The 56,812-nt window shown below is 71.5% G+C and carries 52 protein-coding genes and 1 pseudogene (2 of these 53 running past the window's edge); 26 read left to right on the top strand and 27 right to left on the bottom strand.

The genetic code is table 11. From position 1 onward, the window contains the following. Positions 1-1,595: the 5' portion of a germacradienol/geosmin synthase Cyc2 gene (gene cyc2 / locus KUM44_RS32620; protein ID WP_217213353.1), read on the bottom strand. It extends 565 nt beyond the left edge of the window; the window shows 1,595 of its 2,160 coding nt (coding positions 1-1,595); its start codon is at positions 1,593-1,595; its stop codon lies off the left edge, out of view. A gap of 170 nt (positions 1,596-1,765) precedes the next feature. Between cyc2 and KUM44_RS32615 the strand changes: the two genes are divergently transcribed. Next, the gene (locus KUM44_RS32615; protein WP_217213352.1) at positions 1,766-3,007 is read left to right on the top strand and encodes an endonuclease/exonuclease/phosphatase family protein; all 1,242 of its coding nucleotides are present in this window, start codon (positions 1,766-1,768) and stop codon (positions 3,005-3,007) included. 182 nt (positions 3,008-3,189) lie between these two features. Here KUM44_RS32615 and KUM44_RS32610 read toward each other — a convergent pair. The 3 genes and pseudogenes from KUM44_RS32610 to KUM44_RS46040 form a co-directional block, all read right to left on the bottom strand. Then, positions 3,190-3,474, bottom strand: a pseudogene (locus KUM44_RS32610) (ABC transporter ATP-binding protein); the annotation flags it as partial. A gap of 149 nt (positions 3,475-3,623) precedes the next feature. Further along, complete coding sequence (locus KUM44_RS46045; protein ID WP_254390446.1) at positions 3,624-3,974, bottom strand: hypothetical protein; 351 nt, start codon at positions 3,972-3,974, stop codon at positions 3,624-3,626. Continuing rightward, entirely contained in the window at positions 3,971-4,603 is a 633-nt protein-coding gene (locus tag KUM44_RS46040; protein WP_254390445.1) for an ABC transporter substrate-binding protein, read from the bottom strand. Before KUM44_RS46040 ends, KUM44_RS46045 begins: the two co-directional genes overlap by 4 nt. 122 nt (positions 4,604-4,725) lie before the next feature. On the opposite strand from KUM44_RS46040, the gene KUM44_RS32600 reads away from it, so the two are divergent. Beyond that, complete coding sequence (locus KUM44_RS32600; RefSeq protein ID WP_217213351.1) at positions 4,726-5,580, top strand: alpha/beta fold hydrolase; 855 nt, start codon at positions 4,726-4,728, stop codon at positions 5,578-5,580. Beyond that, the gene (locus KUM44_RS32595) at positions 5,577-6,839 is read left to right on the top strand and encodes a cytochrome P450 (protein ID WP_217213350.1); all 1,263 of its coding nucleotides are present in this window, start codon (positions 5,577-5,579) and stop codon (positions 6,837-6,839) included. The genes KUM44_RS32600 and KUM44_RS32595 overlap by 4 nt, the downstream gene beginning before the upstream one ends. A gap of 30 nt (positions 6,840-6,869) precedes the next feature. On the opposite strand, the gene KUM44_RS32590 is transcribed toward KUM44_RS32595, so the two are convergent. The 3 genes from KUM44_RS32590 to KUM44_RS32580 all read right to left on the bottom strand — a co-directional run bounded on the left by KUM44_RS32590 (position 6,870) and on the right by KUM44_RS32580 (position 9,749). Then, positions 6,870-8,063 (bottom strand): damage-control phosphatase ARMT1 family protein, encoded by a 1,194-nt coding sequence (locus KUM44_RS32590; protein ID WP_217213349.1) that lies wholly within the window; start codon positions 8,061-8,063, stop codon positions 6,870-6,872. A 31-nt stretch (positions 8,064-8,094) separates the two neighbouring features. Beyond that, complete coding sequence (locus tag KUM44_RS32585; protein ID WP_217213348.1) at positions 8,095-8,742, bottom strand: ScbR family autoregulator-binding transcription factor; 648 nt, start codon at positions 8,740-8,742, stop codon at positions 8,095-8,097. Between the two features lie 68 nt (positions 8,743-8,810). Continuing rightward, positions 8,811-9,749 (bottom strand): ScbA/BarX family gamma-butyrolactone biosynthesis protein, encoded by a 939-nt coding sequence (locus tag KUM44_RS32580; RefSeq protein ID WP_217213347.1) that lies wholly within the window; start codon positions 9,747-9,749, stop codon positions 8,811-8,813. Positions 9,750-9,930: 181 nt separating this feature from the next. Here KUM44_RS32580 and KUM44_RS32575 point away from each other — a divergent pair, with 181 nt between their 5' ends. After that, positions 9,931-10,608, top strand: coding sequence for a ScbR family autoregulator-binding transcription factor (locus KUM44_RS32575; protein WP_217213346.1), 678 nt, complete (start codon positions 9,931-9,933; stop codon positions 10,606-10,608). A gap of 201 nt (positions 10,609-10,809) precedes the next feature. Here the strand turns inward: KUM44_RS32575 and KUM44_RS32570 are convergent, their stop codons facing one another. Further along, positions 10,810-12,621, bottom strand: coding sequence for a S8 family serine peptidase (locus KUM44_RS32570; RefSeq protein ID WP_217213345.1), 1,812 nt, complete (start codon positions 12,619-12,621; stop codon positions 10,810-10,812). 408 nt (positions 12,622-13,029) lie between these two features. On the opposite strand from KUM44_RS32570, the gene KUM44_RS32565 reads away from it, so the two are divergent. Next, positions 13,030-13,944, top strand: a complete 915-nt coding sequence (locus tag KUM44_RS32565) for a lytic polysaccharide monooxygenase (RefSeq protein WP_217213434.1) — start codon at positions 13,030-13,032, stop codon at positions 13,942-13,944. Positions 13,945-13,962: 18 nt separating this feature from the next. Here KUM44_RS32565 and KUM44_RS32560 read toward each other — a convergent pair whose 3' ends face one another. After that, positions 13,963-14,616, bottom strand: coding sequence for a Tat pathway signal sequence domain protein (locus KUM44_RS32560; RefSeq protein WP_217213344.1), 654 nt, complete (start codon positions 14,614-14,616; stop codon positions 13,963-13,965). Between the two features lie 666 nt (positions 14,617-15,282). Between KUM44_RS32560 and KUM44_RS32555 the strand changes: the two genes are divergently transcribed. The 7 genes from KUM44_RS32555 (at position 15,283) to KUM44_RS32525 (ending at position 21,820) form a co-directional block, all read left to right on the top strand. Beyond that, complete coding sequence (locus KUM44_RS32555) at positions 15,283-15,975, top strand: DUF6230 family protein (RefSeq protein WP_217213433.1); 693 nt, start codon at positions 15,283-15,285, stop codon at positions 15,973-15,975. After that, complete coding sequence (locus KUM44_RS32550; protein ID WP_217213343.1) at positions 15,975-16,418, top strand: DUF6114 domain-containing protein; 444 nt, start codon at positions 15,975-15,977, stop codon at positions 16,416-16,418. The genes KUM44_RS32555 and KUM44_RS32550 overlap by 1 nt, the downstream gene beginning before the upstream one ends. A 507-nt stretch (positions 16,419-16,925) precedes the next feature. Then, the gene (locus tag KUM44_RS32545) at positions 16,926-17,921 is read left to right on the top strand and encodes a substrate-binding domain-containing protein (RefSeq protein WP_217213342.1); all 996 of its coding nucleotides are present in this window, start codon (positions 16,926-16,928) and stop codon (positions 17,919-17,921) included. Positions 17,922-18,063: 142 nt separating this feature from the next. Continuing rightward, positions 18,064-20,454: a nitrate- and nitrite sensing domain-containing protein gene (locus KUM44_RS32540; RefSeq protein ID WP_217213341.1), complete on the top strand. Its 2,391-nt coding sequence runs from the start codon at positions 18,064-18,066 to the stop codon at positions 20,452-20,454. 11 nt (positions 20,455-20,465) lie between these two features. Further along, entirely contained in the window at positions 20,466-20,885 is a 420-nt protein-coding gene (locus KUM44_RS32535; protein ID WP_030047831.1) for a roadblock/LC7 domain-containing protein, read from the top strand. Beyond that, positions 20,866-21,246: a DUF742 domain-containing protein gene (locus tag KUM44_RS32530; protein WP_254390444.1), complete on the top strand. Its 381-nt coding sequence runs from the start codon at positions 20,866-20,868 to the stop codon at positions 21,244-21,246. The genes KUM44_RS32535 and KUM44_RS32530 overlap by 20 nt, the downstream gene beginning before the upstream one ends. Beyond that, complete coding sequence (locus tag KUM44_RS32525; protein WP_217213339.1) at positions 21,233-21,820, top strand: ATP/GTP-binding protein; 588 nt, start codon at positions 21,233-21,235, stop codon at positions 21,818-21,820. The genes KUM44_RS32530 and KUM44_RS32525 overlap by 14 nt, the downstream gene beginning before the upstream one ends. 120 nt (positions 21,821-21,940) lie before the next feature. On the opposite strand, the gene KUM44_RS32520 is transcribed toward KUM44_RS32525, so the two are convergent. After that, the gene (locus KUM44_RS32520) at positions 21,941-22,897 is read right to left on the bottom strand and encodes an ABC transporter substrate-binding protein (RefSeq protein WP_217213338.1); all 957 of its coding nucleotides are present in this window, start codon (positions 22,895-22,897) and stop codon (positions 21,941-21,943) included. A gap of 307 nt (positions 22,898-23,204) precedes the next feature. Here KUM44_RS32520 and KUM44_RS32515 point away from each other — a divergent pair, with 307 nt between their 5' ends. From KUM44_RS32515 to KUM44_RS32500, 4 genes are read left to right on the top strand one after another with little or no spacing between them, the layout of a single operon-like run. Next, positions 23,205-25,664, top strand: a complete 2,460-nt coding sequence (locus KUM44_RS32515; protein WP_217213337.1) for an ATP-binding protein — start codon at positions 23,205-23,207, stop codon at positions 25,662-25,664. Further along, complete coding sequence (locus KUM44_RS32510; RefSeq protein ID WP_062719686.1) at positions 25,661-26,137, top strand: roadblock/LC7 domain-containing protein; 477 nt, start codon at positions 25,661-25,663, stop codon at positions 26,135-26,137. Before KUM44_RS32515 ends, KUM44_RS32510 begins: the two co-directional genes overlap by 4 nt. 23 nt (positions 26,138-26,160) lie before the next feature. Next, positions 26,161-26,601 (top strand): DUF742 domain-containing protein, encoded by a 441-nt coding sequence (locus KUM44_RS32505; protein ID WP_217213336.1) that lies wholly within the window; start codon positions 26,161-26,163, stop codon positions 26,599-26,601. Continuing rightward, complete coding sequence (locus tag KUM44_RS32500) at positions 26,598-27,179, top strand: ATP/GTP-binding protein (protein WP_217213335.1); 582 nt, start codon at positions 26,598-26,600, stop codon at positions 27,177-27,179. Before KUM44_RS32505 ends, KUM44_RS32500 begins: the two co-directional genes overlap by 4 nt. Before the next feature lie 101 nt (positions 27,180-27,280). On the opposite strand, the gene KUM44_RS32495 is transcribed toward KUM44_RS32500, so the two are convergent. The 5 genes from KUM44_RS32495 to KUM44_RS32475 all read right to left on the bottom strand — a co-directional run bounded on the left by KUM44_RS32495 (position 27,281) and on the right by KUM44_RS32475 (position 32,041). After that, positions 27,281-27,949, bottom strand: a complete 669-nt coding sequence (locus KUM44_RS32495; RefSeq protein ID WP_217213334.1) for an ABC transporter permease — start codon at positions 27,947-27,949, stop codon at positions 27,281-27,283. Beyond that, positions 27,946-28,635: an ABC transporter permease gene (locus tag KUM44_RS32490; RefSeq protein WP_217213333.1), complete on the bottom strand. Its 690-nt coding sequence runs from the start codon at positions 28,633-28,635 to the stop codon at positions 27,946-27,948. Before KUM44_RS32490 ends, KUM44_RS32495 begins: the two co-directional genes overlap by 4 nt. Continuing rightward, a complete protein-coding gene (locus tag KUM44_RS32485) occupies positions 28,632-29,807 on the bottom strand; it encodes an ABC transporter ATP-binding protein (RefSeq protein WP_217213332.1) in 1,176 nt (391 codons plus the stop codon). Before KUM44_RS32485 ends, KUM44_RS32490 begins: the two co-directional genes overlap by 4 nt. 72 nt (positions 29,808-29,879) lie before the next feature. Further along, the gene (locus KUM44_RS32480; protein WP_217213331.1) at positions 29,880-31,355 is read right to left on the bottom strand and encodes a cell wall metabolism sensor histidine kinase WalK; all 1,476 of its coding nucleotides are present in this window, start codon (positions 31,353-31,355) and stop codon (positions 29,880-29,882) included. Further along, on the bottom strand, positions 31,352-32,041 hold the full coding sequence (locus KUM44_RS32475; RefSeq protein WP_217213330.1) for a response regulator transcription factor: 690 nt from the start codon (positions 32,039-32,041) through the stop codon (positions 31,352-31,354). The genes KUM44_RS32480 and KUM44_RS32475 overlap by 4 nt, the downstream gene beginning before the upstream one ends. A 205-nt stretch (positions 32,042-32,246) precedes the next feature. Between KUM44_RS32475 and KUM44_RS32470 the strand changes: the two genes are divergently transcribed. The 4 genes from KUM44_RS32470 (at position 32,247) to KUM44_RS32455 (ending at position 35,486) form a co-directional block, all read left to right on the top strand. Next, positions 32,247-33,533 carry a ferric reductase-like transmembrane domain-containing protein gene (locus KUM44_RS32470; RefSeq protein ID WP_217213432.1) on the top strand — a complete coding sequence of 429 codons (1,287 nt, stop codon included), beginning with the start codon at positions 32,247-32,249 and terminating at the stop codon, positions 33,531-33,533. A 19-nt stretch (positions 33,534-33,552) separates the two neighbouring features. After that, positions 33,553-33,963, top strand: coding sequence for an FMN-binding protein (locus tag KUM44_RS32465; RefSeq protein ID WP_217213329.1), 411 nt, complete (start codon positions 33,553-33,555; stop codon positions 33,961-33,963). A 22-nt stretch (positions 33,964-33,985) separates the two neighbouring features. Then, positions 33,986-34,708 carry an FAD:protein FMN transferase gene (locus KUM44_RS32460; RefSeq protein WP_217213431.1) on the top strand — a complete coding sequence of 241 codons (723 nt, stop codon included), beginning with the start codon at positions 33,986-33,988 and terminating at the stop codon, positions 34,706-34,708. Positions 34,709-34,778: 70 nt separating this feature from the next. After that, a complete protein-coding gene (locus tag KUM44_RS32455) occupies positions 34,779-35,486 on the top strand; it encodes a DUF2470 domain-containing protein (protein WP_217213328.1) in 708 nt (235 codons plus the stop codon). Between the two features lie 87 nt (positions 35,487-35,573). Here KUM44_RS32455 and KUM44_RS32450 read toward each other — a convergent pair whose 3' ends face one another. The 10 genes from KUM44_RS32450 to KUM44_RS32405 form a co-directional block, all read right to left on the bottom strand. After that, entirely contained in the window at positions 35,574-37,121 is a 1,548-nt protein-coding gene (locus KUM44_RS32450; RefSeq protein ID WP_217213327.1) for an ABC transporter ATP-binding protein, read from the bottom strand. Then, positions 37,118-37,948, bottom strand: coding sequence for an ABC transporter permease (locus tag KUM44_RS32445; protein WP_217213326.1), 831 nt, complete (start codon positions 37,946-37,948; stop codon positions 37,118-37,120). Before KUM44_RS32445 ends, KUM44_RS32450 begins: the two co-directional genes overlap by 4 nt. Beyond that, positions 37,945-38,898 carry an ABC transporter permease gene (locus KUM44_RS32440; RefSeq protein ID WP_217213430.1) on the bottom strand — a complete coding sequence of 318 codons (954 nt, stop codon included), beginning with the start codon at positions 38,896-38,898 and terminating at the stop codon, positions 37,945-37,947. The genes KUM44_RS32445 and KUM44_RS32440 overlap by 4 nt, the downstream gene beginning before the upstream one ends. Positions 38,899-39,014: 116 nt before the next feature. Further along, positions 39,015-40,586 (bottom strand): ABC transporter substrate-binding protein, encoded by a 1,572-nt coding sequence (locus KUM44_RS32435; RefSeq protein WP_217213325.1) that lies wholly within the window; start codon positions 40,584-40,586, stop codon positions 39,015-39,017. A 15-nt stretch (positions 40,587-40,601) separates the two neighbouring features. Next, complete coding sequence (locus KUM44_RS32430; RefSeq protein WP_217213429.1) at positions 40,602-41,399, bottom strand: bifunctional 2-polyprenyl-6-hydroxyphenol methylase/3-demethylubiquinol 3-O-methyltransferase UbiG; 798 nt, start codon at positions 41,397-41,399, stop codon at positions 40,602-40,604. 338 nt (positions 41,400-41,737) lie between these two features. Continuing rightward, on the bottom strand, positions 41,738-43,000 hold the full coding sequence (locus tag KUM44_RS32425; protein WP_217213324.1) for an MFS transporter: 1,263 nt from the start codon (positions 42,998-43,000) through the stop codon (positions 41,738-41,740). After that, positions 42,984-44,024: a dipeptide epimerase gene (locus tag KUM44_RS32420; protein WP_217213323.1), complete on the bottom strand. Its 1,041-nt coding sequence runs from the start codon at positions 44,022-44,024 to the stop codon at positions 42,984-42,986. Before KUM44_RS32420 ends, KUM44_RS32425 begins: the two co-directional genes overlap by 17 nt. Further along, on the bottom strand, positions 44,021-45,097 hold the full coding sequence (locus KUM44_RS32415; protein ID WP_217213322.1) for a PLP-dependent cysteine synthase family protein: 1,077 nt from the start codon (positions 45,095-45,097) through the stop codon (positions 44,021-44,023). Before KUM44_RS32415 ends, KUM44_RS32420 begins: the two co-directional genes overlap by 4 nt. Beyond that, on the bottom strand, positions 45,094-45,939 hold the full coding sequence (locus KUM44_RS32410) for a Rossmann-like domain-containing protein (RefSeq protein ID WP_217213321.1): 846 nt from the start codon (positions 45,937-45,939) through the stop codon (positions 45,094-45,096). Before KUM44_RS32410 ends, KUM44_RS32415 begins: the two co-directional genes overlap by 4 nt. Further along, a complete protein-coding gene (locus KUM44_RS32405) occupies positions 45,936-47,192 on the bottom strand; it encodes an ATP-grasp domain-containing protein (RefSeq protein WP_217213320.1) in 1,257 nt (418 codons plus the stop codon). The genes KUM44_RS32410 and KUM44_RS32405 overlap by 4 nt, the downstream gene beginning before the upstream one ends. 143 nt (positions 47,193-47,335) lie before the next feature. Here KUM44_RS32405 and KUM44_RS32400 point away from each other — a divergent pair, with 143 nt between their 5' ends. The 3 genes from KUM44_RS32400 to KUM44_RS32390 all read left to right on the top strand — a co-directional run bounded on the left by KUM44_RS32400 (position 47,336) and on the right by KUM44_RS32390 (position 50,932). Further along, entirely contained in the window at positions 47,336-48,847 is a 1,512-nt protein-coding gene (locus tag KUM44_RS32400) for an alpha/beta hydrolase (RefSeq protein ID WP_217213319.1), read from the top strand. Between the two features lie 172 nt (positions 48,848-49,019). Continuing rightward, the gene (locus KUM44_RS32395) at positions 49,020-50,063 is read left to right on the top strand and encodes a S9 family peptidase (protein WP_254390442.1); all 1,044 of its coding nucleotides are present in this window, start codon (positions 49,020-49,022) and stop codon (positions 50,061-50,063) included. Positions 50,064-50,182: 119 nt separating this feature from the next. Further along, on the top strand, positions 50,183-50,932 hold the full coding sequence (locus KUM44_RS32390) for a DUF4142 domain-containing protein (protein ID WP_217213318.1): 750 nt from the start codon (positions 50,183-50,185) through the stop codon (positions 50,930-50,932). Positions 50,933-50,970: 38 nt separating this feature from the next. On the opposite strand, the gene KUM44_RS32385 is transcribed toward KUM44_RS32390, so the two are convergent. Then, on the bottom strand, positions 50,971-51,552 hold the full coding sequence (locus tag KUM44_RS32385; RefSeq protein WP_217213317.1) for a hypothetical protein: 582 nt from the start codon (positions 51,550-51,552) through the stop codon (positions 50,971-50,973). A gap of 84 nt (positions 51,553-51,636) precedes the next feature. On the opposite strand from KUM44_RS32385, the gene KUM44_RS32380 reads away from it, so the two are divergent. Beyond that, positions 51,637-54,810 carry a beta-N-acetylglucosaminidase domain-containing protein gene (locus tag KUM44_RS32380; RefSeq protein ID WP_217213427.1) on the top strand — a complete coding sequence of 1,058 codons (3,174 nt, stop codon included), beginning with the start codon at positions 51,637-51,639 and terminating at the stop codon, positions 54,808-54,810. On the opposite strand, the gene KUM44_RS32375 is transcribed toward KUM44_RS32380, so the two are convergent. After that, entirely contained in the window at positions 54,811-55,575 is a 765-nt protein-coding gene (locus KUM44_RS32375) for a sugar isomerase domain-containing protein (RefSeq protein ID WP_217213316.1), read from the bottom strand. It lies immediately after the preceding gene. A 173-nt stretch (positions 55,576-55,748) separates the two neighbouring features. Here KUM44_RS32375 and KUM44_RS32370 point away from each other — a divergent pair, with 173 nt between their 5' ends. After that, positions 55,749-56,633, top strand: coding sequence for a MurR/RpiR family transcriptional regulator (locus KUM44_RS32370; protein ID WP_062719650.1), 885 nt, complete (start codon positions 55,749-55,751; stop codon positions 56,631-56,633). A 108-nt stretch (positions 56,634-56,741) separates the two neighbouring features. Further along, on the top strand, positions 56,742-56,812 hold the beginning of the coding sequence (locus tag KUM44_RS32365; protein ID WP_217213315.1) for an NEW3 domain-containing protein. It continues 4,171 nt past the right edge of the window; only the first 71 of its 4,242 coding nucleotides appear in the window; its start codon is at positions 56,742-56,744; its stop codon lies off the right edge, out of view.

Raw genomic sequence — 56,812 nt, 5'->3', positions numbered from 1 at the left:
CACACCCAGCTCTCGGTCATGTCGTCCACCGCGTCCTTGAGGAAGCGCCGCTGGTCGGGAGTCATGGTCGCCGTCGTGCGTGCCCACAGGTCGTTCAGGCCGCGTTCCATGGCGTTGAGCGGGAGGGTGGCCTGCTCTCCGTCGAGGGGCATGCACGCCGAGAGGCGCTGGGTGGTGAGCCGGGCGGCGGCGAGGTCGCGGCGGTGGCCGAAGACGAGGGGGTAGTAGTCGTCGCCGTAGGTGCCCCAGGCGAGCCACTGCGAACTGAGGTCGAGGGCCTCGGGTGTGGCGTCCGGGTCGAGGCCCGCCGAGCACAGCGCAAGGTCGTATGCGGCGAGCTTGTCCTCGTCCCAGACGCCCTCCTGGAGGATGCCCATCCGGTGCGACCACTCGGTCAGGCGGTGGCGGGCGGCGTCGAGATGCGGGCTGAGCTCCAGTCGGAACGGCATGTAGAAGTCGGGGAGCCGGGACGGGCCGACCTTCTGGTACGGCATGTGCGTGTGGGCACGCAGGCGTTCGGCGCCGGCGGCCGCGAGCAGCGCGCCGATGTCGGCGGCGGAGGTGCCGGGGCCGGTCGGGGCCCGCCAGGCTGCGGTGGGCTCGGCGCCCTTGTTCATGTACCGGCTGGAGCGCAGGTGCCATTCGTGGCCGCCGGACTGCCAGTCCTGGAGGCCCCGGGTGTACGCGGCGACCGCCGCGACCTCCTGCGGGGTGAGCCCCTGCTCCAGGGCCACGGCCGGGACCTCGGTGAGGGCGGTGTGCTCGAACTGGTGGAGCCGGGAGGTGAGGACGTCGTTGACCGTGTCGGCGGCCTCCTGGGTGGTGCAGCCGAAGAAGGTCTCCAGGACCAGGACGCCGTTGCTGAGTTCGCCCTCGTCCTCGACCTCGCGCTGGTAGGAGAACAGGTCGTTGCGCAGGTGCACGGCGTCCGAGAAGGTTTCCATCAGGACCCTCAGCGGCCTCGACTCGGCGACGGACGCGGGTACTTCGGACGTCGCGTACTCCACCAGGCCCGACGACCAGGGGGCGCCGCCCACCTTGCGGCGCATCTCGATGTACTCGACCGGGTTGGCGATCCGGCCCTCGTTGATGTTGGACAGCTCCCACAGGGACTCGTTGAGGAGGTGTTCGGTCGCGACGGAGAAGCGGCGGCGCCAGGCGGTGGACATCTTGGGCACGGTGCGGGTCCACAGGTCGGCGAGGCCCGCCTCGACCGGGTTCTGCGGCTCGGGCATCGGGGTGGACAGGTCCATCGGCATGAACAGGGGCAACCGGTCCAGGTAGGCCTTGCCGCCGGCGCGGTCCTGAGTGCGCTTGAAGATCTCCAGGAAGTGGTCGTCGAAGAAGAAGACCCACACGTACCAGTCGGTGATGAGGGAGAGCGCGGGGCCGTCGCATTCGGGGTGGGTGTAGGCGCAGAGCAGGCCGTAGTCGTGCGCGTCCAGGTCGGCCTGCTCCCAGACCCCGGACCCTTCCAGCATGCCCATCTCGCGCGCCCATTCGGTCGAGTGGGCGCGCGCCTCGTCGACGTGCGGGTTCAGCCGCGCGGGATACGGCATGTAGAAGTGCGGGAGTTCGAAGGGCTGCTGCGTCATGGCCGGGGCCCTACCCCTGGGGCCCAAGTGGCATCCTCGGCGCGGCACATGATCACACCATCGCGTGAATCATGGGTGAATCCGGGAGTTCTCGCCGGCCCTTGTGGCGTTCATCTCTACGCGCGCAGACTTTTCGCACTCAAGTGTCCATCTCCCTTTCCGGAGTCGCGATGAACCCCACCGGATCGTTCTCACGCCGCACGGCGCTCGCCTCCCTCGCCGGGGCGGCACTGGCCACGACGGCGGCGTTCCCGGCCTCGGCGGCCGAGCGGCACGGCCGTCGGGCCGTACGGTTCGCCACCTTCAACGCCTCGCTGAACCGCGGCACCCAGGGCGCGCTGATCACCGATCTGTCCACGCCGGACAACGCCCAGGCACGCAACGTGGCCGAGACCATCCAGCGGGTCGACCCGGACGTGCTGCTGATCAACGAGTTCGACTACGACGAGCAGGGCAGAGCGGTCCGGCTGTTCCTGCGCAACTACCTGGCCGTCGGTCACCACGGGGCGAAGCCGGTCCGTTTCCCGTACCACTTCACCGGCCCGGTCAACACGGGCGTCGCCACCGGCCTGGACCTCGACGGGAAGAACGGCGTCGTCACGACGCCCGGTTCGGACGCGTACGGGCAGGACGCGTACGGCTATGGCTGGTTCCCGGGGCAGTACGGGATGGTCGTGCTGTCGAAGTTCCCGATCGACAGGCGTGCGGTGCGGACTTTCCAGCGGTTCCTGTGGAAGGACATGCCGGCCAACGTCATGCCGCCGGGCTACTACAGCGAGGAGGCTCGTGCGATTCTGCGGCTGTCGTCGAAGAGCCACTGGGACGTGCCGGTGTGCATCGGGCACGACACCGTGCACTTCCTGGTCTCGCACCCGACGCCGCCCACCTTCGACGGACCCGAGGACCGTAACGGCCGGCGCAATCATGACGAGATCCGGCTGTGGGCCGACTACGTCGGGGGGCATCGGCGCAGCGCCTATCTGTATGACGACAAGGGCCGGCGTGGGGGGCTGCGGGCCGGGGCGCGGTTTGTGATCGCGGGGGACAACAACGCGGATCCGTACGACGGGGACAGTTACGCCCACGCGATTCGGCAGTTGCTGGACCATCCGGCGGTGCGGCTTCCGCAGGCGCCGCCGGCCAGTGAGGGTGGGGTGGAGGCGGCGAGGCTTCAGGGCGGTGCCAATGCCTCGCACCTCGGCGACCCGGCGTACGACACGTCCGACTTCGGTGACACCGCTCCGGGGAACCTGCGCGTCGACTACGTCCTTCCGTCCAGGGGTCTGATACCGGGCGCGAACGGCGTCTTCTGGCCGACGTCCGGCGATCCGCTGTACCGGCTGGTGGGGAACGGGGCGACGGTGGCGACGTCTGATCACCGGCTGGTGTGGCAGGACGTGCGGGTGGGGTGAGCAGGCCGCCTCTCGCCCCCGCCGCCCCTACCCGTCCCATCCCTTGAAGGGGCTCCGCCCCTTCGACCCCGCCAGGGGGCTGCCGCCCCCGGGACCCCCGCTTCGGCCCGAAGGGCCTCGTCCTCAAACGCCGGACGGGCTGAAGATGCCTGGAGCTGCGCTGAGAAGTGGGCCGGTCCGTGCTATCTGTTGCGGACCGCCCGTCCCACCTCCGACCTGAGAGCGACGAACTCCGCAAGGCCCCGGGTCGTGATCTGGTCTCGGGTGTCGGGGAGGTGGACGGGGAGGTCGAGGGCGACCTTGGCGCCGGGGCCCGGGGAGAGGACGACTACGCGGTCGCCCAGGTAGACGCTCTCGTCGATGTCGTGGGTGACGAAGACGATCGTCGTGCCGTCCGTGCGGTGGACCTCCAGGAGGAGGTCCACCAGGTCCTCGCGGGTCTGGGCGTCCAGGGAGCCGAAGGGTTGACAACCTCGCAGGCACCGAAGGCCAGCAGCACGCCCGTAACGCCGAGCAGAAGCTGTTCCCGGGGGCGGCCGCCCTTCACGTCATCACGTCACTTGACCGGATGACTCTTCGCCACACGTCACTCGACCACACGTCACTCGACCACACGTCAATTCACCATCAGGATCGCCGGATCGATCGGCTTCCTCAGCATCCCCTGCTTCTCCATCAGCTCGGTGAGCCGGGTGAGCTGCGCGGGGTCCATGGTGGGCGGGAAGACGGGCAGATCGATCGACTCGGCCTGCTGCTCGGTGACCTTGGTGTACGTCGGCAGGGTGTCGCGTACGACGGACGGGTCCTCCTCGGCGATCGGTACGGCCGCTTTGATGGCCCGCTGGAACGCGGCCAGCGTCTCGACGTTGCCGCTGGCGTCGGCGTAGTCGCTGGTGCTGATGTAGCCGCTCAGAGGAATGGACTCCACTGGTGCGGACGAGCCGTCGACGAGCACCCTGGCCTTCAACTCGTCCTGGATGGAACTGTCGTAGGCTCCACCGCGTGCACGGCGTCGACCTGTCCCTTGTCCAGGGCGGCGCCCATCTGCGGGAAGGGAATGGCCCGGTAGACGGGGCGGTCGACGCCCTGCTTCTCCAGGATCTCGTTGAAGGTGAGGGACTGGACGTTGTTCAGGACGTTGACCGCGAGCTTCGTGCCCGCGAGGTCGGCGACGCTCTTGATGTCCGAGTTCTCGGGCACCAGGACCTCCATCATCCGTGGCGCGGCCCTGATCGCCTCGGCGACGATCCGGATGTCGAGGGTGCCCTGCTCGTGGGCCTGGAGATAGGTGACGTAGTTCGCGCTCGCGACCATGTCGATCTGGCCCTTGGCCAGGGCCGACAGCGCCTGGAGGCTCTGCTGGATCTGCTGGATGCGGACATCGAGGCCCTCCTTCTCGAACAGGCCTCGGTCCCGCGCGATGTAGAGGGCAGCACAGTCGACCAGGGGCAGCGCGGCCACTGTGACGGTCTGCCGACCGTCGGCGCCGGACGGGGAGTCCCCGTCGTCGCCGCAGGCCGAGACCGCCACCAGCAGGAGAGCCGTCGCAGCGGCGGCGACCGTCCTCGTTCCCGAGTGCAATGGACGTAACGGCATGACGACATGACTAGCAAGAGATTGTCATGATCACCACATGCGGCAGGCCGGGCAGACAACCAGCACACCAACCCGGACGCGTCAATCTGTCGGTCTCCACCGATCTGGGCCACCTTGGTCGCATGACCTCCTTCTCGCTCCCCCATGAGCTGCACGGCGAAGGCGCCCACAAGGTGTTCGCCGTGCACGGCTGGTTCGCCGATCGGTCCGCCTACGCGGGCGTCCTCCCCGACCTCGACCGTACGGAGTTCACCTACGCGCTCGTCGATCTGCGCGGGTACGGCGCCGCCAAGGACGCCGTCGGCGCGTACACGACCAACGAGGCTGCCCTGGACCTGGTGGAACTGGCCGAACGGCTCGGCTGGGAGCGGTTCTCGGTGGTCGGGCACTCGATGGGCGGCGCGGTCGGGCAGCGCCTCCTCGCCGTCGCGCCGCACCGGCTGCGCAGGCTGGTCGGGGTCTCGCCGGTGCCCGCGTCGGGGCTGGATATGCCGCCCGAGCAGGGGGAGCTGTTCGCGGACGCGGCGCACAAGCCGGAGAACCGGCGCGCCATCATCGACTTCACCACCGGTGGCCGTCGACCGGACGCCTGGCTCGACCGGATGGTCGCCCGTTCGCTCGCCGTCAGCGACCAGAAGGCGTTCCGCGCGTGGCTGGACTCCTGGGCCGGGGAGGACTTCCACACACGGGTCGAGGGTTCCCTGGTCCCCGCGCTCGCCGTGGCCGGGGCCCTGGACCCGGCCCTGTCCGCCGACCTTCTCCGCGGGACGTGGATGACCTGGTATCCACGGGCTGAGCTGTGCGAACTCCCTTCCGCGGGCCACTACGCCATGGACGAGACGCCGCTGGAGCTGATCCGCGTGGTCGAGGACTTCCTGCGCGCGGACGGCGTGGACGGCACGCACGGCACGCACGGCGCGCGCGGCGCAGACGACAGGGACGGCACGAACCGCGTCGACGAAGGCGAGCGGGCGTGACCGTCCACGACGCGCCCTCCGTCCCCGATGTCTTCGACCCCCGGCAGTACGCGACCGGCGTGCCCTACGAGGCCTATCGCGTCCTGCGCGACCACCACCCCGTGGCCCGGCAGGAGGAGTCCGAGGTGCTGGGCTGGCCGGCCGGGCCCGGGTTCTGGGCGGTGACCCGGCACGCGGACGTGGTGCGTGTGCTCAAGGACTCGGCGACCTACTCCTCGTACGTCGGCGCGACCCAGATCCGGGATCCCGACCCGGACGATCTGCCGTTCATCCGCCGCATGATGCTCAATCAGGATCCGCCGGGGCACGGCCGGTTGAGGCGGCTGGTGAGCCGGGCCTTCACTCCCGGCCGCGTCGACCGTTTCGCCAGGGTCGCCGAGCAGCGGGCCCGCACCCTCCTCGCATACGCCGTGGAGACGGCCCGCGCGGCGGACGGCACCGTCGACCTGGTGACCGCCGTGACCGACGACTACGCCCTGCTCAACCTCGCCGACCTGCTGGGCGTACCGGAGGCCGACCGTAGGCTGCTGCTGCACTGGACGCAGCGGGTGATCGGCTACCAGGACCCCGACGAGGCGGGTCCCCCGGTGCTGGACGCGCACGGCAGGCCGGTCAATCCGCGCTCGCCCGCGATGCTGCGCGAGATGTTCGCGTACGCCCGCCAACTGGCCGCGTACAAAAGGCGGTTCCCCGACGACGACGTGATGACCGCCCTCGCCCACGACGCCGACCTCGCCGGGCCCGAGCTGGAGATGTTCTTCTTCCTGCTCACGGTCGCGGGCAACGACACCGTTCGCAGCGCGGCACCGGGCGGGCTGCTGGCACTGGCCGGCCACCCGGAGTCGTACGAGCGACTTCGCGCCGGGGATGCTCAACTCCACACCGCCGTCGATGAGTTGCTGCGGTGGCATCCTCCCGTCCTCACCTTTCGGCGCACCGCCGCACAGGACACGGAGCTGGCCGGTCGTCGCATCCGCGCGGGCGACAAGGTGGTCGTCTTCCATGCCTCGGCCAACCGTGACGAACGGGTCTTCAGCGACCCCGACCGGCTGGATCCGTCCCGTGCGCCGAACCCGCATGTCTCCTTCGGCGGCGGTCCGCACGTCTGCCTGGGCGCGCACTTCGCGCGGCTCCAGCTGCGCGTGCTCTACCGGGAGACCCTGCGGGTACTGCCGGAACTGCGGACGGCCGGACCGCCCAGGCGGCTGGTGTCGAACTTCATCAACGGGATCAAGTCACTGCCGGTGCGGATCACTTGAGCCGACCGGATCACCGGCACGACCCGGCCGTCACGTCCGCACCTGGATCAGCGCATGCGTCCCGCCCGTCCGCCACCGCTGTCCTTCCGTCGCCACCAGCGCCGCCTCGGTCCGGGTGTCGAGCCCGGTGATCACGTCGGACTTCAGGGTGCGCAGGGCGGCGACCGGGCCGGGGAAGCAGGCGGTGACGTCGGCGAACGGCGTGGTCGGCGGCCAGAGCCGGTCGCCGACCAGGCGGCGGTAGTTGAGGTCGCCCTTGAGGAGGGTGAGGGTGGCGGCGGCGAGTTCGTCGCGGAGGTCGCCGGGCATCGCCTCGTACGGCAGCGGGGCGCAGGAGAAGGGGTGGGCGCGGACGGCGAGGCGGCCGTCCGTCAGCGCCGACCAGAGGGTGCGGCCGTAGGCCGCGGCCGCACCCGGTGCGGTCGTCAGCCGGCGCAGGGCGTCCAGTACGTCGGCGTGCGTGGCGTCGGAGACGTAGTACGGGTACGGCTTGACGTGGAGGACCGCCCGAGCGATGCGCCCCTGAGTGAGCAGGTGGGCGACGAGGAGCAGGTCGGGGACGAGTTCGCGGCCCGCGTTGTCGGCGATCAGGCACAGGGTGGCCGAGCCGGAGGGCGGGAGCAGTGACCAGAGGGCCTCGCTGTCGTCGGCCACCAGGGGCGGGGTGTCCGAGGAGGTCTCGCCGTGCGCGGCCGACAGCCGGAAGCCGAGGTCGGCCCGGTTGCCCCAGAGGGAGCCGTGCAGCAGCGCCCGGTCCTGCTCGTGCGCGGGCCGGTCCGCGAGGGCGTCGAGGGCGGCGAGTTCCTCGTCCGTCTCCGGGGCGTCGAGCTCGGCGGTCTTGGAGGGCCGGAAGGGGTCGATACCCTGCCAGGGCCCGGCAGTGAAGTAGCCAACGGCTTCGAGGAGTTGGCGGTAGAAGTAGCTCTCCGACCACAGCCACGGTACGTCGAACCAGGACCGCCCGGCGTAGGCGTCCGCGCCCCAGGCCGTCCAGCGGTCGCGGTCGTGCGCGGCGGCGGGAAGGGGTTCGATCACGCCCTTGGTGCAGTGCGCGAGGAGCGCGTCCAGCGCGCGGTGCTGCTCGGGGCCGTACGGGAAGGACTCCCGTACCTGCTGGATGATCGCGGGATGCCGTTCGGCGAGGACGCTGTGCGGGAACGAGCCGGGTTCGTTCCCGAGGAGCACGGGCGGGAGCGGGGGCGGGGTGTCGGACCTCTCGGGCATGCGCCTCACGGTACCGCGCGTGCCATAGGGCTCATACGGCTCGGATCTCCCGCTCCAGCTGTGTCGCGAGCGTCAGATAGCGGGCCCGCCGGGGTACCGGGACCAGGCCGCGGATCATGATGTGCCACATCTCGGCCAGCCGGCGGGGCTGGCGTGCGACGGGTTCGAGGGAGCGGCCGACGACGCGGGTGCCGACGAAGAAGCACACGAGGGAGTGCGCCGCGGCCTCGGCGTCGACGTCCGGATGGATGTCGGACTCCTTGGCGGCGCCGAGGAGTTTGCGGGTGGTGATGTCCAGCAACTCGGTGTAGGGGTGCCGCAGCGGCGGCCGTATCACCACTCCCCCGGTGGCCAGGCGCAGGCCGGCCCGGGGGATCGGGCCCTCGACGGAGAGCCGCACGATGCCGAACGTCGTGCGCATCAGGGACTCCAGCGAGGTGTAGCCCCGGCCGTCCATCTCGGTCGCGACCTGCCGGGACGCCCGGGACTGGAGCTCCATGATGGCCTGGGCGAGGTCCTCCTTGGCCGCGAAGTGAAAGTACAGGGCGCCCTTGGTGACCTGGGCCTGCTCGACGATGTCGCTGAGACTGGTCGATTCATAGCCGCGACGGTCGAACAGTTCGGCGGCGGCTGTGAGGATCGTGGTGCGGGTCTGTTCGGCGCGTAACTGCCTCGCCATCAGATGGACTCTCCTGTGACGGAAAAGAACGGGTCGTGCCGTTTGTTTCTTGCTCCCCACACGATATCTCAGCGCTCTTCGGTACCCACCCCGCACTCGAAGACCGTCGACTCCCCCTGTCGTCCCACGACTTGCACATCGGTGCCGTGCGCGCCTGACCGGGCCTCGGCCTCTATCCAAACAGGCACGTCAAGTTCGGCGTACTGGTGGAAGACGGCATGGAACGAAGCCGCTGTCCGACGGGTGTTCCGGGCACCGGCCCGGACTGCCTGACGGGCCGCCTCCAGCAGGAGCATGCCCGGTACGTGGTCGAGCGGGTGGTCGAAGAAAACAGCATGTCCGGTATCGACTCGCAGCTGCCAGCCGTCGGGGTGCCCGGCCGGGGCCAGGACGACGTCGGCGGGCAGGGCTCGGTCCACCGCGGCGGGCGGCAGACCGGGCGGGACCGGCAGCGCGGACACGGTGGCCGCGGTGCGTCCGCCGCGCAGTCGACGGTAGACGGCGGCGCTGGTCCAGGTGGCGGCCACGTGCGCGGTCCCGACGAGCTCCTCGCCGAGCCATATCTCCACGTCGTAGCGGAATCCGGCCGGGCGCCCGCCGCGCCGGGTGACGTCCGGGACCGCGATGCGGAGGACGGGTTCGGCGGGGGTGGGGCCCATGACCAGGTGCTCGGGATGCGTGGTGATCCGCAGTTCCCGGAGCACGAACTGGTGGCCCATGGGCACCTCGTAGGCGGTGTGCGCGATGAGGGTGCCGGCCTGGCGGACGGTTTCCGCGACGAGCAGCGGTTCATAGGCCGACCGGTCCGGCGACACGTGTAACTGATGGGCGCGCGGCCACTCGGCGAAGACGGTGAACCGGTCGGTGTCGGTGCTGGTCACACCCGTGAGAAACGTTTCCGCGACCGAAGCGCGGTGGACGAGCTCGCGCGGTACGGTGGCCGTGAGGCCGTCCGGTACCGGGGTCTCGGCGAGCAGGGTCGTGGCGAGTGGCCGCGAGTAAGGCATGTCCCCTCCTTGGGTACCCCCGTGTGTGCGATGACAGACGGCGAGGTGCCCGTGCCGCGAGCGTTAGAGTACGAGCCGACCGGTTTGTTTTTCAATGCGGCCCTGGGTCGCCCGGCCGTGCCCGAACCGCTCCGGCGCACGCCCGGCGCACGGGCCAACTCGGCGCAGCGGAGGGGCTGTTATGGCGAGGCAGGAGCGCGCCATCAGAACGCGGAGGGTGATTCTCGAGGCCGCCGGCGCGGTCTTCGACGAGCACGGTTACACCGCGACGACCATCTCCATGGTCCTGGAGCGGGCCGAAGTGACGAAGGGTGCCCTGTATTTCCACTTCTCCTCGAAGGAATCCCTCGCCCAGGCCGTGCTGGACGAGCAGGTGCCCTTCGCAGCGGTGCCGCCGCAGCCGTGCAAGCTCCAGGAACTGGTCGACATGACTTTTGTGTTCGGGCAGCGGCTGCTCGGGAACTCGCTGCTCAAGGGCAGCGTGCGGCTGGCGGTGGACCAGAGCGCACCGCCGGGGGCCGACCACTCCGGGCCGTTCCGGCAGTGGGCGGACCATCTGGTCGGGCTGCTCGAACGGGCACGTGAGCAGGGCGAGTTGCTGCCCACCGTGGTGCCGAGACAGACGGTGGAGCTGCTGGTCGGGGCGTTCGCCGGGATCCAGTTGATGTCCCGGGCGCTGACCGACCGGGCCGACCTGGCGGAGCGGATCTCGGTCCTGTGGGGGCACCTCCTTCCGAGCATCGCGGTGCCGGGCCTGCTGCCCGGGATCGACCGGGAGCCCGATCGCGGGGCCCGCGTGCTGGCCACCCTCGACGAGGTGGGGGCCGAGTGGGTCGCGGTGGACGCGTCCGGCCGCTGAGCATGCGCGAAGCCGACCGGAGCGACGGTTTCCGTCCCGGTCGGCGGTGCTCGCGGCACACGACGGGCCGGCCGATGCCCCATCCGCACCGGCCGGCCCGCCCGTTTGTGTACGCGCCCTTCGAGGGCGCGCGTTCAGTTGTCGACCAGGTCGACCAGAAGGTCGGCCACGCGGTCGGTCAGAAGGTCAGCTTCCAGCTGTTCAGAAGGTCAGGTTCCAGCTGTTGAGCCGGCCCGTGTCCTGGGCCGCCGTGTCCTGGACGCGCAGCTTCCAGGTGCCGTTGGCGGTCTCGCTGGAGGCGTTCACCGTGTAGGTGGTGTTGACGTTGTCCGCGGAGTCCGAGGAGCTGGACTTGAGGCGGTACGTCGAACCGTCCGGTGCCACCAGGTCGATGACCAGGTCGCCGCGGTAGGTGTGGGTGATGTCCACGCCGACCTGGAGGGCCGACGGGGCGTTGCCGCTGCGGCCGCTGACCGCGATGGAGGACTCGATCGCGGAGCTGTTGTCCGGGATGGCGACGGCGGAAGTGCTGGTGAAGGTGGTGCCCCCCGTGGAGCCGCCGGAGCTGCCGTTCACCGCCTGCACGGTCTTCGCCGCGTCCGCGAGACCCGCGCCGCAGCCGCCGGAGCAGGTGCCGGGCAGGGTGCGGGCGTTGGACTTGATGGCCGACTCGATCTGCGCCGGGGTCAGGGACGCGTTCGCCGACTTCATCAGCGCGGCGAGGCCCGCGATGTGCGGGGCGGCCATGCTGGTGCCCTGGTAGTACTCGTAGCTCTCCGAGGACGGGCCCTGCGCGCCGGAGTTCAGCGTGGACAGGATGCCGTTGGACGTGACGGAGTTGGTCTCGCCACCCGGGGCGGCGATGTCGACGACCGAGCCGAAGTTGGAGTAGTAGGAGCGGTTGCCCTGGCGGTCGGCGGCGGCCACGCTGATGACGTTGTTGCAGCTGGCCGGCGAGAAGTTGGCCGCGTTGGCGTTGCTGTTGCCCGCCGCGACGACGACCGTGGTGCCGCGGTTCACGGCGGCGTTGATGGCGCTCTGGGTCGCGGTGGAGCACGCGCCGCCGCCGCCCAGGCTCATGTTGATGACCTTGGCGACGTTGGTGTTCGCCGGGACACCGGAGACCGTACCGCCGGACGCCCAGGTGATGGCGTCGATGATGTCGGAGTCGAAGCCGCCGCACTTGCCGAGCACCCTCAGCGGGGAGACCTTGGCGCCGTGCGCGATGCCGGCGACGCCCTTGCCGTTGTTGGTGACGGCGGCGATGGTGCCCGCGACGTGGGTGCCGTGCCAGGAGGAGGTGGAGGCCTCGTCGCCGGAGGCGCACTCGTTGGCGGCGGTCCAGTCGCCCGGGTCGGCCGGGTTGCTGTCGCGGCCGTTGCCGTCGTTGCCGACCTTGGCGTCGGAGATGAAGTCGTAGCCCGCGACGATGTTGGCACCGAGGTCGGAGTGGGTGACATAGCCGGTGTCGATGACGGCGACGGTGACCCCGCTGCCGGTGGTGACGTCCCAGGCGCCCGGCACGTTCATGCCGGCGGTGGCCTCGGACAGGTCCCACTGCTTGCCGTACTCGGTGTCGTTGGGCGTGGCCAGCGGCTTGTTCAGCCGGTCCGGTACGACGTAGGCGACCTGCGGGTCGGCCTGGTACTCGGCGACGACGTCGGCGACGTCGCGCTTGGTGAGGTTCTCGCCCAGGTCGACGAGGGCGGCGCCGGAGCCGAGGCGGCGCTGGAAGTCGAGGTCCTCGCCGGCCTCCTTGCCCTTGGCGGCGGCGTCGGCCTCGGCGGCCTTGTTCGACTTGGCCTCGGAAGCGCCGGACTTGTAGCCGACGATGAGGCGCTCGGCCGTGGTGCCGGGGGCGGCCTCGGTCTGGGCCGCCGGGACGGGGGCGGCGGCTTCCTGGCCTGAGGAGTCCTGGGCCACGGCGACCGAGGTGGTGGCAGCCGTGAAGAGCGCGGCGGAGACCGCGGCGGCGGATATCAGCTTCCGTCTGGTGGACGCAGAGGTACGCAAGGGTGTGCCTTTCGTGGCCGGCCGTACTCCGGGCAGCGCGGAGCGGCGGTCGATTCGCTTCGTCCTCGAAGCAGCGGGGGGTACGCCGAGAAGGCGGGTGGGGCAGTGCGGGAAACGCAGGTGGGGCAGTGCGAAGACGCGGGGGCGCGGCGGCCGGCCTGGCGCGAGCTACGACCCGTTCGGGGTTGCCTGTGGGTCAGCTGTGGTCGAACGATAGGCAAAGAGAAGGTCATCGGGATACAGGGGAAACCCTCGATCCGGCTGGAAACCCACCCTCTACGTCGGACGGTTGACCGGTAATGCCGGGCTTTGCCCCCGCTCGTCGCGCGGTGAACACGCCGGGCCTGGTTCCCGTACTGCACAAGGACCCTTCCCGCGCCGGCCGAGGAGACGTTCCGGATGTCCCGGATGCCCTGGATGAGATCGCACCGCACCGCCCTGGCGGCCACCGCCGTCACACCCCTGCTGCTCACGGCGTGGGCGGCGGGACCCGCCCGTGCGCACGGTGCGCCGACGGATCCGGTCAGCCGGGTGTACGCCTGCTCCCCCGACGGCGGCAGCGCGTCCCGGTCGGCGGCCTGCCGGGCGGCGGTCGCGTCGAACGGGGCGCCCTTCACGGCCTGGGACAACCTTCGGATCGCGAACGTGAGCGGCCGGGACCGACAGGTCGTCCCCGACGGGGAGTTGTGCAGCGGCGGACTGCCCGTCTACCGGGGTCTCGACCTCGCCCGCGCCGACTGGCCGTCGACCCGGCTCACGCCGGGGGCCGACCTGACCATGCGGTACGTCTCGACGATCCCGCACACCGGCACGTTCAAGCTCTACCTCACCGAGCCCGGCTACGACCCGGCGAAGCCGCTGTCCTGGTCCGACCTGCCGGAGAAGCCGTTCGCGCAGGTGAAGGATCCCGCGTTGACGAACGGGGCGTACCGGATCAGGGCGACACTGCCGTCCGACCGGACCGGGCGGCATGTGCTGTACACGATCTGGCAGAACAGCAGTACGCCGGACACGTACTACTCGTGCTCGGACGTGGTGTTCCCGGCGAGCGGAGGCGGCGACGCGGGCCGGGACAACGGCCGTACGACCGCGAGCCCTTCGTCGGCGGCCGAGCCGCGCAAGACCGTCTCACCGGCACCTTCCGCCTCCGTCGACGCGGAGAGCCGGCGTACGCGGAACGCCGCCGCGCCTGACAGCACGCCGGTGGCGAACACCGGCGGCACCAGTACGCGGCCCTCGACGCCGATGCTGGCGGGCGGCGCCGCCGCGGTGCTGGTGCTCACCGGCGGCGCCGCCCTGGCACTGCGGCTGCGCAGGAGGTGAACTCCGGCGCTGCGGGCGTCAGTTGACGTACACCGCTGCGCCGCCGGCGGTCACCGGGGCGTACTTGGCGGTGAAGTAGCCGTTGGCGAAGCACAGGGACGAGCCGGAGACCTTGGTGAACCGGGCGCCGGCGAAGTTGATGGTGTTGTCGTCGTTGCTCGCCGTGCCGGACAGGCTGGGGGCCTGGTAGACGCAGTTGATGCTGCCCAGCAGGGTCCGCAGGACGACCGTCGTCTGGATGGCGGAGCCCTCGGCGGGCGTGACGGTGACGGTGCCGTCGGAGGACACGGCGGCGCTGTACGGCAGGTTGTTGACCGTGATGCCGGTGACGCCGAGCACGCCGACCACGTTGGTGGTGCAGCTGGCGGCGTCGAAGGTGTGCGCGGAGACCGACTCCGTCGCGGTGCCTGGTGCGCTCGGGTTGTCCGTCACGGTGGCCGTGAACTGCGACGACTTGCAGGAGATACCGCTCGTACCGGTCGCGCTGGAGTAGAACGTGGCGGCGGTGCCGCTCGCCAGCGGCGCGGTGAGGACCTCGCCGGCCGCGACGGCCGTACCACCGACGGAGCCGGTGGTGAGGACGGTGCCGTCGGCCGCGGACGCGGGGCCTGCCAGGGGAAGGGTGAGGGCGGCGACGGTGCCGGCCAGGGTGAGGAGGGTGCGGGTGCGCATGGGGAGGTACCTCGGCTTTCGTTGCGGGGGTGTGCCCTGAGGGCAGCTGTGCCGCTCAGGGGTTTGAGGGGTGGGGGGTTGCGCGAGTCGGGGTGTGCCGTTGCCGGTCCGTGGCGCCTTCTCCTTACGTCACGGACCGGCAACGGCGGCCCGGCCGGTGACCGGCCGGAGACCCTGGGGAGGGCTCCGGCCGGACCCGGCGGGGGGCGTCCGGCACGGACCGAGGGGGGAAGCGGCCGTGACGGCGCCGTGGAGTGATCTCGCGGAATGTGAAGGACATCAGGTCCGGGAACGCGGGCGGAGGCCACGCGGCGGCGGATCCGGCGCCACGGATCCAGGGGGGAGCCAGGGCAAGTTGTAGACCTGAGTGTCAGTCAACGTCAAGGATCCGGTGGGGAGTTGATGGTGCCGAATGGGTTCCGACGGTTGCCCGAGGGCGCCGCGGAAGCCTTGGAGTCACAGGTGACGCACAATCAACACCCTTTTTTCACAGCTGCCTTGACCCTCAGCTGTAACCACCGGTAACTTCCCGGCAGGCTACTGCGGAGTACGAGAAAGCCCTTGCACCCGCCGGGAGTTGCGAGGGGCGTGCGCCGTGGGCGCTGTCCGCGCCAGGACAACGTGCCGCTGATGCCCTACCCGCACTTAATGCACCTGGGAGCAGTTATGGCCTCGTCCTCGGACGCCACCTCGTCCGCCGACAACACCCCCGAGAACCCGGAAAGCGGTTCCGTGTCCGAAGCGTCCGAAACCCCCGACGCCCCCGCGAGACGCGGGCGGGTCCGGGCGCGCCGAGCCGCCGTGATGGCGGTACCGGCCACCCTCGTCGCCGGCGCCCTCGCGGTGCTCACCGCCGAGGGAGCGCTGGGCGTGCAGTTCGCGATCTCCGGCATGCCCTTCACCGTCACCGCGACCGAGCTCAACGGCACCGGGTTCGAGCAGTTCGGCGGGCTCGACGAGATGGCGCCGGGCAGTCCCAACGCGGGTGACACCGGTGGGCAGGTGCTGGTGGTCACGTCCGCCATCAAGAACGCGACGCTCACGAAGCTGTGCCAGAGCGTGGATCTCGGTGGGACGAACCTGCTCATCACCGCGGGCGGTGGGAGGGAGAAGGTGTCCGCGAGCGATCTGACCACCGACTCGACGGAGTTGTCGGGTGACGCGGCGTTCAGCAACATCGAGATCGGCAACGATGCGAGTACGTTGACCAAGGCCGGGGTGAAGGGGCCGATCGGTGTCTTCAGTCAGCAGGCGGACACTGTGCGCATCGCCGATCTGCGGCAGACCAACTATGCGACGACTGCGGGTGTCTTCAAGCTTCCGGGGCTGAAACTCGGTTTCAGCAGTACGGGTTGCTGATGAGTCCGCGTACGGGATTCCGGTCGGCCTTCCGTCGCTGGCGGGCCGATCGGCCGTTCTGGGGCGGGGTGTTGCTCGCGCTGGGCGGGGCGGAGGTTCTGCTCACCATGAAGGCGTCCGTGAAGGTCATGCTGCATGCCGGTATGCAGGGGCTGGCCGGGTATCTGTTGCCGACGCTGATGGTGTTGCTGGGTCTGCTGATCCTTTTCAATCCTGCGCAGCGGCTCTTTTATTCGGTCACCGGGGTGTTGGTGGCACTGGGGAGCTGGCTCACGTCGAATCTGGGCGGGTTCTTTGTGGGGCTGCTTCTTGGGGTCGTGGGGAGTTGCCTCGCTTTTGGGTGGCTCCCGGATGAAGAACCGAGGCGGTGGCGCCGGCGGCGGCCGCGGCGGGAGAAGGGGGTTGCCGCGACGGTCGGCCAGGAGGCCGGGGAGCCCGCCTGAACCAGGGTCCCTCCGTAGCGTCGTGGGGGCCGGGTGTTCTGGCGGGTGCGGGTACGTGGGGGCTGGTCGCTCAGTTCCCCGCGCCCCTGGGTGGGCGTGGTGACCGTCGGCCGTCCAGTGCCCCGCGACTGACGAGGACGACGCCGTCGGGATCGTGGTCCATCGCCACCGCCGACTTCGCGCCGGACGAGGCCGGGGAGTTTTTCACTGGTCTGGACCTTGTCGAGCCAGCATCGTCCAGGTTCACCAGTGGCGTCCGGACGGTACGGGTAGCGAGGTGATTTTCCGGGACGAGGGGCGGGCGTCGGTCCGGCCTCCCGCCAGCGGTGCATCACGATGTGACAGCATCGACTCACACCACGTGGTTGCATACTTGACTACCGGTGGTCACACGCGATTGGCTCCGCCCCAGCGAGAGTTCACCAGGCCGGGGACCTCCCCGTTCGACTCCGGCCGCGCTCTCGTTCGTTCCTCCGGCTCGGCCGCACAGCGAGGTGCCGCACCCTCATGAAGACCCCACCCCCCTCCTTCGCTTTCACTCGCGCCGCGGCCGTCACGGCCGCGGCCTGTCTGCTGCTGGCCGGCTGCTCCGCCGTCGGCGCGACCGACGACGCGTCGAGCGCGGACGCGGCGGGCACCGCACGGCTGAAGGTCGCCCTCATCACTCACGGAGGCGAGGGGGACGCCTTCTGGGAGCTGGTGCAGAAGGGCGCCCGGGCGGCGGCCGCCAAGGACAACATCGAGCTGACCTATGGACACGACTCCGAGCCCACGGGCCAGGCCGAGTTGATGCGGGACGCGATCAGGCAGAAGGTCGACGGCATCGCGGTGACCCTGGCCAAGCCGACGGCGATGGCCGGTCCGGTCGCCGAGGCGCGGGCGGCGGGCATACCCGTGGTCGGTCTCAACTCTGGTATAGACGAATGGCAGTCGGCGGGTCTCCTCGGGTACTTCGGCCAGGACGAGAGCGTCGCGGGCCGGGCCGTCGGCGACAAGCTGGACGACCTCCAGGCCAAGCACGCCCTGTGTGTCATCCACGAGCGCGGCAACGTCGCCCTGGAGGCGCGCTGTGCGGGCGTGAAGAAGGCGTTCGGCGGCGAGACCGAGAACCTCTACGTGGACGGCACCGACATGGACGCGGTCACCGCCACCGTCGCGGCGCGGCTCTCCCAGGACCCGAGTTTCGACGAAGTCGTCACGAACGGCGCCCAGTTCGCGCTGGCCGCGGTGAAGTCGGCCCAGGAGGCCGACAGCAAGGCCCGTGTCGCGACGTTCGACCTCAATGAGGGATTGGCACAGGCGGTCCAGGCCGGCGACGTTCAGTTCGCGGTGGACCAGCAGCCGTATCTCCAGGGCTATCTCGCGGTGGACTCGCTGTGGCTCTACCGCACCAACGGCAACACGCTCGGCGGTGGCGAGGCCCCCGTCCTCACCGGCCCGGCATTCGTCACCAAGGCGAACGTCGCCTCGGTCGCGAAGTTCGCCGCCAACGGAACCCGCTGACCGGACAGTTCCACGGACGGTGTCGCCAAAGATTCGGTCACGCGTGACGCGTACGCTCACTTGTACGGATAGCATCCTGCGCACCCCCAGCGCTCGTCCCCCCTTCCGCTCCCCGCCCTCCGCTGATCGCCCTAGGACGACAATGTCTCCACGGACAGGTCCCCGGCGCCCCCTCGGCTCCATCCGTCTCTCCCTGATCCTCCTGGCGCTGGTGCCCAGCGTCACGCTCGCCGCCGTCTGGAGCGTGACGACGATCCAGATGTTCTCGGAGGGGCTGCGGCTGCGGTCGCAGACCGAACTGAGCAGGTCGACGGGGGCCATGGGCACCGATGCCACGCTCGCGTTGCAACGGGAGCGCAGCTTCTCGGCCGTATGGCTGGCCTCGCGGCAGGCGGAGGCGCGCACCGCGCTGGACGCACAGCGCGCCAGGACCGACAAGGCGGTCGCGAAACTGCTGGCCCAGTCGGAGGAGATCCGGCAGGCGCCCTCGCGGATCAAGGACCGGCTGTACTCGGTCGTGGCGTCCGTGAGCAGCCTGGAGTACTACCGGGGGCAGGTGGACAACCCGACCGACATCCCGGCCGTCCAGGCGCTGGGCCAGTACACGTCGGTCATCGACGACCAGATCCACGCCTTCCAGGAGCTTTCCCAGGTCGACGACGGCGACCTGACCTCGCAGGCGGGCCCTCTTGTCTCGCTGGAGCACGCGGCAGAGCTGGTGTCCCGGGAGGACGCGCTGCTGACGCTGGCCTCGCCGTCGAAGAAGATGGACGAGAAGACGTGGACCGAGTTCGCCGAGCTGGTGAACACGCGGCGGTGGCTCGTCGCCGACCAGATCCTTCCCGCGCTCACCGGGAGCGCCAAGGCGGAGACCGAGCGGATCCTGGCGAGCCCGCAGTGGCGGACCCTGGAGAAGGTCGAGGACCGGGTGCTCGCCGCCCGGGCGGCGGCGCGTGCAGAGGGGGACATCGCCGTTCCGGACGCGCAGAAGGAGTGGCGGGCCGCGCTGGTCAAGGTCTCCGACGAGTACGAGGTGCTGATCCGGCAGCAGACGACCGCCCTGCTCCAGCGCAGCGGCGACGAGGCGCGCGCTCTGCTGATCAAGGCGGCGTCGCTGAGCGCGGGCGGTCTGGTCGCGCTGCTGCTGTGCGTCTGGATGTCCTGGCGGATCACCCGCTCGCTGTCCCGACGGCTGCGCGGACTGCGCGAGGCGACCCTCGGTCTGGCGCAGGAGCGGCTGCCGGACGTGGTGGCGCGGCTGGAGCGGGGCGAGACCGTCGACGTGGAGCTGGCGACCCCGCCGCTGGACTACGGTCATGACGAACTCGGGCAGGTGGCCCAGGCGTTCAACACCGCACAGCGCACCGCCGTGCACACCGCCGTCGAGCTCGCCGACACCCGGCGCGGCTTCCAGAAGGTCATCCTGGGCATCGCCCGGCAGAGCCAGAACCTGGTCAACCTCCAGCTCACCAAGCTCGACGCGCTGGAGCGCGCGCACCAGGACCCCGAGGTCCTCAAGGGTCTGTACGAACTGGACTCCACCGCCAGCCAGTTGCGCCGCTACGAGGAGAACCTCGTCATCATCAGCGGTGAGCGGCCGGGCCGCAGCTGGAGCGAGCCGGTCGCGCTGATCGACATCCTGCGCAGTGCCGTCGGCGAGGTCGCCGAGTACCAGCGGGTGGAGGTACACACCGAGGAGGAGGTGCATCTCGCGCCGCCCGCGGTGGCGGACGTCATCCATCTGCTGGCCGAGCTGATCGAGAACGCCACCCTGTACTCCCCCGCGCCCGCGCCGGTCGGGGTGCGGGCCGCGATGGTGGCCAAGGGGCTGGCCGTGGAGGTCGAGGACCGTGGCCTCGGGCTGTCCGAGGAGGACTACGCCTCGTTCAACGCCCAGTTGGCCGAGCCGCCGCAGTTCGACGTGGTGGCGCTCGCCGACGACCTGCGGCTCGGCATGTTCGTGATCGCGCGGCTGGCCCAGCGGCACGGCATCGCGGTCACCCTGCGCTCCTCGCCGTACGGCGGCACGACGGCGATCGTGCTGATCCCGCACGACGTCGTGGTGCGCGACGTGGCCGCCCCGGAGCGGGACCAGGTGGAGCACACGGGGGCGGCCGAACCGGAGGAGCCCGTACGGGAGTCCCAACCGGTCGTGCCGGCCCGCACCGCGTCCGAGCGGGCCGCCGCGCCCGCGGCCCGTGACGGCCTGTCCCCCCTGCCCCGGCGTGTGCCGCAGACCAGCCTGGCCGCCGAGCTGCGTGAGGAGATCCCGTCCGTCGAAGAGGAGGACCACCCCGACGACTTCACCGCCGAACGCGCCGCCTCCTCCCTCGCCTGCTTCCAGCGGGGGACGTCGAAGGCCCGCGACGAAAGCGACCATGAGGCCCCGCACGTGCCCAAGGCCGAGGACCAGCGGGTCCCGGCCACTCGGGGGGCGCGTGACGACGGTGCCGGCGAGGGGCCGTCCACGGCCGGCTCGGCCCGTTCCGCCTCCTTCCCCACGTCCTCCACTCCGCCCGCCGACCGTTCATGAAGGACATCGCCATGACACGCCCCACCCCCGCCACGGACACCCAGCTCGATCAGTTGCTCACCGGACTCGTGGAGCGGGTCGCCGACGTCAACCATGCCGTCGTGCTCTCCGAGGACGGTCTGGTGGTGAGCAGGTCCACCGGGTTCCTGCGCGACGACGCCGAGCGGCTGGCGGCGACGGCGTCCGGGCTGATGAGCCTCAGCAAGGGTGTCAGCCTCGACTTCAGAGGCGGGCCGGTGCGGCAGGCGCTGATCGAGATGGCCAACAGCTATCTGATCCTGACCTCGGCCGGGCCCGGCGCCCATCTCGTCGTCCTGACCAACCAGGGCGCGGACGTCGGTGTGGTGGCGTACCAGATGAACATGCTGGTGAAGAAGATCGGCGAGCATCTGTCGGCGGCACCGCGGGCCCATGTCGGCCCTGGCGCGTGAGGTGAGCGGAGACGATACGGCGGGCCGGCTGGTACGTCCCTTCACGCTGACCGGCGGCCGGACCCGGCCCAGCCGCTCCGACTTCACGCTGATCACGACCGTGACGGCGGTGGATCCGCCGCCGGAGCGGGCGGAGCGTCCGCAGCCGGAGCAGACGCGGATCCTGCGGTACTGCGCCCGGCCGGTCGCCGTGGCGGAGCTGGCGGCCCTTCTCGACCTTCCGGTGAGCGTGGTCGCCATCATGCTCTGCGATCTGCTGGAGGCGGGTCTGATCTCCGTGCACCCGCCGCACCCCGTCACCCCCCGCACCCCGGACCTGGACCTGCTGCAGAAAGTGAGGGACGGCCTTGGCCGGCTCTGACCCCACCCTGGCGGCGGTCGCGCCGCCCGACACGGTCAAGATACTCATCGCCGGGGGTTTCGGCGTCGGCAAGACCACCATGGTCGGATCGGTCAGCGAGATCGCCCCGCTGCGCACCGAGGAGCCGCTGACCGCCGCGGGTCTTGGCATCGACGACCTCAACGGCATCGAGGAGAAGCGGGCCACCACCGTGGCCCTGGACTTCGGCCGGATCACCATCAGCCGGGAGCTGGTGCTGTATCTGTTCGGTACGCCCGGGCAGCAGCGGTTCTGGTTCATGTGGAACGACCTGGCGATCGGCGCGCTCGGAGCCGTGGTCCTGGTGGACGTCCGGCGGCCCGAGTCCAGCTTCGCTGCGATCGACTTCTTCGAGCGCCGGGGCATCCCGTTCGTCGTCGGCGTCAACGGCTTCCACGGCGCCCACCCGTACCCCGCCGAGGAGATCAGGGAGGCCCTGGCGCTCCCGAAGCATGTCCGGGTACTGCTGTGCGACGCGCGGGAGCGTGAGTCGAGCCGCGACGTACTGATCGCCCTGATCGACCAGTTGATCGCGGACGCCCGGGAGGCGAGCTAGGACCTGTCGTCACCGAACGCCAGGACGCCACGTTCCACGTCGGCTGCTGAGCGACAGCACAGCGGGGTTGTGACGAGAGACCGTCACAACCCCGCGAAAGCCTGCCGAGTCCGCCGTACGTCAGTCCAGACCGGCCGACTTCAGCCAGGCCTTGGCGACGTCCAGCGGGTCCTTGTTCTCCAGCTGCACCTGGGAGTCCAGGTCGAGCAGCGTCTTGGTGTCCAGCTTGGCCGAGACCGCGTTGAGCGCGTCGACGCCCTCCTTGGAGAGGCCGCTCTTGTAGACCAGCGGGGTCACGTTGGCGAAGCCGAAGAGGTTCTTCGGGTCCTTCAGGACGACGAAGCCCTCCTTGGTGATGGTCGGGTCGGTGGTGAAGATGTCCGCGGCCTGCACGGTGTTCTTCGCCAGCGCCGCCCGGGTCAGCGGGCCGCCCGCGTCCAGCGCCTTGAAGGACTTGAACTTCAGGCCGTACTCGGACTCCAGGCCCTTCAGGCCCTGCTGGCGGGTCTGGAACTCGGGCGAACCGCCGATCACCAGGTCCGGGGCGATGTCCTTGAGGTCCTCGAGGGTGGAGTCGGAGGTCAGGTCGTACTTCTTCGCCGTCTCCGAGTTGAGGGCGACGGAGTCCTTGTCCTCGGCGGGCGACGACTCCAGCAGCGTCAGCTTCGCGTCCAGCTTGGTCTTCACCGCGGCGTTCACGGCGTCGGAGGACTTCTGCTCCGCCTTGGGGTCGAGGTAGGCCAGCAGCGAACCGTTGTACTCCGGCAGGACGGTGACGGAGCCGTTGCGGAGCTGACCGTAGGTCACCTCGCGGCTGCCGATGTTGGGCTGGTACTCGACCTCGATGCCCTTGGCCTTGAGCGCCTCGCCGTAGATGTCGGCGAGCAGGGTGCTCTCGGGGAAGTTGTTCGAGCCGACGACGACGGTGTCGCCGCTCGGCTTGTCCCCGGCGAGCGGGTCGGACTTGTCGTCGGAGGAGGAACATCCCGCCAGCAGCGCCGCCGTGGCGGCGAGCGCGACGGCGGCCGCGCCGGGATGGTTCCTGAGGGACCTGCTGCGTGTGGCGGTGAAAGTCACGATTCCCGTTCCGGATTCAGGGGGTTGGGAGAGCTCTTCCACTGATCCAATCCAGCCGGTTCTCGGTCAGTCAAGTGCGGTCAGGTCACCGATTGGCCTCAAAAATCGGAAGGTAACGGGCCGTTGTGCTCCGGTGTGAAGGAGGGGCGGTTGGGGTGCAGGGGGTCGTAATGGATTCTTGACGTACAGTTCCGGTCACGGAGATCCAGGGGCGGTACCGTCCCCGGCAGAAAGCCGTTTCATACTCGATCAACACCGGTCATGTGCGACCCTTCGCGCGCCGTGTGACGCCCACGAAGGAGGCAGGGTGGCCACTGATGAGGTGGGCGTGCCCCGTCCGCGTCGTATACGTGGCTTCGCCGAGCGCCGGCCGTTCCGGCGCAAGCTCAACCTGCTGGTCGGCGTGCCGCTGACGGTGGTAGCGGCCCTGCTCGCCTATCTCATCGCCGACCAGACCGCGCAGTCGCGCGACGCCGCGGACGCCGCCCGGCTGGTCCGGGAGAGCGTCGAGGTCGCGACCCTCGTGGACCGGCTGGCCGCCGAGCACCAGCAGGCGATCCTGCTCTCCGTACGGCACGAGGCCGCCGAGGGCGGCGAGCCCTCGTCCGCCGCCTACCGCACGGCACAGTCCAGCGTGAACTCCCAGGTCCAGCGGGTGCGCGACGCCTTCGGGGAGCGGCTGCCGCTGACCGAGGCGCAGGCCCTGCGCGGGGTCGAGGGCCTGAGCAGCCTGCGTGCCACGGTGGAGCAGGGCTATCTGCCCGCCAGCAACATCGACCCCGCCTACACCCACGCCGCCCAGGGGCTGATCGACGGCCTGGGCCTGGACCGCAACCCCGATCTCGCGACCTCCTTCACCGGCAGCAAGCTGGACTCGCTGCTGCGTGCGGGCGCCGCCCACAGCGCCTTCGAGACCGGCGTGTTCTCCGCGTCGACCGGTGACTCCAACGCGCTGATCGAGTTCATCGGCGCGATCGGTGCCTACGACGAGTACACCCACCAGGCCGAACGCTTCGCCCGGTTCGCCACCGAGGCACAGGCCGACACTCTCGGAGGGATCAGGTACACCAGCGCGCAGACCACCATCAGCCGGCAGTACTCCGAGCTACAGATCGACCCGGGCGCGGTGCAGGCCGACTCGCCCGCCGAGATCCGCGCGTCGCTCGCCGAGGCGCTCGACTCCTACGGCGCCTACCGCGACCAGGCCAGGACCCGGCTGGCGATCACGACCTCGCTCATCGGGCAGATCGCCGACGAGGCGCAGAGCGCCTCCGACAAGGCGGCGTGGCGTGCGCTCGTGCTGCTGGGGCTCGCCCTGTTCGGCTTCGCCGTGTGGCTGGTGCTGGCCATGGTGGTCCGCCGTTCGGTGGTCCGCCCGGTGCAGGCCCTGACGGACGCGGCCCGGCAGGTCGCCGAGGTCGCCGAGCGCGAGCTGGCCCGGGTGGCCGACGACGACGCCGAGGACGACGGTCCGCCCCGGCTGGGCGCGGTGCCGGTCACCGCGCGCGACGAGATCGGCGAACTCGCCGAGACCTTCAACCAGGTGCAGACGATGGCCGCCGCGCTGCTGGAGCGGCAGGTGCTCAGCCGGCGCAACGTCGCCGAGATGTTCGGCAACGTGGGCCGAAGAGTCAGCAACCTGACCACACGCCAGCTGTCCCTGATCGACGCGGTGGAGCGGGGCGAGACGGACCCCGCGCTCCTGGAGCGGCTCTACTCCATCGACCACATCGCGGTCCGGCTGCGCCGCAACGCCGACAGTCTGATGCTGCTCGCCGGCATCCACGAGGCGGTCCTCGACTCCGGTCCCAGCCCGCTCACCACCGTCGTACGCGCCGCGCTCGGCCAGATCGAGGGCTACCAGCGCGTGGAACTGCGTGCGCGGACCGAGGCCGTGGTGGAGCCGGAGGTCATCGGCGACCTGACGCTGATGGTGGCCGAACTGCTGGAGAACGCGGTGTCGTTCTCGCCCGAGGACAGCCCGGTCGAGGTGAGCGTGGCGAGCGCCGGCGACGACGCGGTGGTCGTCGTCACCGACCACGGCCTCGGCATGACGCCCGATCGCCTCGACGAGGAGAACGCCCGGCTGATCCGCCGCGAGCGACTGGACCTCGTCCCGACGAAGGTCCTCGGTCTGTTCGTGGTCGGCACCCTGGCGCGCCGCTGGGACATCACGGTCACGCTGTCGCGGACGCCGGGCGGCGGTGTGACGGCCGAGGTGACGGTGCCGTCGTCGCTGCTGGTGACGGGGAGCACTACGGGGTCGGCTGCCACGGCGGCCCTGGCGGCGGTCGCCGCCGCCACGACGCCGGCCGCCGCGACGCCCGCCACGAAGACACCTTCGGCCCCCGCCGCCGGGCCCCGGCCGTCGGCCACGGTGCCTACGGAGGCCGTACGGCCGGACAGTGACGCTCCGCGGCCGCTGCCCCGCCGCGTCACGCACCGTGAACCGACACCCGTCTACCATGCCCGCGCCGAACAGCCGGAACCGGCCGTCGCCGCGGCCCGGCCCCTGCGTCGCCGCGTCCGCGGCGCGACCCTGCGGACCACCGCCGAGCCTTACGAGCGGCAGTCGGCGCTCCGGCAGGAGGCGCGGACGCTCGACGCGGAGGCCGTGCGGGCCGCGCTCGAGGAGTTCGAGGCCGCCGTGGAACGCGCGCACCGCGACAGCCGGTCCGGCGACACCGGGGAACACCCCGCCCCCGTCACGACCACAACCCCCCATGAGCAGGACCAGAACGACTCCCCGGAAGGAGCGGAGCAGTGAGCACGTCGACAGGTGGCACCCCGGTGGGAGGCTCCACGCCGGCCGAACTTCAGGCCGCCGCAGCCGACTTCACCTGGCTGCTGAATCGCTTCGCGAAGGAGACGGCCGGCGTGGTGGACGCCATCGCGGTCTCGTCGGACGGTCTGCTCATCGCCGTGTCCGAGCTGCGTGAACACGCCGACTCCGAACGCCTCGCCGCGATCGTCTCCGGCATCACCAGCCTGGCCGCCGGCGCCTCCGGCAACTACGGCCTCGGCGGCCTCAACAAGGTCATCATCGACCTGGAGGGCGGCCACGTCCTGGTCTCCGCGATCGGCAGCGGCGCCGTGCTCGGCGTGGTCACCGACAAGGAGGCCAAGCTGGGCAACATCGCCTACGAGATGACCGTGTTCGCCAACCGCGCCGGTTCCTCCCTCAGCCCGCAGCTCGTGCTGGAGCTGAAGAACAGCGTCGGCGCCGCGTCGGCCCGCTGACGTCGAGGAGGACGGACACCGCCATGGCGGACGGCACCCCACCGCCGGACCCGGACGGCCCGCGGCCCGGCCCCGACGGGCAGCCGGACCCGGTCGGGCCGGCCCCCGCCGTACGGCCGTTCCTGGTCACCGCCGGGCGGGTGGTGACCGATGCCGACGGCCGGTCGATGCCCGTCGAGACCCAGGTGGTGGCCACCACCGAGGGGATCGACGCGCTCGACCGGCTGGCCTTCGAGCGGCACGACATCGTCGCCGTCTGCCGGTTGCCGCAGTCCATCGCGGAGATCGCGGCCCGGCTGCGGCTGCATCTCAACGTGGTGCGCGTCCTCGCCGAGGATCTGCGCGCCGCGGGGCAGTTGACGGTGCACGTGCCCGACTCCGCCGTCGTCCACGACGCATCCGTCCTGCGCAGGGTCATCGACGGCCTGCGCGCCATCCCCGACTCACGAGGGGCCACTCCATGACGACGACTGAACCGGCCACCGTACGACCGCCGCTGCCGGTCAAGATGGTGATCGCGGGCGGCTTCGGCGTGGGCAAGACCACCGCCGTGGGCTCGATCTCCGAGATCGAGCCGCTGACCACCGAGGCCGCCATCACCGAGGTCGCGGCGGGCGTGGACGACCTCACGCACACCCCGCGCAAGACCACGACGACCGTGGCCATGGACTTCGGCTGCCTCACCATCGACCCCACCCTGAAGCTGTATCTGTTCGGCACGCCCGGCCAGGAACGGTTCGGGTTCATGTGGGACGACATCGTCGAGGGCGCGGTCGGCGGGCTCGTCATCGTCGACACCCGGCGGTTCGACGACTGCTACGCCGCCGTCGACTACTTCGAGCACCGGGGCATCCCCTTCGCGGTGGCCGCCAACGCCTTCGACGGCAAGGTCGAGCACACCCTGGAGGAGATCCGCTGGGCCCTCGACGTCACCGACGGCGTCCCGGTCGTCGTCTTCGACGCCCGCGAGCGCACGTCCGTGCGGGACGCTCTGCTGGTCGTCCTGGAACTGGCGTTGGCCCGCACGGAGGCGCTTCGCTGATTTGGCCGTGGTTCGCTGCGGGCCGGTGAGGGCTGGTCGCGCCCACGCGGCGGAGCCGCATATCGATACAGCCCCGCGCCCCTCAGGGCGTTGCCACTCCGCTAGTTCTGCCTGCGCACCCCCGGTGACACCGCGATCCGTGACACCGCCCAGAACAAACCCAGCGTCGTCAACGCCATCGCGGCGACCAGTGTCGCGCCGCCGACGACCTTCTCGTAGTTGCGCTGGTAGAGGCCGTCGATTATGTAGCGGCCGAGGCCGCCGAAGCTGACGTACGCGGCGATGGTGGCCGTCGAGACGATCTGGATGGCCGCCGAGCGCAGGCCGCTGAGGATCAGCGGGAGGGCGACGGGGAGTTCGACGCGCAAGAGGACCGCGGTCTCGGCCATGCCCATGCCGCGGGCGGCGTCCACCGGGGCGGGGTCGACGGAGCGCATCGCCTCGTAGGTGGTGACGAGGATGGGCGGGATGGCGAGCACGACCAGCGGGATCATCACGGGGGCCATGCCCAGGCCCAGCAGGATGAACATCAGCACCATCAGGCCGAAGCTGGGCAGCGCCCGGGCCGAGGTGGCGATGAGCGCGAGTGTGTTGCCGCCGCGTCCGGTGTGGCCGGTGAGCAGGCCGACCGGCAGGCCGACCGCGGCGGCGATGCCGAGGGCCATCAGCGTGTACTGGATGTGCTCGCCGACGCGCGTCGGGATGCCGTCGTAGCCCTGCCAGTGGGCGTTGTCGCTGAAGAAGGAACTGATGAAGTTCAGGACGTTCACCGGGCGGCCTCCTTCACGGCGAGCGTGCGCGCGTTGTTCTTGCGGGTGGCGCGCGGCATCCAGGGCGTCAGCAGGACACGGAGGCCGATCAGCGCGGCGTCGACGAGCAGGGCGAGGACGGCCGTGCCCACCACGGAGAGCCAGATCAGGCGCGGCTGGTTGTAGGTCAGGCCGCTGTTGAGCAGGTTGCCGAGGGCCCCCTCGTTGCCGATCAGCATGCCGACGCTGACCAGGGAGACGCTCGACACGGACGCCACCCGCAGCCCGGCGATGATCGCGGGCGCCGCGATCGGCAACTGCACCTGGACATAGCGCCGTACGGGCCCGAAGCCCATGGCGGTCGCGGCGGCCAGTGTCTCCTGCGGCACCGACCGCACGCCGTCCACGATCGCGGGGACGAGCACCACCAGGCTGTAGACGGCCAGCGGGATCATCACCGTGAGCTCGCTGAGGCCGGTGTAGTCGATGAGGATGACGAAGAAGGCGAGCGACGGAATCGCGTAGAGCACGGTCGTCACCCACAGCACGGGCGCGTACAGCCAGCGCACCCGCACACACAACTGGGCGACGGGCAGGGCGACGAGCAGCCCGACGAGCACCGGGATCAGGGCCTCGCGCAGATGGAGGGCGACCAGTCCGAAGTAGCTGTTCTGGAGGTCGCTGGGCAGGTCGAAGAGTTCGCTCATGGCGCGACCTTGTGGACCTTGTCGCCTTCGTCGGGCTCCGCGTCCGCGTCCCGCGCCTCGTCCGCGGCGATCTCCGCGTGCGCGCCCCGGATGGCCTCGCCGATGGACTGCTGCGAGACGACCCCGGTGGCCCGGCCCGACGCGTCCACGGCGACGGCCCATCCGGTGGGCGAGAGCACGGCGCAGTCGAGGGCGGCCCGCAGCGAGTCGGTGGCGGCGACGAACGGGCGCCCGTAGGGCAGGAGTCGGTCGGCCGTGATCTCCCCGGCGGTGAGGTTCTGCGGCTCGCTCCAGCCGAGGGGCTTGCCGTCGGCGTCGGTGACGAGGAGATACGGGGCGCTGGCCGCGCCGGCCGCGGCGATCTGCTCGGCGGTGGCGTCCACCGTGACGATCGGGGTGGTCAGCGGCTGGAGGCCCGTCGACGGGAAGAACGACAGGCGCCGGATACCGCGGTCGGCGCCGAGGAAGTCCTCCACGAACGCGTCGGCCGGCCGGGACAGCAGCTCGGCGGGCGGCGCGAACTGGGCGAGCCTGCCGCCCGTGCGCATCACGGCGACCATCGTGCCGAGCTTGACGGCCTCGTCGATGTCATGGGTGACGAAGACGATGGTCTTGCCCAACTCCCCCTGGATCCGCAGGAGTTCGTCCTGGAGGCCCTTGCGCACCACGGGGTCGACGGCGGAGAACGGCTCGTCCATCAGCAGCACGGGCGGATCCGCCGCGAGCGCCCGCGCCACACCGACGCGCTGCTGCTGGCCGCCGGAGAGCTGGTACGGGTACCGCTTGGCGAGCGTCCCGTCGAGGCCCACCCGCTCCATCAGCTCCCGTGCCCGGGCCCGGGACTTGTCCTTGCCCCAGCCGAGCATGCGGGGCACGGTGGCGATGTTGTCGAGGATGGTGCGGTGCTGGAAGAGACCGGCGTTCTGGATGACGTATCCCATGGACCGGCGCAGCGTGTTGACCGGCTGCTGCCGGCTGTCGACGCCGTCGATGAGGATGGTCCCCTCACTGGGCTCGACCATCCGGTTGATCATCCGCAGTGTGGTCGTCTTCCCGCAGCCCGAGGGCCCCACGAGGACGGTGATCGAGCGGTCGGGTATCTCCAACGAGAGCCGATCGACCGCCACCGTGCCGTCCGGGTACCGCTTGGTGACTGAGTCTATGCGTATCAAAACGCCGAATACCCTTCGGGTTTGACAGATTTCGCCCGCTTTCGACCACGGGCTCCGGGCCGTTGAGAGAGTCTAGACGTGTTGTGTTGCGGGTTCGTGGCCCGGAGGAACCGCGCCCGTCAGCGGAATCGTCACCGTGAACACCGTCGCCCCCGGCTCGCTGGTCAGGTCGATGCGGCCGCCGTGGGCCCGCACCAGTGACTGCGCGACCGCCAGCCCCAGGCCGCTGCCGCCCCGGTCGCGGCTGCGGGCCTTGTCGACGCGGTAGAAGCGGTCGAAGACACGGGCCCGGTCGGCGGGCGGGATGCCGGGGCCGGCGTCCGCGATCCGGGCCTGGGCCGCGCCGTTCACCATCGACACCGCCACCGACACCCGCGTGCCGGCCGGGGTGTGCATCGCCGCGTTGGTGAGCAGGTTGTCCAGGACCTGGCGAATGCGCTGCGGGTCCAGGCTCAGCTTCAGGGAACCGGGGCCGGGGGCCATCGTCAGCGGGTGGTCGGCGTGGGTGACCCGGAACGCGTCCGCCGCCTGCTCGACCAGTTCCACCAGGTCCGCCTCGCGGAGCCGCAGCGGTGCCTCCACCTCGGCGGCGTCCAGGCGGGCGAGCAGCAACAGGTCGTCCAGCAGGAAGCCCATGCGGGCGGCCTCGGCGCGCAGGCGGGCCAGGTGCCTGTCCCGTTCCTCGGGGGCGTTGGCGGCGGCGTACTGGAAGAGGTCGGCGTAGCCCCGTACCGACATCAGCGGGGTACGCAGCTCGTGCGAGGCGTCCGCCACGAAGCGGCGCAGACGCTGTTCCGCCTCCGCGCGCACCGCGAGGGAGTCGTCGATGTGCTCCAGCATGGTGTTGAAGGCGGTGCGCAGCTCTTCGACCTCGGGGCCGCCGCCGCGCGCGTCGTGCCGTACCGGCAGCCGGCCCGAGTCGGTCAGGTCGTGCGAGGTGATGTCGCGGGCGGTGTGCGCCATGTCGCTCAGCGGTTTCAGGCCCCGCCGCAGCAATCCCCGCCCCGCCGCCACGAGGGCCAGCAGCGCGAGCCCGAAGGTGACCGCCTGGATGGTGATCAGCTGGCCGACGGTGTCCTCGATGTCGTCCATGGGTGCGGCGCTGACCAGCACCACGCCGGGCTCGACCTCGCAGGCGCGCATCCGGTACTCGCCCTTGCCCCCGAGGTTCTCGGTGCGCAGGAGTTCCGTGTCGGCGCCGGCCTGCGCCCGGGCCAGTGCGGCGAAGTCGTCGACGTCCGTCGGCAGGTCGCCGGGGTCCTCGGGTCTGCGCAGCACGGGCTTGCCGTCCGACACGTCGTACACGGCGTAGTACCAGCTGAAGTACTTCTTGCCCGTCAGCGTGCCGTAGTCCGCGATGCTCTTGGACTGGGCGATCTGGCCCTGCGCGAGCGTCGTGTCGAGCTGGGCCGACAGGTAGTCGCGCATGTACGTCGTCAGCACGGTGCCCACCACCGCGAACACCACCAGTGACAGCGCGCCGAGGCCCAGCGCCAGCCGGGTCCCGAGCCGCATCCCGCGGTACGCCCGCCGCACCCTGCCGATCACTCCGCCGCCTGCCGGATCACGTACCCGAAGCCCCGGACGGTGTGGATCAGCGGGGTGCCGGTGTCCTCCAGCTTGCGGCGCAGCCGGCTGACGACCAGCTCGACGACGTTCGAGCGGCCGCCGAAGCCGTACTCCCACACATGGTCGAGTATCTGCGCCTTGGTGAGCACGGTCGGCGACTTGCGCATCAGATAGCGCAGCACCTCGTACTCGGTGGGGGTGAGCGTGAGCAGTTTGTCGCCGCGGCGCACCTCGCGGGTGTCCTCGTCCATCGTCAGGTCGGCCACCCGAAGGACGGAACGCTGGAAGCCGGGCCCGGCGCTGCGTCGCAGCACGGTCCGCAGCCGGGCCATCAGCTCCTCCACCGCGAACGGTTTGACCAGGTAGTCGTCGCCGCCCCGGGTCAGCCCGGCCACCCGGTCGGCGACCCCGTCGCGGGCGGTGAGGAACACCACGGGCACCATCGTCCCCGCGCCCCGGAGCCGGTCCAGGACGCCGAAACCGTCCAGATCGGGCAGCATCAGGTCCAGCACCACGATGTCCGGATGGAACTCGGCGGCCAGCCGCAGCGCCTCCTCGCCGGAGTTCGCGGTGATCGCCTGCCAGCCCTCGTAGCGGGCGACCGTCGCGACGAGGTCGGCGATGGGGCGGTCGTCGTCCACGACCAGAAGGCGTACTTTCTCCACCCGTTCATAGTGCGGCACCGGACGCCGCCGCTCGGGTGCGGGTCGGATACCGCGACCACATCGATAAGCACTTGAAAGATCTACGACAGTCTTTTGACAGCTGCGGCCGGACAAGCTCGGTATCCACAGACGAGATCAAGGAGCTGTCGCCGTGACGACGACCGTCCAATCGCCCCCTGCGCCCCCCACGGCGATACGCCCCAGGGTGGTCGCCCGCACGGGCCTGTACGCCCTGCTGGCCGCGAACGTGGCCGTGGTCCTCTACTTCTTCTTCGCCGCCGGCTTCGCCTCGAACACCCTCATCGTGCTCGGCCGCCTCACCGGTCTGTTCGGCGCGCTCCTCATGGCCTTCCAGCTGCTGCTGGTGGCCCGGCTGCCCTGGCTGGACCGCCGGATCGGCATGGACCGGCTGACCTCCTGGCACCGCTGGACCGGCTTCAGCGTCCTGTGGGTCCTCCTCGCGCACGCCGTGTTCATCACCTTCGGCTACGCCGAGTCGTCCTCGCTGGACCCGGTGAACCAGCTGATCGACCTCGCCGAGACGGTCGAGGGCGTGCTGCGCGCGATCGTGGCCCTGGGGATCATCATCGTGATCGGCGTGGTCTCGGCCCGGTTCGCGCGGCGACGGCTGGCGTACGAGACATGGCACTTCATCCACCTGTACACCTACGTCGCGGTGATCCTGGCGTTCACGCACCAGGTCGCGGTCGGTACGTCCTTCACCTCGTCCCCGGCCGCCACGGCGTACTGGTACGCCGTGTGGGGCGTCGCCCTCGCCTCGGTGGTCGTCGGCCGGCTGGTCCTGCCGCTGTGGCGGAACTGGCGCCACCAGCTGCGCGTCTCCGCCGTGGTGGCCGAGTCGGACAACGTGGTCTCCGTCTACGTCACCGGCCGTGACCTGGACAAGCTGCCCGCGCGCGCCGGCCAGTTCTTCCTGTGGCGGTTCCTGACGAAGGACCGCTGGTGGCAGGCCAACCCGTTCTCCCTGTCGGCCGCGCCCGACGGCAACCAACTGCGGCTCACCGCCAAGGCGGCCGGCGCCGGCTCGGCGGGCCTCAGGCACCTGAAGGTCGGCACGCGCGTCTTCGCCGAGGGCCCCTACGGCGCGTTCACCACGATGCACCGCACCCGGCCGGAGGCCGTGCTCATCGCGGGCGGCGTCGGCGTCACCCCCATCCGGGCGCTGCTGGAGGAGCTGCACGGCCACGCGGTCGTGATCTACCGGGTCGCCACGGACCGGGACGCGGTCCTGTACGGCGAGCTGGTCGAGCTCGCCCACGCCAAGGGCGCCGAGCTGCACCTGGTGACCGGCCCGGCCGTCCCCGACAGGCTGGCCCCGGCGGAGCTCACGCGGCTGGTGCCGGACATCACCGACCGGGACGTCTTCCTGTGCGGCCCGCCGCCCATGATGAACGCGCTGATCGGCAGCCTGCGCGAGCTGGGCGTGCCCAAGCAGCAGGTCCACTTCGAACGCTTCAGCCTGGCCGGCTGAGAAGGACGGGAAAGACATCGTGAAGCGAGCAATACCTGTCCTGGTCCTGAGCGCCGTGGGCCTGATCCCGGTCTGGCGCTACGAGCCGTCCCTCGGCACCGCCACCACGGAGGCCGCCGCGCCGGCCTCGACGCCCTCGGCGGCGTCCTCGGCGGCGGCCGGATCGGGCAACACGGTCGTGAAGGGCTCGACCCTGCATACCGAGAAGGGCCCCGTGCAGGTCGAGGTGACCTTCCAGGGTTCCAAGATCTCGGCCGTCAAGATGCTCCAGCAGCCGAACCACCCCCAGACCACGGCCGCGGTACCGAAGCTGATCGCCGCGACCCTGGAGGCCCAGAGCGCCGACATCGACACCGTCTCCGGCGCCACGATCACCAGCGACGGCTACAAGGAGTCCCTCCAGGCCGCCATCGACGCGAAGGGCGCCTGACGTGCACCGCGTCGAGCAGGTGATGGGGTTCCCGGTCTCGCTGCGGGTCGACGACGAGCACATCGGCGAGGAGACGGCCGACGCCGTCTTCGCGTGGCTGCGCGAGGTCGACGCCCGGTTCAGCCCGTTCAAGGCGGACAGCGAGGTCTGCCGGCTGGACCGGGGCGAGCTCGCGCGCGGCGACGTCAGCGCGGACCTCGACGAGGTGCTGGGCGTGTGCGAGGAGTACCGGGTCGCGACCGCCGGCGCCTTCGACGTACGGCTGCCGGGGCGCGGGCTCGACCCGTGCGCGGTGGTCAAGGGCTGGTCGGTGCAGCGAGCGGCCGAGTTGCTGAAGGGCGCGGGAGCGCGGCGCTTCGTCCTCAACGCCGGAGGTGACGTCGTCGCCTCCGGCGGGCCGTGGCGGGTGGGGGTACGGCACCCCGAGCACGCCGACAAGGTGTGCACCGTGGCCGAGCTCACCGACGGGGCGATAGCGACGTCCGCGCGCTACGAACGCGGCGACCACATCATCGACGGCCGCACCGGACGGCCGGCGACCGGACTGCTCTCGCTGAGCGTCGTGGCGTCCTCCCTGACCGTCGCGGACACCGTGGCGACCGCCGCGTTCGCGATGGGCGCGGAGGGCGTCGAGTGGGCGGCCGGGCGGGCGGGCTGCGAGGTGTTCGCGGTGGACGCCGAGCGGCGGGTCCTGCGAACGGAGGGCTTTCCGGTGGCGGCGGCGCGGACGCGGGCGGCGGCGTAACTGACGGGACCGCAGGCGGAAGGCACCCGCCATGAGTTAAGGTTAGGCTTGCCTAACTCGAAAGGTTCCCATGTCTGCTGCCTCCCGCCCTGAGCCGTCGCCCGCCGAGCGTGCCCGCTCGGTGCTGGCGGCGGCCGGTTCGCTGACCGTCACCACGCGCGGCCGTCGCATCGAGCTGATCGGCCTGCACACGGTCGACGCCGCCGCACGGCTGCTCCTGCACAACCCGCCGGACGGCCACCTGGCAGCCGAGCCGGCGCCGGCGTCGCACGGTGACCTCACCGCCCTCGTGGAGTTCACCGACATCGCCCCCGTCGCCGTACGCGAACGGGTACGCGCCCGGCTGACGCTCGGCGGCCGGCTGACCGCCCTCGGCCCGAAGGCCCTGGTGTTCAGTCCGGCCCGGGCGGTGCTCACCGAGGACGACGGCACGACCGTCATCGGCCTCGACGAACTGACGCTCGCCTCTCCCGACCCACTCGCCACGCACGAGGCGGAGATGCTGGCCAGGCTGGACGCGGCCCACGCCGACACGGTGGCCCCGCTCGTCCGGCTGCTCCCCGCCCGGGAGCAGCTCGGCGCGACCGGCGTACGGCCGCTGCGGCTCGACCGGCACGGCCTGGTGCTCCGGCTGGAGAAGCCGGACGCCCACCACGACGTCCGGCTGCCCTTCGCCACCGCCGCCACGCACCCGGGAGAGGCGGTGCGCCAGATCCACGCCCTGCTCGCCGCAGCCACCTCCCGGCCGCGGCGCGGTCGCCTGCCGACCAGGTCCTAGGCGAGGACGCCCCCCCGAAACCGCCGGCCTCCGGGCCACCCGCCGAGGCCTTCCCGTCCCCTCCGCGAACCGCCCGGAGGTCGGCTCTCACAACCGGGTGCCGGTCTCCAGACGCCCCGTCGTCCGCATGAGAGCGATCGTGAACGGGTGCTGAGGGGCCGTCAGAATCCTTTGCGCCGACCCCTGTTCGACGATCTCGCCCGCATCCAGTACGGCGATGCGGTGGGCCGGTCGCGCGGTGTCCAGGTCGTGGGTGATGAGGACGAGGGAGAGGTCGTCCTCCTCGCCGACCAGGCCCGCGAGGACGTCGAGGATGCCCCGCCGGGTGACCGTGTCCAGGCCGGAGGTGACCTCGTCGCAGATCAGCACCCGGGGGCGGGCGAGCAGCGCCCGGGCGAGGGCGGCGCGCTGGAGTTCGCCGCCGGAGAGTTCGCCGGGGCGGCGGTGGGCCAGGCGCTCGGGCAGGCCGAGACGGTTCAGGGTGGCCAACGCCTCGGCCGTGGCCGCCCGTTCGTCGGTGCCGCGCAGGCGTACGGCCGTGCGGGCCACCTGGTGCAGCACGGGCCGGTGTTCGTCGAAGGCGGCGCGGGCGTCCTGGAAGACGTACTGCACGGCGGCGAGCTGGGCTCGGTCGCGGCGGCGGAGGCTGCGGGGCAGGACTCTGCCGTCGAGGAGGATCTCGCCGTCGTGGTCGCCGTGCAGGCCCGCCAGGCAGCGGGCCAGAGTGGTCTTGCCGCTGCCGGAACGGCCGACGACGGCCACGCATTCGCCTGAGTGGAGGGCGAGGTGCGGGGCGCGCAGGACCACGGTCCGGTCGTGTACGGCGGTCAGCTCCCGTACTTCCAGGAGGGGTCGGCCGGACTCGGCGGCCGTCCCGTCCTTGGGTGCCGCGCGCTGTTCGTCGAGCAGTCGGCGGGTCCACTCGTGCCGGGGCGCGGTCCACAGCCGTGCCACCGGGCCCGACTCCACGACCCGGCCCTCGCGCATGACGAGGACCTCGTCGGCGAGCGCGTGGACCACGTCGAGGTCGTGGCTGAGCAGGACGACCGCGATGCCGCGCGCCGCGACGGCGGCCAGCTGCTCGACGATACGGCTCTTGGTCAACGCGTCCTGGCCGGTGGTGGGTTCGTCGGCGACGATGACGCGGGCGCCGAGCAGCAGGGCCTGGGCGAGGACGACACGTTGCTGCTGGCCGCCGGAGAGCTGGTGCGGATAGCGGCGCAACAGAGCTTCGGCGTCCGGGAGCTGGGCATCCTCCAGGGCCCGCAGGACCAGTGCGCGGGCCGCCTTGCGGCGTTCGGCACGGGGCAGGTGGCGGACCTGGGGGCGGGCGATGTCGTCGAGGAGGGCACGGACGCGGCGGGCCGGGTTGAGGACGGCCGCCGGGTGCTGGGGCACATACCCCACCGGACCGTCTCCCGGCGGCCGTACCTCGCCCGTGACCTGCGCGCCGGCCGGATACTCCCCCAGCAGGGCCAGGCCGGTCGTGGTCTTGCCGCTGCCCGAGGCACCGACCAGGGCGGTCACCTTGCCCGGCGGTACGCGCAGGTGCACGCCGTCGACGAGGGCGCGGCCGTCGATCTCGACACGCAGGCCGCGGATCTCGGCGACCGCCGCCTGAGTTGCCCGGCTCACCGGCGTCGTCCCTCCTTCTCCCGGGAGGCCTTCGCCCCCGGCACGGCCTTCTTCTCCAGCGCGGCGTCGAAGAGGAGGTTCGTCCCCATCGTCAGCGCCACGATCAGCAGCGCGGGCACCACCACGGCCCAGGGCTGCACCAGCAGACCGGTGCGGTTGCGGTCGACCATGACCGCCCAGTCGGCGGCGTCCGGCGCGACACCGACCCCGAGGAACGCGGCAGTCGACACCAGGTACAGCACGCCCGTCAGCCGGATCCCGGCGTCGGCGGCGAGGGTGCGCAGCGCCGACCGGCCGACATAGCCGACGGCGATCCGCCACCACGTCTCCCCCTGCATCCGCAGCGCCTCGACGGCGGGCCGTGCCGCTGCCTCCCCCGCCGCCGCCCGCACGATGCGCGCCGCGTCGGGCACGTTCACCAGCGCCACCAGCAGTGCGAGCCCTGCCGCGCCCGGCGAGAACACCGAGGCCACGAGCAGGATCAGCAGCAGCGACGGTACGGCGAGCAGCACGTCCAGCGGCCGCATCAGCAGTTCCTCCAGCCGGCGCACGCGGGTGAGCGCGCTGACGAGCGCGACCGGGACGGCGACGAGATACGCGAGCGCGGTGGCGGCGAGCGCGGTCAGGACGACCGTACGGCCGCCCAGCAGGACCTGGTGCCACACGTCACGGCCCACGAAGTCGGTGCCGAGCCAGTGGCCGCCGCCGAGGGTGAACGAGACGCCCCGGGGGCCGGGATCGCCCACGAACAGCGGCCCGAGCAGGGCGAGGACGAGGGGCACGGCCACGACGGTGAGACCGAGCGCGAAACGGCGGTACGCCGTCATGCGGCCACCCCCGCACGCGGGGTCAGCCGGTGCGCCACCAGGTCGGCCCCGAGGTTGAGCAGCACCGTCAGCACCCCGAACACCACAGCCAGCCCCTGCACGACGGGTACGTCCCGTTCGGCCACGGCGTTGAGCAGGACCGTCCCCAGGCCCGGGATCACGAAGAGCGCCTCCACCACGATCACCCCGCACAGCAACCAGTCGACGGTACGGGCGAGTTGCTGCGCGGCCGGGGCGAGGGCGTTCGGCAGGGCGTGGGCGTAGCGGACCCGGGCGCCGGGGACACCGTAGCGGCGGGCGTGGGCGGCGTAGGGAGAGGCCAGGGCGTCGACCATGCCGGCCCGGACCAGACGGGACAGGGAGCACACCGGTCGGGACAGCAGGACCAGCACCGGCAGGACGAGTGCCGCCGGATGGCCGAGCAGGTCGGTGCCGTAGCCGACCGCCGTCGGCGGCAGCCAGGCCAGTTTCAGGGCGAGGACCGTCACCAGCAGCACCCCGAGGGCGAACTCGGGGACGGCGTACACGGCCAGCGTGACCGAGCTGACCATCCGGTCGACCAGGCCTCCCTCGTGGCGGGCGGCGAGCACGCCGAGGCCGAAGCCGAGCGGGACGAGCAGCGCCAGCGTGAGCGCGGCCAGCAGCAGGGTGGGGCCGAAGCCGTCGGCGATGTACTGGGTGACGGGGCGTCCCGAGGCGAGGGACGTGCCGAAGTCGCCGTGCAGCAGGCCTGCCGCCCAGTCGGCCAGCCGCTCGTACGCCGGACGGTCCAGGTCCATCGCCTCGCGGATGGCGGCGATGCGGGCGGGGTCCGGTTGGTCGCCGGCCAGGGCGACCGCCGCGTCGCCCGGCAGGGCTTCGGTGAGTGCGAAGACCAGGAGCACGACCGCCATGGTTTGGGCTGCGCCGAGTAGCAGGCGCCGGACGACGAAGGAGCGCCCACTCGCCATTGAGCGGCAGGCCGTCGTGCGAGTGCTGCGCCGTCCTGGCTGGTCGCGCCCCGCGGCGGAGCCGCCTATCGACACAGCCCCGCGCCCCTTGGCGGCGCTGCCGCCCAACCGGGTCGTCACGCCAGCCATACCTTGTCGAAGCGCGCCCAGTCCAGGGTGTTGGCGGGAGCCTTTGTCTCAACTCCCTTCACCGTGCGGGCCGTTCCGATGATCCAGTCGGCGAAGCCCCAGATGAGGAAGCCGCCCTCGGTGTACAGACGGCGTTGCATGCGCTCGTAGACGGCGGCCCGTTCGGTCTTGTCGCGGGTGGACTGGGCCTGCTGGTAGAGGGCGTCGAAGTCCTTGTGCTGCCACTTGGTGGCGTTGGTGGTCGAGTCGGTGAGCAGGCGCTGGGAGAGGTGGGCCTCGATGGGCATGGCGCCGGAGCGATAGCAGCACAGGGTGCCGCCGTCGAGGATGTCGCTCCAGTAGGAGTCCTTGCTGCCCATCTTCACGTCGATCGTGACGCCGGCCTTGGCGGCCTGGTCGCGGAAGATGCCGGCGGCCTCGGTGAACCCGGCGGCGACGGCCGAGGTGTCCAGGGTGACCTTGAGCTTCTCGGCGCCGGCCTTCTTCAGCAGGGCGCGGGCCTTGTCGAGGTCCTGCTCGCGCTGCGGCAGGTCGGCGGCGTAGTACTCGTAGCCCTTGCCGAACAGGTCGTTGCCGATCTCGCCGGCGCCGGACAGCGCGCCGTCGACGAGTTCCTTACGGTCGGCGATGAGGAAGAAGGCCTCGCGGACCCGCTTGTCGTCGAACGGCGCCCGGTCGGTCTTCATGCAGAACGCCTGCATGGCGCTGTTGCGCAGCCGCACGATCTCGATCTGGCCTCCGGCCTCGTGGGCGCGGGCGGTGGTCGGGTTGAGTTCGTGGGCGTACTCGACCTGGCCGCCGAGGAGGGCGTTGACGCGGGCGGACTCCTCGTTGGCGACGACGAACTCGATCTCGTCGAGGTGCGGGGCGCCGTCCCAGTAGTCGTCGTTCCGGCGGAAGACGGCAGAGCGGCCCGGGGCGAAGGAGACGAACCGGAAGGGGCCGGAGCCGACCGGCTTCTTGTCGAAGTCGGTGCCGGTGGCGTTCTCGGGGACGATGTACGCGCCGAACGCGGCCAGGATGTTGGGGAATTCGGCGGTGGGCCGCTTGAGGACGAACTCGACGGACCGCTCGCCGGTGGCGCGGCTGGCGTCGAGGTCGACGGGTTCCAGCGACGCCTTGGCGCGGAACGCCTGCTCGGGGTCGGTGATACGGCGGTAGCTGTAGAGGACGTCCTTGGCGGTGACCGGCTTGCCGTCGTGGAACGTGGCCTGACGTAGCGTCACCTGCCAGCGGTCCAAGGTCTTGTTGGGCTCCCACTTCTCGGCGAGGCGGGGCTGGGCGGAGAGGTCGGCGCCGTAGTCGGCGAGCTTGTCGTAGAGCGCCTTGGCGCGGGCGACGTCGGCGAAGAGGTTGGCCAGATGCGGGTCGAGGGTCTCGCTCGCCCCGCCTCCGGCGAACGCGGCGCGCAGCCGTCCGCCGCGCTTGGGAGTGCCGGAGGTGCTCTGCGTCCTGTCGTCCGTGCCGCCTGCGCAGCCGACGAGGGCGAGGGCGGCGGCGCCCGAGGTGGCCGCGAGGAAACCGCGTCGGCGCAGGCCGGGGAAACGTTCGTCGTACATGTCTGGTCCTTGGTGTCAGAGGGTGTGCAGGCGGGCGACGAGGTGCAGCCGGTCCGCGTCGGTGGTGGTGCCGGGCAACTCGCCCTCCCGCCACGGAGGTTCAGTGCGTGGCCCGGGCCCGTCGTGCAGTTCGAGCACCTCGAAGCCGTGCGCGGCGAGGAAGTGGCGCAGCTCCTGCGGGAACAGCAGCCGCCAGGCGGAGCGCTGTTCGACGGGTGGCGATCCGTCGTCGGCGGTCCATACGCGGGTACGGCGCAGGAGTTGGGCGGTGCGGTCGACGGTCAGAGTGGTGCGGGACCGGTAGGCGGTGCCCTGCCAGGTGAAGGAGTTGACCTTCGGGCTGTCCAGGAGGTCCGTACGACCCAGGAAGTACGCCCCGTTGCGCATCTCCGCGACCAGCAGCCCGCCCGCTGTGAGGGCCTCGCGGCAGGAGGTGAGGAAGCCGTCGAGCTGGTCGTTGGTGTGGCAGTACAGCAGGGAGCTGTCCAGGCAGACGACCGCGTCGAAGGCGCCCCCGCCCAGGTCGCCCGGGGCGAAACCGTGCAGGTCGGCCCGGACGTAGGTGGGCCCCGGGTGGTGGACGCGGGCGTGCTCCAGCATCGCCTCGGACAGGTCGGCGCCGGTCACCGCCCGGCCGGCGGAATGCAGGTGAGCGGCGTCGCGGCCGGTACCGCAGCCCATGTCCAGGACCCGCGTCCCGGCACCATGGCGGCGCAGACAGTCCTCGGCCCAGCGCCCGGCAAGGCGGTCGGGGTCGGGGAAGCGGGCCTCGTAGAGGGCGGGGTTGTCGGTGAGAAGGTTCCGGCTGCCCACGGGGGCGCCGACGCCGAGACCGCCCGTCGTTTCGCTCCCGCCCGCAGGCCGGCTCCCTGATCCCGGCCCGGCCTCGGAGTCCGCGACGGCACCGTCCGCCTCCCGGCCGGTCGACGTCAGGTTCCCGCCGCGCCCCTCGCCGGTCGACGAGCCGGCCGTCGCGATCGACTCGCCGCCTCCGACCGCACCGGCCCCGCCCGGCTCCCGGAGGTCGGACTCGGCGACACCGGCCCCGCTGGACTCCCGGCCACCGGCCCTGGCGACACCGGCCCCTTGACCGCCGCCCGCCCGCTCGGTGAGCAAGCCCCGCTCCACGTCTCCTCCTCCACCAGCCGCGCTCACGCCGCGCTCCTCTCTTCAGCCGGCGCAGGAGCCACCGGCGCCGGATCCGCCGGCAGCGCCCCGCGTCGGTGCAGCCGGGCCACGCCGCCCGCCGAGGCAAGGCCGAACGCGGCGCAGCACACCCAGGGAAGCCACGCGTGGCCGCCGTGCTCCCCCGCGTCCATGGCCCACCCGACGACGGTGTTGCCCACGGCCGCGGCGATGCCGGACACGACGTAGAAGATCCCGAAGTAGGTGCCGGTCAGCTCGGGGCGGCCGAAGCGCGGGATGAGTTCCATGACGAACGGCGAGGCGACCATGACGCCGACGTAGAGCAGCAGTGCGCCGAGCAGCACGGGTGCGGCGTCGAGCGGGCCGGGTGATCCCGTACCCGCCACCAGCGTCGGCGGCAGAAAGGCCAGGCCCATCAAGGCGAGCCCGGCCGCGATCCAACGCGCCCTGCTGCCACGGGACTTGAGGGCCCGCGTGATTCTCAGCTGGAGCGCCAGGTTGGCGACCGTACCGACGAGGAAGACGATGCCCGCGGCCCCGTCCCAGCCGGTGGCCTCGCGGGCACCGGCGGGCAGCAGCAGGTAGAGCTGGTTCTCCAGGGTGAACATGCCGACCATGGCGAGCGCGAAGGCGAGGAAGGCCCGGTTGCCGAGCACTTCGCGCCAGTCGCCGAGGACACCCGTGCCGCTGGGCTCGACCTTGCGCGCGGGCAGCACGAGGGCCTGTGCCACGGTGAGGACCGCGAAGATCCCGGCGGCGGTCAGCGCGGACGTACGGAAGTCGACGAGGAGCAGGGCGCTGCCGAGCAGCGGCCCGATGAGCGCGCCGGTCGTGGCGAACACGTTGAACAGCGCGAACGCCTCCGCCTTCCGCTCCCCCGCCTCCTGCGTGAGATAGGCCCGCACGGCCGGGTTGAACAGTGCCCCCGCGAGCCCGCTGAGCACGGAGGCGGCGAGCAGCACCGGCAACCCGTCGCCCAGCGCGAACAGCCCGAAGCCGACGGTCCGCAGCGCGCACCCGGCGATGATGACGCCCCGCGCCCCGAGCCGGTCCGACGCCGAGCCGCCGATGATGAACAGGCCCTGCTGGCTGAGGTTGCGCACGCCGAGCACGATGCCGACGACCGCAGCGGACATGCCGAGGTTCTCGCCGAGGTGGGTGGCGAGGTACGGGATGAGGAGGTAGAAGCCGGTGTTGACGCCCAGCTGGTTGACGAGGAGGAGCTGGACGGCGAGCGGGAAGGCCCGCATCTCACGCCACGTCTTCATGGGCGGCCTCCACCTCCTCGACTCCCAGACCGGGACGGGCATGTGTGCGTACGACGCCGTCGTCGCCGCCTATCCCCCGCCACGGGTCGTGGGCCAGCAGCAGATGTCCGTCGAGGTCGGTCCAGCGGGCCCGGTCGGCCAGGTGGACGGCGGGTGCGATGCCGAGGGTGCTGGCGGTGAGGCAGCCGAGCATCAGCTCTGTTCCGCTGCCCTCGATCAACTCGGCGATACGCAGGGCGGTTCGGACTCCCCCGCACTTGGCGAGTTTGACGTTGACGCCGTGGACGCGTCCGGCCAGTCGGCGGACGTCGTCGAGCGACACGGCGTCCTCGTCGGCGATGACCGGCAGCGGCGACTTCTCGGCGAGGGCGCCCAGCGCGTCCGGGTCGCCGGGCGCGAGGGGCTGCTCGACGGCCTCGACACCGAGGCCGGCGAACCGGGGCAGCAGGGCGGCGGCCTGTGCGGTGGTCCAGGCGCCGTTGGGGTCGAGGAGCAGCCGGACCCGGGGCGCGGCGTCGCGGATGACCCGTACGCGTTCGATGTCGTCCTCGGGGTCGGGGGTGCCCGCCTTGACCTTGACGACCTCGAAGCCGCTCGCGGCCAGCCGGCGGGCCTCGGCGGCCGCGCGGGTGGGCGAGGTGATGCCGATGGTGCGCGCGGTGGCGGCCACGGGCGGTGCCTGCGCGCCGAGGAGGCGGTGGACGGGGACGCCGGCCTGCTTGCCGACGAGGTCGAGGAGCGCGGACTCCACGGCGGCGGTGACGGCGGGCGGTACGGCGGCCGACGGCAGGGCCTCGAGGGCGCTGTCGGGATCGGCGAACCGTTCCAGGCCGACCGAGGAGATCAGCCGCACCAGCGTGTCGGCGTCCAGTCCGTAGTACACGCTGCTGACGGCCTCGCCGTATCCGGTCACCCCGTCGTGCTCGACGCCCAGCCACACGGCGTCGCGGGCGGTCATGGTGGAGCGGGAGATGCGCAGCGGCTCGGCGAGTTCGAGACGTACGGTGCGCAGGCGGGCCTTCATCGTGTCCTTCCGGGAGAGAGGGGATCGGCGACCCGTGTGCACCGCGCCCAGCCGCTCGCCTCGGCGGCGTACGGATGCGGTATCTCCACGGGCCGGGTGGCGGCACCCGCGAGGTCGAGGCCGTGGGCGGTGAGGAAGTCGTCGTCGTAGACGGTGCCGAGGTAGCGGTGCGGCCCGTCGGGGAAGACGGTGGCGACGACCGCGCCCGGGTGTACGCGGGCGGCCCAGGCGGCGACCCGCGCCACGGCCCCCGTGCTCCAGCCGCCGCTGACGAAGCTGCCCCGGGCGAGCCTGCGGCAGCTGTCCACGGCCTCGGCGGGGCCGATCCAGTGGACCTCGTCGAAGGCGTCGTAGGCGACGTTGCGCGGGTGGATGCTGCTGCCGAGGCCGCGCATGAGGCGGGGGCGGGCCGGCTGGCCGAAGATCGTGGAGCCGGTGGCGTCGACGCCGACGAGCCGGAGCGCGGGCCAGTGCCGGCGCAGCGGGCCGATGGCTCCGGCGCTGTGGCCGCCCGTGCCGACGCTGCACACCAGGATGTCCAAGTGGTCGAGCTGCACGGCGAGTTCTGCGGCCAGGGAGGCGTAACCGGTCGTGTTGTCGGGGTTGTTGTACTGGTCGGGCCAGTAGGCGCCGGGCAGTTCGGCGAGCAGCTCGCGCAGCCGGCCGAGCCGTGCGGCCTGCCAGCCGCCCTGCGGCGCCGGGCGGTCGACGAGCTCCAGCCGGACGCCGTGGGCGCGCAGCAACTGCCGCATGGACGGCTCCAGTTCACTGTCGCCTACCAGCACGACGGGATGGCCGAGCGCCTGCCCGGCGAAGGCGAGTCCGACGCCGAGCGTGCCGGAGGTGGACTCCACCACCGGGGCACCGGGCAGCAGTTCGCCGCGCTCCCGGGCGCCGAGCAGCATCGACACGGCGGCCCGCGCCTTCATCCCGCCCGCCGCGAGCCCTTCGAGCTTGGCCCAGAATCCGGGGTGGGGGTCGGGCAGGTCGGCGGTGACGCGGACGACGGGGGTACGGCCGAGCAGGGTGAGCAGCTCCGGGCGGGCGGTGGACCGTAGGGCGGCGGTGGTCATCGCGCACCCCCGGCACAGCGGTAGCGGTGGATGCCCCCGGGTCCGCCGTCGAGCCAGAAGAAGGGGTACGGCTCCGCGCACACCGCGCTCACGCCGTGCCCCAGGAAGCGGGGCAGCACCGCGCTGCCGGTCTGCGCGAACATCACCAGCTGCTTGCCGTGCCGCAGCGCGTGCTCGCGCAGCGGCTCGAAGGTGCCGTTGCCCAGGGTCATCCCGGACACGAGCAGCGCGTCACAGCCCTCGGCCGCGGCGAGCGCGTCCGCGACGACCGGCTCCTCCCACTCCGTCACCCCGCCCTTGAGGTCGCACGGGACATAGCCGAGCCCGCGTGAACGCAGGGCGCCCAGCAGGGAGTTGACGACTCCGACGACGAGCACCGTGGCCCCGGCCGGCAGGTCCAGCAGCTCGACCACCGCTCTCGCCCTGGCCTCGGACTTCTCCAGCGAGGAGCCGGCGGGCAAGGCGACGGTCTGCGCCCCGTGGTCCGGTGTGTGCGGGGTGACGTGCATCAGGTAGGCGTCGAGGGCGGCGATCCGCACCGCGGCCAGCGGGTGCTCCAGCAGCCGGGCCACGTCGGCACCGACACAGTCGTCGAGCGCGCTGTCCGGCAGCTCCCCGGGTTCGACCGCGCACGACCCGACGGCCTCGGCGAGCCGCAGGCTGAGGACCTCGTTGCGGTAGCCGGTGCCGCGCCCGTCGTGCCGTACGGCCTGCCGGGTGGTGAAGGCGACGGCGATGCGCCGGGTGCGGGGGTCGGGGCCGAGGGCGCCCGCGCGGACCTGGGCGACGAGATCGTCGTACGTCCGGCAGGGCGCCTTCGGCGGGACGCCGACCGGGGTCATCGGATCACCGTCCCGGCGCGCAGGCCGGCCAGCAGGCCCTCGACCCGGTCGCGGGCGCCGGGCCCGTCGGGGTCGCCGGCCATGACATGGCCCAGGTACTCGTTGTTGCTGCCCGCCGCCTTCACGGTCCTGCCGGGCTCGGCGAGCTGCACCTCCAACACGCCTGGTTCGTCGGCGAGTCGACCGGCGTCGAGTGCTTCGAGCGTGCCCTCGCGGTCCGGCACGAGGAAGCCGATGGCGGCGCTGCGCAAGCCGGTGTCCGTGCGCCTGAGGTCGGGTCGGCGGCCGAGGGCGACGTCCACGAAGGCGGCGGCGAGATCGATGCCGGTGACATGACGGACGAGCTCGGTGATGCGGTTGCCGGCGGGCCGGGGGTTGACCTCGACGACGCGCGGCCCGGCGGAGGTGAGCTTGATCTCGGTGTGCGCCACGACCCCGTCCGTCAGCCCGAGGGCCTTGAGCGCGCCGAGGGCGGTCTGCTCGGCGGCGTCGAGGTCGGCGAGCGGCAGCTCGGCCGGGAACATGTGGCCGGTCTCGATGAAGGCGGGCGCTCCGCCGATGCTCTTGTCGGTGACGCCGACCATGTGCACGGCGCCCGCGTGCGACACGGTCTCGACGCTCACCTCGGGGCCGTCGAGGAGCTCTTCGAGGAGGACGGCGGGGGTGCGGCGCTGGCCGCGGGCGTTGACCGGGAAGTCGGCCAGGGCCCGTACCAGGTCGGCCAGTTGGGTCTCGTCGTCGACGCGCCGCACATACATGCCCGCGCACAGGTCGACCGGTTTGGCGACGAGCGGGTAGCCGATCTCCTTGGCGGCCCGCGCGAGGCCGGCCCACTCCTCGTGCACGGCGAAACGCGGTCCGGGCAGACCCGCGTCGGCGAGGACGCGGCGGGTGGCGTCCTTGCGGCAGGCGTTCTCCACGGCCTCGGGGCCGGGGCCGGGCAGGCCGAGGTGTCCGGCGATGCGGGCGACCGTCGGCAGGTAGTAGTCGCAGGAGGTGATCACTCCGTCGAAGGCCAGCACCGAGTGCAGCCGCGCCACCTCGGGCAGCAGGGCGTCGAGGTCGTTGGTGTCGGTCGTGATCACATTGCGGGCGCCGAGCAGCGGATGCGCCGCTCCCTCGGGCGCCGAGCGCAGATAGTGATGCAGGTCACGGGTGAGGAAGGTGAACTGGTGCCCGCCCTCCCGGATCGCCCGTGGCAGCAGCCTGCTCATCGACCCGACCCAGCTCTCTACCACCAGCAGATGAGCCACAACTCCCCTTTTCGTGCCGTGAGTTCAGACGTCAAGGCAGCCCAGGGCGCCCCTCGGTCGGAGGGGCGCCGGACTTGACGCACACACGCTATCGATAATCATTTTCATTTGCTAGCCCGTTCTCACTCAGCCTGGGAGTGCCCTTGTCCGTCCCGCCCCGTCCCGCCGCCCTGCTGTGCGCCCTCGCGGCCGCCGCGGCCCTGCTCCCCACGGCCGCCCCCGCCCACGCGACGGCCGCCCTCACCTTCGGCGCCTGCCCGGACTCCGTACCGGCGCCGCCCGCGCCGGACCGCGTGGAGTGCGCGAGCCTGACCGTCCCCCTCGACTGGCGGCACCCGTCCTCCGGCCCGCGCATCGAGATCGCCGTCTCCCGCGTCCCCGCCTCCGGCACCCCGGCCGAGCGCCGCGGCGTTCTGCTGGTCAACCCCGGCGGCCCGGGCGGCTCCGGGCTTCCCTACGCGGTGACCAAGCGCGCCAAGCTCCCGGAGAAGGTGCGGCGTTCGTACGACGTCATCGGCTTCGACCCACGTGGTGTCGGCCGCAGCACTCCGGTCGACTGCGGTGCGATGGGCGGCCTGTTCACCGCTCCGGGCGCGGACCCGGTACCGGCGGGCCCGCGCGCCGAACAGGCCTACCTCAGGTCACAGCGCGGGATGGCCGACGACTGCGCGACCGGCGCGGGCACGGCGGTGCTGCCGTATCTGTCCACCGAGCAGACGGCGTACGACATGGACGCGATCCGCGCCGCGCTGGGCGAGCGGCGGACGAGCTTCCTCGGTGTGTCGTACGGCACCTACCTGGGCGCGGCCTACGCGGCGCGCTTTCCGCACCGGGTGGGCCGCATGGTGCTGGACAGTGCGGTCGGCCCCTGGAACTGGTACGACTTCGACGTGCTCCAGGCCCGGGCCCTGCTCCGCGCCCGAGACACGTTCTTCGCCTGGACCGCCGCACACGGGGAGCGCTTCGGCCTGGGCGGCGAGGCGGATGCCGTACGGCGTTCATATCTGCGCGTACGCCAGGGCCTCGCCGCCGCCCCGGTGAACGGCTTCGGCCCCGCGGAGTTCGACCGTGCCGTCTACCGCGCCCTCGGCCGCACCGAACGCTGGACGGGTCTGGCCGACGGCCTGCGCACCTACCTGACGGACGGCAGCGTGGCCGGCCTGCGCCCCGCCTCCGCCTTCGACAGCCCGGAATCCCGCAACTACGAGGCGGCCAACCGGATCGTGAAGTGCGCGGACGGTCCGGGTCCGGCGCCGCGCCGGATCGTGGCCGACATCCGCCGCATACGGCGGCTGGACCCACAGCCGGTCCTGACCGGCCTGGAGGCCTCGGCCTGCGCGTACTGGCACCACCGCCCGGGCAGCCGTACGCCGCTGGGCAGTCCGGCCGCCCCGCCGGTCCTGCTGGTCGCGTCCGCGCACGACCCGGTGACGCCCGTGGAGGGCGCCCGGCGACTGCGGCAGGTGCTGCCCGGTTCCCGGCTGGTGGTCCTCGACGACGACTACTCCCACGGCGTGTTCGCCAGCCGGGGGAACGGGTGCGTGGACGGCACAGTGGCCGCGTATCTCGTCGACGGGGTGGTGCCGGAGGCGGATGCATGGTGTGCCGGACCGGGCTTGCCGACGCCGGCATCATCCAGCCCCTCCGGCGTTTGAGGACGCGGCCCGCTCAGGGCCGAAGCAGGGGCCTGGGGGCGGCAGCCCCCGGCGCCCGGTGAGCCGGGCGACGCGGAACAGGCTCCGTCCGCCCTCGTCCGTGCTTCGCGCGCGGCGCGGACGGGGTGAGGTGCCGCTGCCGACCCCGCCGATCCGCGCGATACTCGACCCCATGCGGTTCCTGCGGGGCGCCGCCCATGTCGGCGCGGGGCTGGTGCTGACGGTCGCCGTCGGCTGCACCGGAGGTGGCGGTGGCACCGAGACGTCGCGCACGGATCCGCCGGCGTCGACACGAGCGGGCGGCGCGACCCCCGCCGCGACGAGCACGACACCGGCCCCCACGCCCGCCGACCCCGTCTCCCTCCCGGCCCTGATCCAGCGCGAGCACCACGGTTCCGGTCTCCGCCTCGGTGCCGTACGCCTGCGTACCGACGCCTACACGCAGTACGCCGTGACGTACCGGTCCAATGGGCTGACCATCTCCGGAATCATGAACGTCCCCCGGGGCGAGGGCCCCTTCCCGGCGCTGGTCCTGGCGCACGGCTATATCGACCCGGACGTGTACACGACCGGCCGCGGCATGCCCCGGGAGCAGGACCTGCTCGCCCGCGACGGCTACGTCGTCCTGCACACCGACTACCGCAACCACGCCGGGTCCGACGACGACCCCGACAACGACGTCAACCTGCGGCTCGGTTACACGGAGGACGTCATCAACGCCGTCCAGGCCCTGCGGTCCGCCGACCGGCCGAACGTCGACGACGAGCGGATCGGGCTGCTGGGGCGGTCGATGGGCGGTGGGGTCGTGTACAACGCGCTGGTCGTGGCGCCCGGCCTCGTCGACGCGGCCGTCGTCTTCGCTCCGGTGAGCTCGCGCCCGGAGGAGAACGTCGACCGGTTCCAGCGGCCCGAAGGGGACCCGCTCGTCGACGAGATCGAGGACGCGCACGGCACACCCGAGGAGGACCCGGAGTTCTGGCGGCAGGTCTCGCCGGTCACCTTCGTCGACCGGGTCACCGAGCCCTTGCTGGTCCACCACGGCACCGCCGACGACACCTGCCCCCTGGCCTGGTCGAAGGCGACCGTCGCCGCGTTCGAGGCAGCGGGCAAGGACGTGGAGCTGCGGACGTGGGCGGGCGAGGGGCACACCTTCGGGCCCCGGTGGCGGGAGTCGATGGACGTCACGACGGCGTTCTTCGAGCGTCACCTGGGCTGAACTCGCGTGTGTGACGCACCACGCACGGCCGGCCCCAAGTTTTTTCCCTCGGCGGTGATTGTTTCGCGGGCCCCGTCCGTACCTCCTGGAGTACTCGGCCGCTCGTCTCTGGAGGCACGATGCCCATCTCGCGCCGCATGGTAGGAACCGTCTTCGTGGGAGGCGCCCTCGTCCTGACCCTCTCCGCCCTTGCCTACCCCGCCATGCTGGGCGTGGAGACCACCTCCGCCAACCAGGACCGCGTCATCGCCAACACCCAGTACGGTCCGCTGACCGAGGCCGACCGGGACTTCGTGGTCAAGGTCCGCGCCGCCGGCCTGTGGGAGCACCCGCTGGGCATGATGGCCATGCAGCGGGGCACCACCCCGGAGATGAAGGAGGCCGGCGAGCACCTCGTCGTCGGACACGCCCGGCTCGACCTCGCCTGCCGCAAGCTCGCGTCCGAGCTGAACATCACGCTGCCCAACCAGGCCAGCCCGCAGCAGCAGCAGTTCGTGGCGACGGTGGACTCCAAGACGGGCAAGGAGTTCGACGCCACGGGTGTCGCGATCATGCGGGTGACGCACGGGCAGATCTTCCCGACGATCGCGAAGATCCGGGGCACCACGCAGAACACGCTGGTCCGTCAGCTGGCCGACCTGGCGAACGACACCGTGCTCGACCACATGACGGTCCTGGAGAAGACGGGCATGGTGAACTTCGACGCGAACAACTTCCAGCAGACCTCCCCGCCGAAGCTCCCCAAGGACCAGATGACGCCGCCCGCACCCCAGCCGGGCGCGCCCGTCCTCACGCTCGCCATTCCCAAGGGCCTGGAGGACCTGAACACCGCGTCCCCGTCGGCGCTGCCGAGCGCGGACGTCAAGTGACGGCGGACGTCGCCTGACCGAGGCAGTGGGCCGCCGTCTCAGCCCGTCTTCCACCCCCACGGCGTGTCCAGCCGCTCCCACTCCGCGGCCCACTGCTGGAGCCTCCGTCGCTCCATTCCCAGCCGTACCACCCAGGCGGACCCCAGCACGAGACCGGCGGTGCCCGCACCGGCCAGGATGCCTCCGGCGATCGAGTGCAGCGTCATCTCGCTCTCGGAGAGCGGCTCGCCTGCGATGACCCCGTTGCGGTCCGTCCACACCTCGACCTTGCTGCCCGCGTGCGTACTGGGCGGCACACGTGCCTCGTCCGTGTGGGTCGTGCCGTCCGGGTCCGTCCAGCGGACGGTGGACCACACGAGATGGTCGGTGCTGACCCGCGAGGCCCCCGGGTCCTCCGCGTCCTTCACGAGTACGGCCGTCACCTTGCGGCTCTGAGCGCGCTGTTCCTCCGCGGAGGCGACCACCGCGTCCGCCGCCAGCCGGCCCGCGAACACGGCACCGACCAGCGCCAACAGCCATGCGCACAGCACGACCCAGGCCTCGATGACGTCACTGCGCCGCCTCAGCGGGCTGCGCCGCCACCGCCACAGCCGCACCCTCGGGCACCCAGACGCAGCCATGCCGACACCCCCTTGAGCACCGACAGCACACCTCCAGTGTGCGCCCACCTGCCGTGGGCCGCGCGTGCTTGCGGCCATTGAATGATGCATTCAGCATCTCTAGCATCTCCCGATGGATACATTCACCCTGTCCCGGGAGGACCTGTGCTTCCTGCGCGTCCCGTGCTGCCGGCCGTCCGTGTCAGACGCCCCCGACGCCCGCTGATATCGGCCACCGCCGCCCTGTTACTGACCCTCGGCCTCACCGCCCCGGCCACCGCCGCCGTACCCGAGCCCCGCACCCGGGTTCCGCAGGTGTGGCCGACGCCGAAGAGCATGCACGCGGGCCCGGGGCGGTTCACCGTGCCCGACAGGGTCGTCGAGGTCGTCGGCCCGCGCACCGACCCCGCCGCCCGGCGCCTCGTCGAATCCGTCCTGCGCGACGCCGGCGCCGAGCACATCGTCACCGTCCCCGCGGGAGAGCGCCCGCCCGCCTCCGGCCTCACGGTCTACGTCGGCGGCCCCGCCGAGAACCCCGCCACCGCGGCGGCCCTCAGGAAACTCCGCGCCAAGTCCCCGGCAGGCCTGCCCTCCGGCGGCTACACCCTCGCCGCCGGACGCTCCCACGGCCGCGCCCTCCTCGCCCTCTCCGGCAGCGACACCACCGGCACCTTCTACGCGGCCCAGACCCTGCGCCAACTCCTCACCGAAGACCGCATACCCACGGTGACCGTCCGGGACTGGCCCACGGCCGGCCTGCGCGGTGTCATCGAGGGCTTCTACGGCACCCCCTGGTCGCACGCCGAACGCCTCGCCCAGCTGGACTTCTACGGCCGTACGAAACAGAACGTCTACGTCTACTCCCCCAAGGACGACGACTACCTCCGCGCCCGTTGGCGCGATCCGTACCCGCCCGCCGAACTGGCGCGGCTGAAGGAACTGGTCGACCGCGCCCGCGCCAACCACGTCCGCTTCACCTACGCCCTCTCCCCCGGCCTCTCCGTCTGCTACTCCTCGGACGCCGACATCAAGGCCCTCACCGCCAAGTTCGGCTCGCTCTACGACATCGGTGTGCGCTCCTTCGCGATCCCGCTGGACGACATCAGCTACACGAAGTGGAACTGCGCCGCCGACGAGGCCGAGTTCGGGACGGGCGGGGGTGCGGCCGGTGCCGCGCAGGCGCATCTGCTCAACACGGTGTGGCGGGAGTTCACCGCCGGGCACACGGACCTGAAGCCCCTGGAAATGGTCCCCACCGAGTACTCCGACCTCGCCGACTCCCCCTACAAGAAGGCGCTGCGGGAGAAGCTCGACCCGTCCGTGGTCGTCGAGTGGACCGGCGTGGGCGTGATCGCGCCGGCCATCACCGCCGAGCAGGTGAAGCAGGCACGCGAGGTGTACGGCCACCCGATCCTGGTCTGGGACAACTATCCGGTCAACGACTACGTCACCAGCCGTCTCCTGCTCGGCCCCTACACCGGCCGTGAGCCCGGTGTGGCCGGCGCGTCGACCGGGGTGACCGCCAACCCGATGGTCCAGGGAGAGGCGAGCCGGATCGCCCTCTTCACCTCGGCGGCCTATCTGTGGAACCCGGACGCGTACGACCCCCGGGCCGCCTTCCTCGCCTCCGTACGGGATCTCGCCGGGCCCGGCGCCGCCCCCTGGCTGCGGATCTTCGCCGAGAACAACTACTCCTCCCAGCTCGACCCGACCGAGTCCCCGACGCTCACCCGTCTGATCGCCGCCTTCCGCGAGGCCTACGAGCAGGACAGCGGCCTCGACCGGGCCGCCGCCGAGCTCAGGGGCTACTTCGCCGACATGGCCGCCACCCCGGACCGGTTGCGCGCCCGGCTCGACAACCCCGGGTTCCTCGACGAGACCTCGGCCTGGCTGGACAAGCTCGGCCGCTACGGCAGCGCGGGCGAAACCGCCGTGGACCTGCTGCTGGCGCACAAGGACGGGGACGCGGCAGCCGTCACCCGGTACTGGAACGGGCTGAGGGCCGAGCGCAAGGCGCTGGACGCCGTGCCCGAGCAGGTCTCCCCGGGTGTGATGGACCAGTTCCTCTCCACGACGATGCTGGAGACCGCCCCGGACCCCGGAGTCGACGCCTCCTTCTCCCCAGACTCGCTGTCCCTGCGGCCCGGGGCCTCAGCCACGGTCACCCTGGACCTGTCCGACGCCCAGGACGAGACTGTCAGCTGGAAGCTCGACGTGCCCGAGGGCGTCACCGCCGAGCCCGCCGAGGGCACGGTCACCGGCCCGGCATCGGTCCCCGTCACCCTCACCGCCGACGCCGCCGCCACCGAAGGCGTTCGCTCGGTCGTCGTGTCGGGTACCGGTCTCCTCGACCGCGCGCTCCCCGTCCGGGTCACCGACGGCAGCGGCAGACCGCGAGCACTGACGGCCAACTTCAGTGGCGCGTCGGTCAGTTCCATCGACCTGTCCACCGGGACGACCGAGAACATCGCGGTCGGCGCCAACCCGGGCGAAGTCGTCGTCAGCGCCGACGGCCGTACCGCCTACGTCGCCAACCAGGGCTCGGACACGGTCAGCGTGCTCGACGTGGCGCGCGGCACCGTCACCGCCACGGTCGCCGTCGGCCGGGTCCCCGCCGGCCTCGCGCTCACCCCGGACGGCGGCACGCTGTGGGTGGCCAACTACACGGACGGCACGGTGCAGCCCGTGGACACCGGCACGCTCAAGGCCGGCGCGCCCGTCCGCGTCGGCGACGGGCCGGAGAACATGGCGGTCACGCCCGACGGCAGGACGCTGTACGTGGCCAACATCCACGACAACACGGTCAGCCCCGTCGACCTCGCCACCGGCACCGCCGAAGACCCCGTCGCGGTCGGCCCCCGGCCCTTCAACGTGGTCGCCGCGCCGGACGGGAAGACGGTGTACGTGTCCAACTCCGGTGGCTCGACGGTGACTCCGATCGACACGGCGACCAACGACACCGAGCCGACGCTGCTGGTCACCGGCCAGGCCTACGGCCTCGGGCTGTCCCCGGACGGCCGGACGCTGTGGGTCGGCCCCAGCACCGGGGACTACGTCACCCCCGTCGACACGGTGACCGGAGCGCCCGGCGCCAAGGTCACCGTCGGAAGGTCCGCCTTCGACGTCGGCCTGGACTGGGACGGTGATACGGCCTACGTCACCACGGCGGACGCGAACGCCCTGGTCCCGGTCGACACCGCGGCGGGCACCGCCAAGTCCCCCTTGACGACCGGCGCGTATCCGCTGGCCGTCGCGCTGACGCCGGTACCCGTGGAGTGATCAGCTCGCGGTACGCCGGATCCGTCCGGCGTACCGCTTCTCCAGTTCCAGGTTGCCCTCGAAACCTCCGGGCACATTGGCCGAGACGTACACCGGCGGCCGCTCCCCGGCGGCGAGGAGCAGCCCCGAGGCCTCCGCGACGGCCATCTGCACCAGCATCACGCCGGTGAGCGTGGACAGGGCGCACACCGCGCCGCCGCCGGGCAGCTCCAGCAGCGCGTCGCCGGGCGGGGCCGCGTTGTCGAGGACGACGTCCGCCAGGTCGGCGAGCTTCTTGCCGCTGGCGTGTCCCGCGGGGACGGCCCGGGTGTGGGCGAGGGAGGTGAGGGCGAGGATCCGGTGGCCCCGCTCCTTGGCGTGCAGGGCCATCTCGACGATGACGTTGTTGACGCCGGAGTTGGAGATGATGACGAAGAGATCCTGGGGGTGCGGGGCCGCCAGCTCGTAGAGGCGGGCGGCGACACCGGGCTCGCGCTCCAGGAGCGGATCGTCGAGGACGCTCGGCGGTTCACCGCCGTACAGGACGAGGTCGGCGATGCTGATCCGGTTGGTGGGCACCAACCCGCCCGCCCGGCCCGCGACTTCGAGGACCATCGCCTGGGAGTGGCCGGTGCCGAAGGCCTGGATCACACCGTCCGTCCGTACGCAGTCGGCGATGAGTCCGGCGGCGCGGGCCACATCCTCGTGGGAGGACCCGGTCAGGCGGTCGAGGACGGCCATGCTGTCGCGTACGAAGCGCCGGGCGCTCACAGACTCGTCGGACACGGGTCACTCCCCACTGCTGGGCCCACTGACCGGGCCTGATGGCCTGATGGATTGAACCACCTTGTACTCTGCATTGGTGAATCAATAAATCACACACCGAGCGGCACGGGCAATGGAGCTCTCGGTCCTGGTATTCAAGCTGTGAGAAAAACGGTGGCTGGTACCTTCTCCCCATGCCCCCGACGGACGTCACCACACTGATCCGCACCGAACTGCCCCGGCTGGCCGGGTCCCTGCGCAAGGTGGGCGAGCTGATCCTGGAGGATCCGGCCGCCGTCACCCACTGCTCGGCCGCCGAGCTGGGCCGGCGCACCGGTACCTCCCAGGCGACGGTGACCCGGTTCTGCCGGGCCATCGGGCTCGACTCCTACCAGCATCTGCTGATCGAGCTGGCCCAGGAACGCGGCCGGGGCGAGGTCTCCGACTGGGGCAGCGCCGAGATCGGCCCCGACATCTCGCCGGACGACAGCCTGGAGCGGGTCGTCCAGGTCGTCGGCAGCGCGGATCTGCGCGCGATCCAGCAGACCATCGAGCGGATCGACCTCGACGCCCTCGAACGCGCCGCCCAGGCCCTGGCCCGCGCCCGCCGCATCGACGTGTACGGCGTCGGCGGCAGTGGCGCGGTCGCCCAGGAGACGGAGACCCGGCTGTTCCGCATCGGCTGCCAGGTCCGCGGCTGGACCGAGGTGCACGGCGCGGCCACCTCAGCGGCCCTGCTCACCCCGGCCGACGTGGCCATCGGCATCTCGCACTCCGGGGCCACGCGCGAGACCCTCGAACCGTTCGAGATGGCCAAGGAGCGGGGCGCCACCACCATCGCCATCACCACCGACCCGCGCTCCCCGTTGGCCAAGGCCGCCGACATCCGGCTCATCTCGGCCACCTCGGAGACCAGCTTCCGCACCGGCAGCATCGGCGGCCGGCACTCCGTCCTGATGATCGTCGACTGCCTCTACGTCCGGGTCGGCCAGGTCTCCTACCAGCGCGCCAGCGCCTCGCTCGCCCTGACGGACCACATCACCCCGCGGCACGCGGTGAAGAACCGCCGGACTCGCTGAACCCGGCTCGGAGTGTATGGATCAACCACCTGATCAACAGGAAAGTGGTTGTTTGAATCATCCCGTTGCGCCAGGATGGGGCTCCCCACGAGCACTCGTAGGAGCCCCATGCGCGTCATCTCTGTCGAGTCGACCGAGCTCTTCGTCGGTACCGAGGACCATCCGCGGCAGGTGGTGAC

Origin of the sequence: Streptomyces sp. AC550_RSS872 (assembly GCF_019049285.1) — a bacterium.
In the GTDB taxonomy this organism is placed as follows: domain Bacteria; phylum Actinomycetota; class Actinomycetes; order Streptomycetales; family Streptomycetaceae; genus Streptomyces.
This window is presented reverse-complemented; position numbering and strand designations above follow the sequence as displayed.

Coding starts and splice junctions, on each gene's coding strand:
- KUM44_RS32555 (WP_217213433.1), top strand. CDS start 15,283: ATGGCCTCGTCCTCGGACGCCACCTCGTCCGCCGACAACACCCCCGAG.
- KUM44_RS32565 (WP_217213434.1), top strand. CDS start 13,030: ATGCCCTGGATGAGATCGCACCGCACCGCCCTGGCGGCCACCGCCGTC.
- KUM44_RS32580 (WP_217213347.1), bottom strand. CDS start 9,749: ATGCCTTACTCGCGGCCACTCGCCACGACCCTGCTCGCCGAGACCCCG.
- KUM44_RS32540 (WP_217213341.1), top strand. CDS start 18,064: ATGTCTCCACGGACAGGTCCCCGGCGCCCCCTCGGCTCCATCCGTCTC.
- KUM44_RS32390 (WP_217213318.1), top strand. CDS start 50,183: ATGCCCATCTCGCGCCGCATGGTAGGAACCGTCTTCGTGGGAGGCGCC.
- KUM44_RS32535 (WP_030047831.1), top strand. CDS start 20,466: ATGACACGCCCCACCCCCGCCACGGACACCCAGCTCGATCAGTTGCTC.
- KUM44_RS32380 (WP_217213427.1), top strand. CDS start 51,637: ATGCATTCAGCATCTCTAGCATCTCCCGATGGATACATTCACCCTGTC.
- KUM44_RS32590 (WP_217213349.1), bottom strand. CDS start 8,063: ATGCCCGAGAGGTCCGACACCCCGCCCCCGCTCCCGCCCGTGCTCCTC.
- KUM44_RS32545 (WP_217213342.1), top strand. CDS start 16,926: ATGAAGACCCCACCCCCCTCCTTCGCTTTCACTCGCGCCGCGGCCGTC.
- KUM44_RS32385 (WP_217213317.1), bottom strand. CDS start 51,552: ATGGCTGCGTCTGGGTGCCCGAGGGTGCGGCTGTGGCGGTGGCGGCGC.
- KUM44_RS32615 (WP_217213352.1), top strand. CDS start 1,766: ATGAACCCCACCGGATCGTTCTCACGCCGCACGGCGCTCGCCTCCCTC.
- KUM44_RS32440 (WP_217213430.1), bottom strand. CDS start 38,898: ATGGCGAGTGGGCGCTCCTTCGTCGTCCGGCGCCTGCTACTCGGCGCA.
- KUM44_RS32415 (WP_217213322.1), bottom strand. CDS start 45,097: ATGACCACCGCCGCCCTACGGTCCACCGCCCGCCCGGAGCTGCTCACC.
- KUM44_RS32500 (WP_217213335.1), top strand. CDS start 26,598: ATGACGACGACTGAACCGGCCACCGTACGACCGCCGCTGCCGGTCAAG.
- KUM44_RS32425 (WP_217213324.1), bottom strand. CDS start 43,000: ATGAAGACGTGGCGTGAGATGCGGGCCTTCCCGCTCGCCGTCCAGCTC.
- KUM44_RS32560 (WP_217213344.1), bottom strand. CDS start 14,616: ATGCGCACCCGCACCCTCCTCACCCTGGCCGGCACCGTCGCCGCCCTC.
- KUM44_RS32600 (WP_217213351.1), top strand. CDS start 4,726: ATGACCTCCTTCTCGCTCCCCCATGAGCTGCACGGCGAAGGCGCCCAC.
- KUM44_RS32575 (WP_217213346.1), top strand. CDS start 9,931: ATGGCGAGGCAGGAGCGCGCCATCAGAACGCGGAGGGTGATTCTCGAG.
- KUM44_RS32435 (WP_217213325.1), bottom strand. CDS start 40,586: ATGTACGACGAACGTTTCCCCGGCCTGCGCCGACGCGGTTTCCTCGCG.
- KUM44_RS32420 (WP_217213323.1), bottom strand. CDS start 44,024: ATGAAGGCCCGCCTGCGCACCGTACGTCTCGAACTCGCCGAGCCGCTG.
- KUM44_RS32395 (WP_254390442.1), top strand. CDS start 49,020: ATGCGGTTCCTGCGGGGCGCCGCCCATGTCGGCGCGGGGCTGGTGCTG.
- KUM44_RS32530 (WP_254390444.1), top strand. CDS start 20,866: ATGTCGGCCCTGGCGCGTGAGGTGAGCGGAGACGATACGGCGGGCCGG.
- KUM44_RS32505 (WP_217213336.1), top strand. CDS start 26,161: ATGGCGGACGGCACCCCACCGCCGGACCCGGACGGCCCGCGGCCCGGC.
- KUM44_RS46040 (WP_254390445.1), bottom strand. CDS start 4,603: ATGCCGTTACGTCCATTGCACTCGGGAACGAGGACGGTCGCCGCCGCT.
- KUM44_RS32455 (WP_217213328.1), top strand. CDS start 34,779: ATGTCTGCTGCCTCCCGCCCTGAGCCGTCGCCCGCCGAGCGTGCCCGC.
- KUM44_RS32410 (WP_217213321.1), bottom strand. CDS start 45,939: ATGACCCCGGTCGGCGTCCCGCCGAAGGCGCCCTGCCGGACGTACGAC.
- KUM44_RS32370 (WP_062719650.1), top strand. CDS start 55,749: ATGCCCCCGACGGACGTCACCACACTGATCCGCACCGAACTGCCCCGG.
- KUM44_RS32445 (WP_217213326.1), bottom strand. CDS start 37,948: ATGACGGCGTACCGCCGTTTCGCGCTCGGTCTCACCGTCGTGGCCGTG.
- KUM44_RS32585 (WP_217213348.1), bottom strand. CDS start 8,742: ATGGCGAGGCAGTTACGCGCCGAACAGACCCGCACCACGATCCTCACA.
- KUM44_RS32550 (WP_217213343.1), top strand. CDS start 15,975: ATGAGTCCGCGTACGGGATTCCGGTCGGCCTTCCGTCGCTGGCGGGCC.
- KUM44_RS32460 (WP_217213431.1), top strand. CDS start 33,986: ATGGGGTTCCCGGTCTCGCTGCGGGTCGACGACGAGCACATCGGCGAG.
- KUM44_RS32490 (WP_217213333.1), bottom strand. CDS start 28,635: ATGAGCGAACTCTTCGACCTGCCCAGCGACCTCCAGAACAGCTACTTC.